Below are 55,535 nucleotides of genomic sequence, written 5' to 3' on the forward strand. Positions count from 1 at the left end.
GGTCCAGGCAGCCGCGTTCGGCTCGGTCGGTAGATCTTGTGCGGTCGCTCCCGCGGTGTGACCTCGTTCCGGCAGTCGAGGTATGAGGTTTTCTGTTCGGGCCCTGTTCGGGCCGCTATTCCGTAGTGCCGCGGCAGAGGCCCTCGACGCGGAACCACAGGCCCGGGGCGTAGACCGCATGGATGACGGCTTCCTCTCCTCTCGTGACCCGGAGGACTCTCAGGGCCCCGGCGGGAAGTAGGTCGTATTGGTACGTGATCTCGGAATTCCCTTCGACGGTGTCGTCGTAGGAGATATCCGCCCTGCGCTCGTTCGCGTATTCCTTTGGCGGCCGGTTCTCCACCAGCTTGATGAAGACGCTCATGGGGCCAACGGTACGGTCGTTTCGCGGGCTTCGCCCTCCGGGGGCGAGGGGAGGCCGCGGCGTCCGCCGGCCGGGGCCCTGCTCCTGTTCACGGCGGCCTGGCAGAGGGCGGAGCGGAGCCTCCTTCACGCGGGGTGAAGCCGGGCAAGTCGAGGTGGCGATTGACCGATGCCTCTCGGCCCGCCGACCCGGGGGCTCGTGCAGGGCATGCACGGCATGGGCTGTTCAGGCGTCGCCGTGCTGTGGGCGGTCGGCAGCCGAAGCCCGGCTGGTCGCCAGCCAGGATCGCGCGGGTTCGGCGGGATGCGTGGTGTCCACGGTGAGGTGGAGCCGGGTACCGCCTTCGCGGCCGGCCGGGTAGCTGCGTTGTTCGGTGGAATCGAAGCAGTTCCGGAGGACTTCCGCGACGCGGCGGGCGGTCTCGGGGGACGCGGCGACGATGCGAATGTCGGCGTACCCCGTCGGGGGCACCGGATCCGCTGGTACAGGGGTGGGCGTGGTGTGTGCGGAGGTCATGTTCGACGCCTCCGTCCGGAGGAGATCCGGCGGTGTTCACGGTCCCCGCGTGGTTGTGCGCGGCGGTTACGGGCGAGGAGGGGGCCGGCGGGGTCGATGGTCGACCGGGGGCGCTTCCGGCTTCTGCTGTCGCGCCACGGCAGGACGCCGCTGTGGCGGAAGCCTGCGATCCTTTCGTCGTGCCGGGAGCCCCGCCGGCGGGTCGGCGGGGCTCCCACAGCGATCAGGCCCGGGATCACGGCCAGGGTGACGGCGATCTCCACTGCCCTCACATCCCTCGGGCGGAGCGCGGAGGTCCGGTCGGGTTCCCGGCCGGTGGTGGCGCGGTCCCGCCCTCGGTCTCCCATTCCTCTTCGCGGTCCCGTGACTCCGTCGCGTCGTCGGCCGCCCGCTCGTCCTCCATCAGCCTGCTCGCGGTGAGGAGGCTTCCGGGGGTAGTCGCGGCGGACATCAGCCGGGCGGCCGCGGCCGGGGCGGTCTCCGGCGGGATGATCAGCAGGTCCAGGCGGTCCGCGGTGCAGGAGAACACGAGGAGCTTGTGCGGGTCCTGCTCATTGGTGAACCACCCCACGTGCACCGTGTGCCCGGTGACGGGAACCTTGCGCGGGATCACGGGCCAGAAGGCCGGATTCACCGTGACGCGGGTGACCCGCCCCCAGGAGTGGGCCAGCCTTTCCGCCAGTGCGGGGAGCTCGCGGGAGAGGTCACGCGAGCGGGGCCACCAGGCACCGTCCAGAAGCCCCCGCATCGTCCCTGGCGTCAGGGAAAGGCGAGCCGGCGGCGAAGGAGCGTGCTCGTCGGTGATCGTACGGTCGATGGCGGCAGCCATGATACGAACCCTGCCCCGGGCGCGCCGTCGGCGGCCCGGCATGGTGACTCGCCGGGAACGACACCCGCATGGAGGCCGGTGTACGAAGTATTCCCGGTCTCCCCACCCTATCTCCGGGAGGCGGTCCGCAGGCCTCGCTCGACCAGGCAACCTTGCGGGAACGCGGCCGTGCGACGGCCCTGTGGGGCGACCCTGCTGCCGGCCTGCGGAGTACGGTGGGGTTTCCAGGAACGCTTCGCCCGGTGCTGCCGGCACATCGCCGGACGACGGGCGAATGCGCGGAATTCTCGGAGACAGGCGAGCACACCATGGCCGATTCCGACACCCCACGCCTTCCCGGGCTTCTGCCGGACGCGATTCACCATGCCGTGAGACCGGGGACGGCGCTCCTGCGGCTGGAGACGACGCACGAGCGCGGGGGAGTCCTGGACGGCGCGTGGTGGCCGCGTTCCCGCGACATCCAGGCCGAGCTTCCCGGTCTGATCAGCGCCCTGACCGAGCACCTCGGGCCCATCATGCGCGTGGGCCTGGACGGGAGTGCCTGGGAGGAGCTCCCGACGCGGCTGACCGTCGACGACCGGGTCGTGCACATCGACTCCTTCCCCGTCGGTGACGACACGGTCCTCATCACCCGGGGCGACAACGATCACTTCGCCCTGCTGGTGATCCCGCCCGACGCGGCACCCGACGCGGCACGAGCCGCAATGGCCAAAGCCGTACGGGCCGACAACGTCACCCAGGCCGAACAGATCCTCATCGACACCGGCAGCACCCCGCGGACCTGAACGCCCGGGCAGCAATGGCATCCGGTCGGCCGAGGAAGGACAGCCGGGGCGAAGAACCGCGCCTTCCTCGCCGCCCCCCACAGCCCGCTTCACCACCGTGCACCGGGCGGGGTTCGTCACGACAGCCGGATCGCCCGGCTCACTTGGGCGGGAGTGCGGCAGCGGCTTCCCGGCCCAGGTGCAGCCAGCCGTCCAGGACGTCGTCGTCGAGGACCTCCCCCGCCACCAGCACCCACCCTTTCGAGATCCGGCCGCGGAACTCGTACGGCCGCGCGCCGGGCTGGGCGAGAGCCTGCGGAGTGGCCTCCGGGGCGACGCGCACCAGCAGGTCGTCGCCGACCACACCGACCGCCGTGTTCCCCCGCACCATGAAGACGAGTCCGCCGAACATCTTCTTCGCGACGACCGCGTCGGTCTCCTCCAGCAGCTCTCGCACCCGTTCCGCGAGCACCTCGTCATAGGCCGTGGCCCTCACGTTACCCACGCGTCACGGCACTCGCTCGTGCACTCCCCACCACGAGTCATATAGGACATTCCTCGCCCTGCATGCTCGTTACGGTCGTCTCCGGAAGGCGAAACTCCGCCCAGCCGATCCGCAGCAAGAGGAGAAGACCATGGCCGACACACACGCCGGCAACAGTGCCCTGAGCGGCAAGGTCCTGTCGCACGCGATCTGGGCCGAGGACGGAGGCGAGCTCGCGGAGTTCTATGCCGCCGCCCTCGGTGCGCAGGTCTCCGAGCCGTACCGGGACGAGGACGGCAACCCGGCGGCCTTCCCCGTGTGGGTCGGCGACATGATGTACGTCTTCTGGTCCGCGACGTCGTTCAAGGCCCCCACCTGGCCCCAGGACGAACTTCCCTTCCACATGGACATCAGGTTCGACGACGTCGAGGCGGCGGAGAAGCGGCTCCTGGAACTGGGTGCCACCAAGCTCGCCCACCAGCCGGGCGGGGACCACTGGACCGTTCTGCTCGACCCCTCCGGCCAGCCCTTCTGCATCAGCAGCACCCACTGACGACCCCAGCCGCTCACAGCGGTTGCTCTCACCAGGACGGCTGCCCCCGGAGTGCACCTCCGCCCCCACCGGCGGAGAAAGGAACCGCGAGGTGCCCCTGCTCGCCGGTGAAGGCCGCACCCCCGACCATGGAGGATGCATGCCGTTCGCTCCCTGCCTGAGTGTCAAGGACACCGCGGCCAGCATCGCGTTCTACAAACAGCTCGGTTTCGACGTCGATTCCAGCACCGCTCGCCCCGGCGACGACATCCACATGCTGCTCTACCAGGGCGGATTCTGCGCCATGCTCTACAGCAACGCCGACTTGAAGGACTGGCTGCCCGTCCTGGCCGACACCCCCATCGGCTTCGCCGGCATGTTCTACCTCGGCGTGGACGACTTCGACGGCGCCCACGACCGCATCTCCCGGCACGCCGAGATCGTCAAGGACACCGGCACCGACCACACCGGCCAGCGCATGTTCTACTTCCGCGACCCGGACGGCTACGTCGTCGGCATCAACGACCAGGCCGCCTTCCAGGCCAGCGACCTCGGCAAATACGCCTGACCCGGGGTCCGGACAACCGAGAGACAACAACCATGAACAGCGACATGTTCGTCCGCACGTGGGCGAACGCCTACAACGACCAGGACTTCGACCGGTTCGGCGAGCTGTACACCGACGACACCACCTACGAGTGCGGGCCCTTCGGGCTCGCCTTCACCGGCCGGGACGCCTTCGTGCGCCACCTGCGGGAGTACGCCGGTGCCGTTCCCGACCGGAAGTTCACCATCAAGCGGATCATCGCCGACGGGGATGCCGTCGCCGTCGAGTACGGCTTCGCGGGAACCAGCTCCGGGGCACACCCGGGCCTGCCTCCGGCGGGAGAGGCGGTCACCGCCGGCTTCTGCTCGGTCCTGCGACTGCGCGGGGACCGGATCGCCTCACAGACCGACTACCTCGGCGGACAATGACATCTCCCCTGAGCACAGACGGAGCCTCGGTGCCCGCCGGCCCGCGGCCCGGTCGGTCAGCTACGTGACGTAAGGACGCAGGCCGGGCCCGTTCGGTCACACCGGTGCTCAGAGGACTCGACGGTTACCCGGCCTTTCGGGACCGGGCCGCGGAACTCCGGTGCAGACGGTCGCGCGTGGCGGGGGGCAGTCCGGCCACCACGCCCTCCCAGGCGTGAGCGACCATGTCGGTGAGCTCCTCGGCGGGCACCGTGCCGTCGAGGGGGACGGTGATCCAGTGCCAGCGGCGTCCCTCGTACCAGGAGCGGATCCCCTCGTACTGCTCGCGCAGGTGCAGGGCGAGGCCGGGTTCGCACTTGAGGGTCACCTGCTCGGGGTGTTCCTTGGTCGCCTCCGCGAGCAGGGCGAAGATACTGCCGCCGACTTTGAACACCGGCCGACGAGGGCCGTACGGCTCCTCCTCCACCGTCTCGGGCAACGCGAGCGCGAGCACCGCGACTTCTTCAAGGGGCATGGTTCCGTCCTTCGTGCAGGTGGTGGCCGGGGGGGGCGGCTCACAGCGGGGGTGTGCGCCGCCACGTGGTGGGGCCGGCCCGAGCCGCATCCGGGCGCCGGCTCTCCCCGCCTACGTCACCCCTCCGACCCGCCCGGCCCCCGTCAGGGTGATTTCGCTCGCCTGCTGTGGACGGTCTCCGGCCGGGCTCCGGCCCGGCCTTCGCGCCCGGTTCGCACGGAAAGAAGCGTAAAGCCGTTTTCGGTCCACCACGACCGGGGCGGCGAGGGGCCGCGCGCCAGCAGGATGTCCGAGCCGTCACCGAATGAGGAACAATCCTCAGGAACGTCCGTGCAGCGCCGGGTGGTCGGCGATCACCGTCGCCGAACCCGGCGCGATCTCGGTGAAACCCGCGTCGCGTACCACCGGTAGCCCGCTGCCCGTCAGCTCCGCCCAGCGCGCCGGGTCCGCGGTCCGCACCGACAGGGCGAAGCCGTCCTTCCGCCAGACCTCGCGGGCCGCGTCGTCCAGCGCCCACCACGCCAGCTGCGCACCGTGCCCGGCCTGCGCCATGGCCTTGCCCGCCGACATCTCCAGCGCCGGGTTCAGCCACAGCACCGGCCGCCCGGCGTCCGGCGCGGCCGGCGGCTCCGGGTCGTCCAGATCCGTGCCCGACACCTGCAGCTTGACGAGCTCCTTCGGCCAGCCGTCCAGCGGAACGGGCGGGAAGACCCGCACCTCGGCGGCCGCGCCCGCCACCGTGATCCCCGGCAGCGCGGACGCCTTGCGCCACTCCGCGCCCCGCGCCCGCCGCACCACCTTGCGGATCCGCGCGTCCTGCCAGTCCCGTACGGCCCGCGCCCACTCGCCGTCCTCGGCGGTCGCCCGCTCGTCCGACAGCAGCGTGAGCACCGCCCGCGCCGCCGTCTCCAGGGCGTCGGTACGGGCGGGCGGGGCGGCCTTCTCCACCCGCACGACGAGCGGGAGGACGAACTGCGGCGCGTCGTCGCGAGGGTCCTGGGGAAGCACGGAAGCGGTCTCTGAGCTGGTCACACCCCCACGCTACCGTGGGGCCCATGAGGCTGACGGGGGTCGGGCGCCGCTATGGAATCGGCGGCCCGTGGGTGGTGCGCGATGTCGACATGGAGCTCCCCGAAGGCGCGCTGCTGCGCGTCACGGGCGCCAACGGCAGCGGCAAGTCCACCCTGCTGCGGGTGCTCGCCGGCATCGACGCACCGAACGCGGGCCGCGTCGAGGGCCGGCCGCGCACCGCCTACGTCCCCGAACGCTTCCCCGCCGCCCTGCCCTTCACGGCGGCCGGCTACCTCACCGCGATGGGCCGCGTGCACGGCCTGGGACGGGCCGCCGCCGCCCGGGCCGCCGGGGAGTGGCTGGAGAGGTTCGGCGCCGGCCACCACGCCCGTACCCGCCTGTCCCAACTCTCCAAGGGCACCAGCCAGAAGGTCGCCGTGGCCCAGGGCCTGCTCGCCGCGCCGGGCCTGCTCGTACTGGACGAGGCATGGACGGGCCTGGACCCGGCCTCCCGGACCATCCTGGACCGGGCGGTCACCGACCGCGTCGCCGCCGGGGGCACCGTCGTCTTCGTCGACCACGACCCCGGGCGCCTGGCCGACGCGGCGCACACCGTCTTCCGCGTCGAGGACGGGCGGCTGCGACGCGACGGGCACCCTGCCCCCGTCGCGGAGGACCGCGTGCGGATAGAGGCGGAGGGCCCGCCCGGCGCCGCCCTCCCGCCGGCCCTGCCCGGCGACCCCGCGTGCGAACCCGCCCCCGGCGGGCGGCCCGGCGCCCTGCGGCTGACGGTCGCCGGCGCGCACTCCGACGAGCTCCTGCGCGCGCTCCTCGCGGCCCGGCCGCCCTGGCACATCCACGCGGTGACCCCACGGGAGACGAACCGATGACCGCCCTGCTGCGCTACCAGACCGCGTTGCTGATCCGCTCGCACCGGTGGCTCGCGCCGCTCCTGCTCCACGCCGCCTTCCTGGCCGTCGGGGTGCGCGTGGGGGAGCCGGTGCTGGGCGCCCTCGGCATCGCCGCCGCCGCGCTCGTGCCCACGGCCGCCTGGCTGACGCGGGTGTGCGTCACCAACGAGCCGCCCGCCGCCCGCGACTGCTCCGCCGCCGCGGCCGGACCGGGCCGCACCCACCTCGCCGCGGTCCTCACGGCGCTGCTCGCCTCGGCCGCCCTCGGCACGGTCTGCGCCGCCCTCGTCGCCGCCGTCAGCGCCCCGAGCAGCGCCGACCGCGCGGTGGCCGTCCCCTTCTGGCCCGCGCTCCGGGCGGGACTGGCGGCGGCCCTGGCCTGCGCGCTGCTGGGCGTGGCGGTGGGGGCGCTGTGCAACCGGCCGCTGCTGCGCAGCACGGCACAGGCCGTTCCGGCCACCGTGCTCGCCGTGTTCCTGGTGCTCTTCGCCGGGGTCTCGCCGGCCATGGCCGCCGTGGAGGGTCTCGTCACCGGCTCCCGCGACGGCTCCGTCCACCTGCCCCTGCTGCCCCTCACCGCCGCGGCCGTCCTGGCGGCGGGCGCCACGGCGGTGGCCTGCGCGGCGAGCGGCCGGCGCGGCTGAGGCCTCGCCCGAGGGGCCCGGGCCCCGTGTCGCGGGCGGCCGCCGGACGGCACCATGGACACCACGTTCTCCGGGACTTCGTCGAGAGGAGCCGCCCGTGCTGTTCGAGGTGTGGGCGCCGCAGGCCGCCCGGGTCGCCCTGTGGACGGACGGCCGCACGGACCCGATGGAGCGTCACCCCTCCCGCGACGGCTGGTGGCGCCGCGAGGCGCCCGCCGCCGACGGCACCCGCTACGGCTTCGCCCTCGACGGGGGCCCGGTCCTGCCCGACCCCCGCGCGCGACGGCTGCCGGACGGCCCCGAAGGGCCGGGCGCGGTCGTCGACTTCACCCGCTTCGCCTGGCGTCACCCCTGGCCCGGCCGCCCGCTGCCGGGAGCGGTGCTCTACGAGCTCCACACCGGCACCTTCACCCCCGAGGGCACCTTCGACGCGGCCGCCGCCCGGCTGCCCCACCTCGCCGGCCTGGGCGTCACCCACGTCGAACTGATGCCCGTCTGCCCCTTCCCCGGCACACACGGCTGGGGCTACGACGGCGTGGCCCCCTGGGCCGTGCACGAGCCCTACGGCGGCCCCGAGGGCCTGCACCGGTTCGTGGACGCCGCGCACGGGCTGGGCCTGGGCGTCGTCCTCGACGTGGTGCACAACCACCTGGGCCCCTCCGGCAACCACCTGCCCGCGTTCGGGCCCTACTTCACCGACACCCACCACACGCCCTGGGGCGCCGCCGTGAACCTCGACGCGCCCGGCTCGGCGGAGGTACGGGCGTACCTGACCGGCAGCGCGCTGGCCTGGCTGCGCGACTACCGCCTCGACGGGCTGCGGCTGGACGCGGTGCACGCGCTGGCCGACACCGGGCCGAAGCACTTCCTGGCGGAGCTGTCGGCGGCGGTCGACGCCCTGGCCGCCCGGCTGGAGCGGCCGCTGTTCCTCATCGCCGAGTCCGACCTCAACGACCCGGCCACCACCACCCCGCGCGAGGCCGGCGGCCTGGGCCTGCACGCCCAGTGGAACGACGACTTCCACCACGCCCTGCACACCGCCCTGACCGGCGAGTCCCAGGCCTACTACGCCGACTTCGCCGCCGACCCCGCGCACGCCCTGGCCAAGACGCTGCGCGGCGGCTTCTTCCACGACGGCACCCGCTCCGCCTTCCGCGGCCGCCGCCACGGCCGGCCGCTCGACCCGGCCACCACCCCCGCCCACCGGCTCCTGGGCTACTCCCAGACCCACGACCAGATCGGCAACCGCGCCCTGGGCGACCGGCTGTCCGCGCACCTGACCCCGGGCCGGCTGGCGTGCGCGGCGGCCCTCGTGCTGTGCGCGCCCTTCACCCCGATGCTGTTCATGGGCGAGGAATGGGGCGCCCGCACGCCCTGGCAGTACTTCACCGACCACACCGACCCCGCCCTCGCCGAGGCCGTACGCACCGGCCGCCGCCGCGAGTTCGCCGCCCACGGCTGGCCCGCCGCCGAGATCCCCGACCCCCAGGACCCGGCCACCCGCGACCGCTCCTGCCTGGACTGGACCGAACCCGGCCGCGCCCCGCACGATCGGCTGCTCGCCTGGTACCGCCGCCTGATCGCCCTGCGGCACGCCGAGGCCGCCCTGACGGACCCCACGTGGCACTACGACGCCCTGTCAGTCGGCCCCGGCGGCACGGTGACCTTCCGCCGCGGCCCGCTCGTCGTCGCCGTCAACCCCACGGACCGGCCCGTGCGCGTGCCGCTGGGACCGGGCGGCGCCCGCGCGGAGGTCCTGGCCGCCTGGCGGCCGCAGGCCCCGCCGGACGAGGACGGCGGCCTGACCCTGCCGACGGAGTCCGCCGCGATCCTGCGGTGCTAGGGCGGACACGCCCTAGGGGCGGTTGCGGCCCCCCGGGGCCGGAGAGACGCTGGGAGGGGCGTGACCGTTCCTTCGCGAGCGCGGGTCCACGGCGCCGGGCACGGCGCGCCGCACCGAAGGAGTGAGGGGCGATGCGCACACTGCTCAGGGCCCGTATGGACACCCGCGCGGGGAACGAAGCACTCCGCAACGGCACCCTGTCGAAGGTCGTCGAGGAGATGATCGAGCGTCTCCACCCGGAGGCCGCCTACTTCACCGCGCTGGACGGGGGCCGCACCTGCCTCCTGGTCTTCGACATGGAGGACTCCTCGCAGATGCCCGCCGTCTGCGAGAAGCTCTTCACGGAGATGGAGGCCGAGGTCGAACTGCACCCGGTGATGAACGCGGACGACCTGAAGAAGGGCCTCGCCGCGCTGCGCTGACCGGCCTCGGCCTCCTGAGCCTCCCGGCCGGCCTCAGCCTCCTGCCGGCGGGCCTCAGCCCGCCTCCGGCTCCAGCCGCAGCGAGATGGAGTTGATGCAGTACCGCTGGTCCGTGGGGGTGGGGTAGCCCTCACCCTCGAAGACGTGGCCCAGGTGGGAGCCGCAGCGGGCGCAGCGCACCTCGGTGCGGACCATGCCGTGCGTGCGGTCCTCGAGGAGCTCGACGGCGGAGGAGTCCTTGGGGTCGAAGAAGCTCGGCCAGCCGCAGTGGCTCTCGAACTTCTCCGTCGAGCGGAACAACTCGGCGCCGCACGCCCGGCAGCCGTACACGCCCGCCGTCTTGGTGTCGGTGTACTCGCCGCGGAAGGCGGGCTCGGTGCCGGCCCGGCGGAGCACCTCGTACTCCGCCGGACTCAGCTCGGCGCGCCACTGCTCGTCCGTCTTCTCGACCTCGTACGCCATGTCACGCCTTTCGGAACGCGGCTGCTCGCCGCCGGTGTCAGTTCTCCAGTCGGGCCAGGATCTTCGGACCGAGGTCCGTGACGTCTCCCGCGCCCATGGTCAGAACGAGATCACCGGGCCGGGCCATTCCCGCGACGACGTCCGCGACGGCCGCCATGTCGTGCTCGGCGCGCACGTCGGCGCCGGCGTCCTTCGCCGCGTCGATGATCAGGGCGCTGGTGATGCCGGGGATCGGGTCCTCGCGGGCCGGGTAGATGTCCAGGACCACGGAGGCGTCGGCCAGCGCCAGGGACTGGCCCATCTCGGTGCCGAGCTCCTGGGTGCGGCTGAAGAGGTGCGGCTGGAAGACGACGAGGACCCGGGAGCCGGCGGCGGCGCCGCGGATGGCCTCGAGGTCGGCGGTCATCTCGGTGGGGTGGTGCGCGTAGGAGTCGATGACCTGGACGCCGGCCGCCTCGCCCTTGAGCTGCAGGCGGCGCTTGACGCCGGTGTACTTGCCGAGCGCGGAGGCCAGGTTGTGCGCCGGGATGCCGAGGGCGACGCCCGCGGCGAGGGCGGCGACGGCGTTGTGCGCGTAGTGGCTGCCGGGGACGGAGACGGCGAAGGTGAGCATCCGGCCGTTGAGCATCACCGTGACCTCGCTGGCCAGGCCGCGCGGGGTGACCTTCAGGACGCGGACGTCGGCGTCCTCGGCCGCGCCGTAGGTGACGACCTCGATGTCGTGCCGCCCCGAGATGCGCTCGGTGAGCTCGCGGGCGCCGGCCTGGTCGGCGGAGACGACGAGCGTGCCGCCCGGGCGGATCCGGCCGACGAAGGTCTCGAAGGAGTCGTAGATCTCCTCCATCGAGGCGTAGTTCGCGTGGTGGTCCAGCTCCACGTTGAGGATGATCGCGACCTCGGGCGCGTACTTGTGGAAGCTGCGGTCGCTCTCGTCCGCCTCGGCGACGAAGATGTCGCCGCCGCCGTGGCGGGCGTTGGAGCCGGGGCCGTCGAGGTCGCCGCCGATGGCGTACGACGGGTCCAGGCCCAGCGCGTCGAGGGAGACGGCGAGCATCGACGTGGTGGTCGTCTTGCCGTGGGTGCCGGCCACCGCGATCGGGCGCAGGCCGTCCATCAGGCGGGCCAGGGCGTCCGAGCGGTGGACGACCGGGATGCCGCGCTCGGCGGCGGCGGCCAGCTCCGGGTTGTCGGCGCGGATGGCGCTGGAGACGACGACGCAGCTGGCGTCCTCGGCGAGGTGGCCGGCCGCGTGCCCGATGTGGACCGTCGCCCCGAGCTCGCGCAGCGCGCCGGCGGTCGCGGACTCCTTCGCGTCGCTGCCCGCGACGGCCGCGCCGCGCTGGGCCAGGATCTTCGCGATGCCCGACATCCCGGCGCCGCCGATGCCGATGAAGTGCGGTCGGTCCATCGTCGTGGGGACGGCCGGTGCCATATGCGGTGCTCCCTGGGGGGTCGTGGTGCAGCTACAGGCACCGATTGTTGCACCCGCCGCCGACAGCGCGGGCCGCGCCCGTCAGACCGGCCGGATCAGTCCCGCCGCCAGGCCCGCCGCCACGGCCGCCGTGCGGCTGTCCACGCCGAGCTTGCCGTAGACGTGCACGAGGTGGGTCTTGACGGTGGCCTCGCTGATGAAGAGGCGGCGGGAGATCTGCCGGTTGGCCAGGCCCTCGGCCAGCAGGCCGAGGATCTCGGTCTCGCGGGGCGAGAGGGCGGGCCGGCCCCCGGACCGTACGCGGCCCAGGAGGCGGGCGGCGACCGGCGGGGCCAGGACGGTCTCGCCGCGGGCGGCGGCGTGCACGGCGGCGGCCAGCTCTTCGGGCGGGGCGTCCTTGAGGAGGTAGCCGGTGGCCCCGGCCTCCACGGCGGCCAGGATGTCGGCGTCGGTGCTGTAGGTGGTCAGGATGAGCACGGCGGGCGGGCGGGGCAGGGCCGTGATGCGCCGGGTGGCCTCGACGCCGTGCATGCCGTCGCCCATCTGCAGGTCCATGAGGACGACGTCGGGCCGGACGCCGTCCTCGAGCAGGCGCAGCGCCTCGGCGCCGTCGGCGGCCTCCCCGGCCGCCTCCACGTCCGGCAGCTCGTCGACCAGGGCGCGCAGGCCGCGCCGTACGACGGGGTGGTCGTCGACCAGGAGCACCCTGATGAGCCCGCTCACGCCGCCGCCTCCAGGGCGCCGGGGCCCGTCGGCAGGGTCGCGGCGATGGCCGTGCCCTCGCCGGGCGCGGACTCCACGACGAGGGTGCCGCCGAGCTCGGCGATGCGCTCGCGCATGCCGTGCAGGCCGAAGGTGCGGCGGCCGTCCGCCGGGCCGTGGCCGGGGGCGAAGCCGACGCCGTCGTCGTAGACGTCGAGGGTGACCTGGCCGTCGAGGTAGGCCAGGGTCACGGCGGCGTGGTCGGCCCGCGCGTGCCGGGCGACGTTGGCGAGCGCCTCCTGCGTCAGGCGCAGCAGGGCGACCTCGGTCTCCACCGGCAGCGGGCAGGGCTCGCCGTCGAGCCGGAAGGCGGCCGTGGGCAGCGTGCGGGCGGTGACCCGGCGCAGCGCCTCGGGCAGCGGGGCGTCCTCGAGGGCGGGCGGGGTGAGCTCCTGGACGAAGCGGCGGGCCTCGGCGAGGTTGTCGGAGGCGGTACGCCCGATCTCGCGGACACGCGCGCGTGCCGCGTCGGTGCCGGCCGTCTCGGCCGCCCGGGCGAGCAGGACGATGCTCGACAGGCCCTGGGCGAGGGTGTCGTGGATCTCGCGGGCGAGCCGCTGCCGCTCGGCGAGCCGGCCGGCCTCCCGCTGCGCCGCGGCGAGCTCGTCCCGGGTCCGCACGAGGTCGTCGATCAGCAGCTGGCGCTTGCGGCTCTCGCGGTAGAGCGCCGCGTAGCCGTAGGCGGTCAGGATCGCGACGCACGCTCCCGCGACCGGGCCGATCACCCTGGCGACGGTCAGGCCGCCCGGCGCGCCGCCCTGGGCGGCCACGACCGCGGCGGTGGCGGCGGCGACGGCCGGGTGCGCCCAGCGCACCGGCAGGGCGTGCAGGAAGAGGAAGAACAGCGGGAAGGCGACGTAGGAGAAGCCCCGGTCCATGGCCAGCAGGACGAGCCACAGCCCCGTGACGGCGGCGAGCCAGGCCCCCGGACGCCCGGCGCGCCGGACGATCCCGGCCCCGTACGCGGCGGCGAGCACCGCGCCCACCGGCAGCACGGCCGCAGGCGCCCGCCCGAGGAGGGCCGGGGCGAGGGCCACGCCGAGCAGGGCGTAGAACGCCGCGTGCAGCGCGAGGCGCACCAGCCGCAGCGAGGGCACGTCGCCGTCGCCGCCGGCCGCGAGCGCCCCGGATGGCGGGCGCGGCGCCACGCGCGCGTGGCCGGTGGCCGTGGCGGGGGCGGAGGGGCTGGTCGGTGTCATCCCGTCGAGCGTACGGGCCCGTGCGAGGGCCTCCGGCCGCCCGGGCGTCAACCGTTCGATTGATTTTCGGGTGCACCGGACGGACGAGGCCGCAACCGCTCCTTGCCCCGATGCCGACGGGCGCCCGGCCCGGAAGGCTTGGGACGTCCCGCACCAGGCCCCGGGAGGCCCTCCTTGTTCGTCGCGCTCCGTGACATCCGCTTCGCCCGAGGACGGTTCGCCCTGATGGGCACCGTCGTCGCGCTGATCACCACACTGGTGGTCTTCCTCTACGGCCTGACCGACGGTCTCGCCCGCGAGGCGACGTCGGCCGTGGCCTCCCTGCCGGCGGACAGGATCGTCTTCGGCGCCCCGGCCGGCGCCGAGCCCGAGGTGTCGTTCTCCAACAGCACCCTGGACGAGCGGCAGCTGGCCGCCTGGCGATCGGCGCCGGGCGTGCGGTCCGCCGAACCGCTGGGCGTGGCGATGACGCGGCTGACGGCGAACGGCTCGGCGTCCTCGGTGAGCGTCTTCGGCACGTTCGGGCGGCTGCGCCCGGAGCCGCTGCGCGGCACGGCACCGGGGGAGGGCCAGGCGGCCGTGAGCGAGCGCGTGGCGCGCGAGCGCGGGCTGCGCCCGGGGGACCGGATCACGCTCGGCACCCGGGAGCTGACCGTCTCGGGCGTCACCCCCGACCGGAGCCACGGCCACGCGCCGGCCGTCTGGACCACGCTCGCCGACTGGCGGGAGATCGGCCACCAGGCCGCGCCGACCGCGCTGGCGGTGACCGGCGGCGGCACCCCCTCGGGGGAGGCGGCGCGCACCACCGTGGCCGTCGGGCTCGACGACGCGCTCGAGGGCATCGACGGCTACGCGGCCGAGCACGGCACCCTCCGGCTCGTCCAGGGCTTCCTGTTCGTGGTGAGCGCGCTGGTGGTGGGCGCCTTCTTCGCGGTGTGGACGGTGCAGCGGCGCCCGGACGTCGCGGTGCTCAAGGCGCTCGGCGCGAGCGGCGGCCACCTGCTGCGGGACGCCCTGGGCCAGGCCGCCGCGGTCCTCCTAGCCGGAGCCGCCCTCGGTGCGGCAGCCGGGGCCGTGGGCGGCGCCCTGGCCTCGGCCGCGGTGCCCTTCGAGCTGGGCGCGGCCACCGTGGCCGTCCCGGTGGCGGCGATGGTGCTGCTGGGACTGGCCGGGGCCGCGCTCGCCGTGCGCCGCATCACCTCCGTCGACCCGCTGACCGCCCTGGGAGCCCACCGATGACCACTGTGCCGACCCCCGCCACCGCCCCTGTCGAGGCCGAGTCCGAGGCCGCCCTGTCGCTGGAGTCGGTCGACCTCACCTACCCCGACGGCGACCGCCGGCTCACCGCCCTGGACCGGGTGTCCCTGGCCGTCGCTCCGGGCGAGCTCGTGGCCGTCGCCGGACCGTCCGGCTCCGGGAAGTCGAGCCTGCTGGCGGTGGCGGCGACGCTGCTGCGCCCCGACGCGGGACGCGTGGTCGTCGCGGGGCGGGACACCACCGGGATGAGCGCCGCGGAGCGCACCAGGCTGCGGCGCGGGCGGATCGGCATCGTCTTCCAGCAGCCGAACCTGCTGCCGTCCCTCACGGCCGAGGAGCAGCTGCTGGCCGTGGCGCACCTGCGGGGCGAGAAGGTACGGGCGTCCCGGGCCCGGGCTGCGGAGCTGCTGGAGTCGGTGGGGCTGGACGGCGCGAAGCGGCGCCGCCGCCCGCACCGGCTGTCCGGCGGCGAGCGGCAGCGCGTGAACATCGCCCGCGCGCTGTGGGGCGAGCCGTCGGTACTGCTGGTGGACGAGCCGACGTCCGCGCTCGACCACGAGCGCGGGGAGCGCGTCATGGCGCTGCTGGCCGACGTCACCCGGCGGCACCGCACCGCGACGGTGCTGGTCACGCACGACCGGGCGCTGCTCGGCCGGGCGGACCGGGTGCTGACGCTGCGCGACGGCCGGCTCGACGGCGGCCCGGCTCACTCGTCGGGGCCGGTCACCACTTCTTCCTCGTCCTCGTCGTTGTGCGCGTAGAGCTTGAGGACCGGCACGCCGACCTTGTGCCGGGCGCGGGAGGCCCAGTCGCGGTGGAAGAACTCCTCGACCAGGTGCGGGGCGGTCAGCACGATCACCTCGTCGGCGTGGGTCTGCTCGACGACGGACCGCAGCAGGTCCAGCGGGTGGTTGTCGATGATCTGGCCGACGGCCTCGCAGCCCGCGGCCCGGAGTCTCTGCAGGGAGTGCTCCAGGGCCAGGGCGGCGGGCCGCAGGGCCTCGTCGCCCTCGGGTTCGTCCGCCTCGTGGACGGCCTGTTCCAGCTCGCCGAGGGCCACGTCGTCGATGGCCCGCAGCAGCCGGTCCTCGTTGCCTCTTGGCCGCATGAGGACGACGAAGGACATGGCGTCGTCGTGCAGGGTCGTCACGAAGTCGACATCCGCGGTGGACAGCGGTTGTTCGATCATCAATACGCTCGTGAACACGGTGGGCGCGCCCTTCTTCTCCTTGGGCCACCGGGCCCAACAGAAACCATCCTGCGCGTGCTCCCGTGAGCCCGCCTGTTGTGGTCCACTGCCCTCGGGAAAGCGTCTGACTCAATTCTGCCCACGGGAACAGAAGCGGAACAGAAAATTCCGTTGATTGCCGGATCGATTGTCAGATCCTCCGGTAGCTGGTGAAGAGAAACCCGCCCTCCTCCAGCACCGACCCCAGCGCGAACCGCTCGGGCACCGCCAGCGGCGGCCCCGCCATGATCCTCGGTGCCGTGCCCGTGGCGACCACGGGAGCCAGCGACAGACACATCTCGTCCAGCACCCGGGCCGCGGCGAACTGCCCCAGGAGCCGGGGACCACCCTCCGTGAGCAGCCGCGTCAGCCCGCGCTCGGCCAGCAGGACGGGGACGCGCGCGGGGTCCACCCCGCGCCCCTCGCCCGCCACGATCACCTCGGCGCCCGCCGCGCGCGCCGCCTCCACCCGCTCCCGCGGGGCGGCCGCGCCCGTCAGCACCACGGTCGGCAGGAGCGGCGAGGTGAACAGAGGGAGCGAGAAGTCCAGGTCGAGCCCGGCGCTCACCACGGCTATCACGGGCGCGGGCCCCTGGCCGAGCGCCGCCCGCCGCGCCGCGAACGCCTCGCGGGCCCGCGCGGGCCGGTAGCCCTCCTGCCGTACGGTCTCGGCCCCGACCACCACCGCGTCGGCCAGCCCCCGCAGCGTGCCGAAGATCCGCATGTCGGCGGCCGAGGACAGCGGCTGGGAGCGGCCCTCGTGGTGGGCCGCGCCGTCCAGGGAGGAGACCATGTTGGCCCGCAGCCACGCGCTCCCGGCGGGGAGGTCGTCCGGGTAGGCGTAGAGCCCGGCCAGCTCGTCCAGCCCCCATTCACGGTCCTCGAGGTCGGCGGGGCTGAGCGGGGAGGGGAACAGTCGTCGCATAGGCGGCAGTGTGACATGGCTCGCCCCGCGCGCGACGGTCCCCGCCCGCTTCCGCGGCTACGCTGGATGGCTGTGTCATCCTCCACCGCAGCCCCTCCAGCGCCACAGGCCCCGCCACCCCGGCCCCATAGCCGGGCGGACCGCCGGCGGGCCCGTCGCGCTCACCTCGCGCGCCCCGCACGTCCCCGCCGACCGCCTGGTCGCCGAGATGGTGCCCCCGCCGCGCTTCGGCTCGGTACGGTTCGACAACTACATCCCCGACCCGAACCAGCCCAGCCAGGCCCAGGCCGTCACCACCCTCGGCACCTTCGCCGCCGGGCTCGGCGGCCCGGCCGCGGGCGGTACGGGCCGCAAGCGCTGGTTCCGGCGCGAGGCCAAGGCCGCCGCCCCCGCCGGCCCGCGCGGCGTCTACCTCGACGGCGGCTACGGCGTCGGCAAGACCCACCTGCTGGCCTCCCTCTGGCACGCCACCGCGGCCGCCCGCGAGCAGAAGGCGTTCGGCACGTTCGTGGAGCTGACCAACCTGGTCGGCGCCCTGGGCTTCCAGCAGACCGTGCAGACCCTCAGCGGCCACAAGCTCCTGTGCATCGACGAGTTCGAGCTCGACGACCCCGGCGACACCGTCCTGGTCTCCACCCTGCTCGGCAAGCTCGTCGACGCCGGCGTGACGGTCGCCGCCACCTCCAACACCCTGCCCGGAAAGCTCGGCGAGGGCCGGTTCGCCGCTGCCGACTTCCTGCGCGAGATCCAGGGCCTCTCCGCGCACTTCCACCCGCTGCGCATCGACGGCGAGGACTACCGCCACCGGGGCCTGCCGCAGGCCCCCTCCCCGTACGACGACGACACCGTCAAGCGGGTGGCGCACGCCACCGACGGCGCCTCCTACGACGCCTTCCCCGACCTCCTCGACCACCTCTCCAAGGTCCACCCGAGCCGCTACGGCGCCATGTGCGACGGCATCAGCGCGGTGTGCCTGACCGGCGTCGCACCGGTGCCGGACCAGTCGACGGCCCTGCGCCTGGTGGTCCTCGCCGACCGGCTCTACGACCGCGAGGTGCCGGTCCTGGCGTCCGGGCGGCCCTTCGACGAGCTGTTCAGCGAGGAGATGCTGAACGGCGGCTACCGCAAGAAGTACTTCCGGGCCATCTCCCGGCTGACCGCGCTCGCGCGCGACGCCAAGGGCCTCGTCGAGGGGTGACGGGGCCGGGCGTCCGGGGCGGTACGGTTCCCCGGTGCTCCCCGAGATCCACTTCCCGCGCGCCGGCGCGGCCCTCGTCGCGCTGCTGTGCTGCGCGCTGACCGCCTGCGGCGGCAGCGGCGGCGCGGGCGCGGACGGGCCCGGCACCCCGGGCGGCCGGAAGGCCGCCCGCCCAGCACCCCGCCACGCCCGGCCCGTCGCCGTCGCCGTCCGCGCGGGCCTCCGCCGCGCCCACCCTGCCCCCGGGCCCCGACGGCGCCGTTCCCGTCTTCTCGCACGGCCGGCGCGACGGCGGCAAGCGCGTCGCCCTGACCTTCGACGCCGACATGACGTCCGACCAGGGCCCGCGCGCGGCACGCGGCGAACACTTCGACAACCCCGCGCTCATCGAGACGCTGCGCCGCCTGAAGGTGCCCGCCACGGTCTTCATGACCGGCAGGTGGGCGGAGCAGTACCCCGGCCAGGCGAAGTCCATCGGCGGCGACCCCCTCTTCGAGGTCGCCAGCCACTCCTACAGCCACCACGCCTTCACCACGCCCTGCTACGGCCTGCCGACCGTGCCGCGCGCCGAGGCCCGCGCCGACGTGGAGCGCGCCTTCACCGCCTTCCGGCGGGCGGGGGTGGAGCACATCGTGCCGTACTTCCGCTTCCCCGGCGGCTGCCACGACGACGGGGTGCTCAAGGAGCTCGGGCCGGCGAAGGTGACGGCGGTGCAGTGGGACGTGGTCAGCGGCGACGCCTTCGCCAAGGACGCCGGGCCGGTGGCCTCGCAGGTGATCTCGCAGGTCCGGCCCGGCTCGGTCGTGGTGATGCACTGCACGCGCAGCGCCGCCCCGACGACCGAGGAGGCGGTGCGGCGCATCGTGCCGGAGCTGCGGGCGAAGGGGTACGAGTTCGTCCGGGTCTCGGACCTCGTCGCCGGGCACTGACCGGCGCGACCGCGGCCCCGGCGCACGGCCCGCCCCTCACCCCGCTCAGGTCCCGTCCGCCTCCCGCACCAGCAGGGCCACGGGCATCGCCTCGAGCAGCTCGGCCATCTCCACGCGCCCCTGCCATACCCCGCCCGTCAGCGACTCCCGCCACGCCCCGCCGTCCGGCAGCTCCAGCACCGTCCCCGCCACCCCCGGCCGCCGCCAGCCGCCGGGGCAGCCGCGTCGCCACGGCGACCACCTGCCCCGAGCGCCCGAAGGCCACGCAGTGCTCCGCCGCCGGCCCGGCCGCGCCGAGCGGCTCGTAGGTGGCGCGTGCCCCGAACCACTCGGGGTGCTCGCGCCGCAGCCGCAGCGCCGTACGCGTCAGGCGACGCTTCTCCCCGCCGAGCCCGTCCGCCGGGCCCGGGGGGAAGCGCGGCACCCGCCGGTTGTCCGGGTCGACCAGCGCCCGGTACACCCCTTCCGTCCCCATGTAGACATCGGGCACCCCCGGCATCGTCAGGTGCAGCAGCGCCGCCCCCAGGGTGTTGGCCCGCACGGTCGGCGCGGTCTCCCGCTCGAGCGGGGCCAGGGCGGCCGCGGCCCCGGGCCCGCCGGGGCCCGCCGCGACGAAGGCCGCGACCGCCGCCTCGTACGCGGCGTCCGGCTCGGTCCACGTGGTCAGCAGCGCCGCCTCCCGCACGCTCTTGAGCACCGCCGGCACCAGCCGGCCGGCGTCGGCGTCCCCGAGCCCGAAGGCGTTCTGCCACGCCACCCACGCCACGTGCGGGTCGGGGGCCGCGCCGCGGGCCCGCAGCAGGTCCATCAGGGCGGCCCAGCGGCCGGGGTACTCGCTCAGCGCGGCGATCCGCGCCCGCGCGTCCGCGCTGCGCTTGGTGTCGTGGGTGGAAAGCACGGTGCCGGTCGTGGGCCAGTCGCGCTGGAGGCGGGCGCAGTGGGCGTGGAACTCCTCCGGCGTGACGGCCGGGCGGTCCGGCGCGCCGCCGACCTCCGTGGCGGACAGCAGGGGCGCGTAGCGGTAGAAGGCGGTGTCCTCGACCGACTTGGCGCGCAGGGCGGAGGCGGTCTGGGCGAACCGGGCGCAGAAGTCCCGCCGGTCCGGGTCCTCGCCGAGCCGCCCCAGGGCCGCGTCCCGGACGACCTCCACGGCCCGCGCCTCCTCCGGCACCGCGAACGCCGTACGGGCCCCCTGGGCGGCCTCGTCGAGCAGCGCCGCGTCCACCGGTGCGACGGGCAGGCCGGGCACGGCGTACGGGCGGTAGACGGGCAGCCGGACGAGCGTCTCGCACAGGGCGGTGCGCAGGGCCCAGGGGGCGTGGTCGCGCAGCCGGTGCGAGGACGCGCACAGCCGCCCGGCGGTGCGGACCAGGCGGTCGACCTCGGCGGCGAGCTCGTGTCCGATCACCCGGTAGGCGGCGCGGCGTACGGTCGCCTGCCAGTCGCCGCCCCGGTCGGGGGGCGGGCCGGCGAAGGCGCGGTAGGCGGCGGCCAGTTCCCCCGCCCCGTCGGGGTCGGTGAACAGGCCGTCGAGGTGGCGCAGGGAGTCGTAGCCGGTGGTGCCGGCGACGGGCCAGTCGGCGGGCAGCCGTTCGTCGCCGCTGAGGATCTTCTCCACCACCGTCCACCGGCCGCCCGTGGCGGCGGCGAGCCGGCGCAGGTAGCCGGCCGGGTCGGCGAGGCCGTCGGGGTGGTCCACGCGCAGCCCGTCGACGACGCCCTCGTCCAGCAGGGCGAGGACCGTGGCGTGGGTGGCGGCGAAGACCTCCGGGTCCTCCACCCGCACCGCGATCAGGTCGGAGATGGTGAAGAAGCGGCGGTAGTTCACCTCGGTGCGGGCCAGCCGCCACCAGGCGGGGCGGTACCACTGGGCGTCCAGCAGCTCGGGCAGCGGCAGCCGCTCGGTGCCGGGCCGCAGCGGGAACGCGTGGTCGTGGTAGCGCAGGACGTCGCCGTCCACCGCGAAGCGCTCCAGCTCGTCGCCGAGCGGCCCGCCGAGCACCGGCAGCAGCAGCCGCCCGCCGTGCTCGGCCCAGTCGACGTCGAACCAGCGGGCGTAGGGGGAGGCGGGGCCGTCGCGCAGGACGTGCCACAGGGGGCCGTTGAGGCCCTCGGGCGCGGGCAGGGCCATGTGGTTCGGCACGATGTCGAGGATCAGCCCCAGTCCGTGCGCGTGGGCGGTGCGGGCGAGCGCCCGCAGCCCCTCCTCGCCGCCCAGCTCGGCCCGTACCGCGTCGTGGCCGACGACGTCGTAGCCGTGGGTGGAGCCCGGGACGGCCTCCAGGACGGGGGAGAGGTGCAGGTGCGACACGCCGAGGTCGGCGAGGTGGGGCACGGCCCGCTCGGCCTCCCGGAAGGGGAGGCCGGGCTGCAGCTGGAGCCGGTAGGTGGCGGTCGGCGGTGCGGAAGTGTCGCGCTTCACGGGAACATACGTACCCGCCTCGGAGCGTCATGCCGCATCCCGACGTCAGGCGGGCCGCTGGAGCACCGCCATGCTGCGGTCGGCGAGCGTCAGCCGCTCCCCGGCCTTGACCTTCGGACCGCCGGGCGCGGCGCCGTCGGGGCGGGCGGTGTCGACCACGACCTGCCACTGCCGGCCGTGGTCGACGGGGACGACGAACTCCAGCGGCCGGTCGTGCGCGTTGAACATCAGCAGGAAGGAGTCGTCGACGATCGGCTCGCCGCGCGGGCCCGGTTCGGTGATGGCGCTGCCGTTGAGGAAGACGGTCAGCGACCTGGCGTGAGCGGCCTGCCAGTCCCCGTCCCGCATTCCCTCCCCTTCCGGGGTGAACCACGCGATGTCGGACAGATCGTCCTGGGTGCCCTGCATGGGCCGGCCGTGGAAGAAGCGGCGGCGCCGGAAGACCTGGTGGTCGCGGCGGAGCCAGACCAGCGAGCGGGTGAAGCGCAGCATCCGGCGGGCCCGCGCGGCGGCCTCGTCGCCGTCCTCCGGCTGCGGCCAGCGCACCCAGGAGATCTCGCTGTCCTGGCAGTAGGCGTTGTTGTTGCCCCACTGGGTGCGGGCGAACTCGTCGCCGTGGCTGAGCATCGGCACGCCCTGGGAGAGCATCAGCGTGGCGATGAAGTTGCGCATCTGCCGCTCGCGCAGGGCGAGCACCGCCGGGTCGTCGCTCTCGCCCTCGGCGCCGCAGTTCCACGAGCGGTTGTGGCCCTCGCCGTCCTGGTTGTTCTCGCCGTTGGCCTCGTTGTGCTTGTCGTTGTACGACACGAGGTCGTGCAGGGTGAAGCCGTCGTGGCAGGTGACGAAGTTGATCGAGGCCAGCGGTCGCCGGCCGTCGCCCTGGTAGAGGTCGGAGGAGCCGGTCAGGCGGGAGGCGAACTCCGCCAGGGTGGCCGGCTCGCCGCGCCACAGGTCCCGGCAGGTGTCGCGGAATTTACCGTTCCACTCCGTCCACAGGGGCGGGAAGTTGCCGACCTGGTAGCCGCCCTCCCCGACGTCCCACGGCTCGGCGATCAGCTTCACCTGGCTGACCACCGGGTCCTGCTGCACCAGGTCGAAGAAGGACGACAGCCGGTCCACCTCGTGGAACTGCCGCGCCAGCGTCGCCGCCAGATCGAAGCGGAAGCCGTCCACCCGCATCTCGGTCACCCAGTAGCGCAGCGAGTCCATGATGAGCTGCAGGACGTGCGGCGAGCGCATCAGCAGGGAGTTCCCGGTGCCGGTGGTGTCCATGTAGTACTGCGGATCGTCCGTCAGCCGGTAGTACGAGCAGTTGTCCAGGCCCCGGAAGGACAGGGTCGGGCCCAGGTGGTTGCCCTCGGCCGTGTGGTTGTAGACCACATCGAGAATCACCTCGATGCCCGCCGCGTGCAGCGCCCGCACCGCCGACTTGAACTCCAGCACCTGCTGACCCCTGTCGCCCCACGACGCATAGGCGTTGTGCGGGGCGAAGAAGCCGATGGTGTTGTAGCCCCAGTAGTTGGCCAGGCCCGCGTCCACCAGCCGGTGGTCGTTGACGAACTGATGGACCGGCATCAGCTCGATGGCGGTCACCCCCAGCTCCGTCAGATGCTCGATCACCGCCGGATGCGCGAGCGCCGCGTACGTCCCGCGCACCTCCTCCGGCAGCGCCGGATGCAGCATCGTCAGGCCCTTCACATGGGCCTCATAGATGACCGTACGGTGATAGTCCGTCCGCGGCGGCCGGTCGTCGCCCCAGTCGAAGTACGGATTGACCACCACCGAAGTCATCATGTGCGGCGCGGAGTCCATGTCATTGCGCTTCTCCGGCCGGCCGAAGTGATAGCCGTAGACCGCCTCCCCCCAGTCGACCGCCCCGCTGACCGCCTTCGCGTACGGGTCGAGCAGCAGCTTGGCGGAGTTGCAGCGCTGCCCCCGCTCCGGGTCGTACGGGCCGTGCGCCCGGAAGCCGTAACGCTGACCGGGCATCACCCCCGGCAGATACGCGTGCCGCACGAAGGCGTCGCTCTCCCGCAGCTCCACCGCCGTCTCCGAGCCGTCCTCGTGCAGGAGGCACAACTCGATCCGCTCGGCGGCCTCGGAGAAGACCGCGAAGTTGGTCCCGGCGCCGTCGTACGTGGCGCCGAGTGGGTACGCCTGTCCCGGCCAGACCTGCATGAGCGAAAGTGTTCCACTCCGAGCGGCCCTTTCCGCAGATCTTCCCCAAAACCCCGGAAGGAAGCCGCCGCCGGCCGCCACGGCTCGGCCGACCGGGTGAGGTCAGCGCCCCGTCCACCCTTCTGGCTATGAATCAGATCACGTCCGGCGCCCCGCCGTCGGACAACCCCCACGTCCGGCGGCCGAGTTGTTCCGGGGCCCCGGCGGGCGCGGGTGCACCGGCTCCCGCCCGCACAGTAATCTGCCTTGATCGTTGGACGGGGGCGGAAGGCGGTGCACTGGTGAGCTCGGGCGGGCTGGAGCTGCCCCCTGGAGACGGAAGTCCCGAGGGAGACGGCTCGACCGACACGCCACCGGGCGTGATGTCCCTGACCCGTCCGCGGGAGATCGGGGCGGAACTGGACTGGGGCGCAGAGGCCTGGGACGAGGTGCGCACCCGCGCCCGCCGGGCCGGGCGCGCCTACATCTGGCTCAACCTGGTCGAACAGCGGCTGCGGGCGGTCGTCGCCGCCGTGCTGCGCCCGGTCTACGAGCCGGTGCACGGCGACGAGGAATGGGTCGTCGCCGCCGCCGGGCCGGCCGGCCAGGAGTGGGTCCAGCGGGCCGTGGCCGTGCGGGAGGTGAGCCGCCGCAAGGGCTACCTGCTCGACCCGGCGGACGACAACGTCCTCAGCTTCCTCACCCTGCCCCAGCTGCGCGAGCTCCTCGTCCAGCACTGGCCGTGCTTCGAGCCCTACCTGGACGACCGGCGCGAACTGGAGCTGGCCCTGGACGAGCTGGAGGTGACCCGCAACGTCGTCTCCCGCAACCGCGCGCTCTCCGAGAACGTCCTCGCCCAGGCCGAACGCGCATCGGCCCGGCTGCTGGACATCCTCGGCGGCGGCGCCGGCACCCACGCCCGCTCCGCCGACCGGCTGCCCGTGGACGCCGTCGAGGACCTCGTGGGCGACCGCTTCGCCGACGTCGTGGGCGTCCACCCGGACCGGGTGCGGCTGCAGCGCCAGCTCCCCGTGGAGGACCTCTTCGGCAGCGCCCGCCGCCTCGACGCGGTCGGCATAGGCCTGAACCTGCTCGTCCAGAACTACTCCGGGCGACGCCTGGTGCGCCTGGCCGAGTCCGGCTGCCGGGCCCGGCTGCTCTTTCTCAACCCCGCCAGCAGCGCCGTGCGCCGCCGCGAGCGGGAACTGGGGATAAAGAAGGGCGAGATGAGCCGGTCCGTGGAGATGAACATCATGCACATGCGGCGGGTGCGGGACCGGCTGCGCGACACCGCCGCCTTCGAGATCCGGGTCTTCGACGAGACCCCGCGCTTCACCGCCTACCTCGTCAACGGCGACGGCGCGGACGGCCTGGCCGTGGTGCAGTCCTACCTGCGCAAGGCCCGCGGCATGGAGTCCCCCGTGCTGGTGCTGCGCGGCGGCGGCCGCGACGTGCTGCGCCAGGGCCGGGGCGCCGACGAGGACGGCGGGCTGTTCGAGACGTACCGCGAGGAGTTCGAGGGGGTCTGGGCGGACTCCCGGTCGGTCTCCTGAGCCGGTCTCTTGAAGGGGTGGTGCTCGCCCCCGGTGGGTTGTCAGTGGGCTGTGCGACGCTGTGACACCAGACGGGGGAAGCACCACCGAAGGGGGAAACCGCCATGGCCTGGCACGAGGAGCCGCTGATCGGCTTCGACCTGGAGACGACGGGCACGGACCCGGCGCGGGCACGGATCGTCACCGCGGCGGTCGTCGAGACCAAGGGCGGGGACGTGGCCGCGAGCCGGCTGTGGCTGGCCGACCCGGGCGTGCCGATCCCGGCCGAGGCGGCCGCCATCCACGGCATCACCAGCGAGCGGGCCGCCGCCGAGGGGCGGCCCGCGGCCGAGGTTGTGGAGGAGATAGCCGCCGTCCTCGCCGGGCACTGGTCGCTGGGCGTGCCCGTCGTCGCCTACAACGCCTCCTTCGACCTCAGCCTGCTGGAGGCGGAGCTCCGGCGGCACGGCCTGCGCTCGCTCGGCGAGCGGCTGGACGGGGCCGGCATCGGCCCCGTCGTCGATCCGTACACCATCGACCGGCACGTCGACCGCTACCGCAAGGGCCGGCGGACGCTGGAGGCGGTGTGCCGGGAGTACGGCGTGGTGCTGGACGGCGCCCACGAGGCGGAGGCGGACGCCCTGGCGGCGGTCCGCGTCGCCCGGGCGACCGCCCTGCGGTATCCCGGCATAGCCGGCGCCGGGCTGTGGGAGCTGCACCGCGACCAGGTCCGGTGGTACGGCGAGTGGGCGGCCGGATATCAGGCGTGGCTGCGACGGGAGGGGGACCCGGAGGCCGTGGTCGACGCGTCCTGGCCGCTGCGGGGGTAGCGGGGCTGGGTGGACGGGAGTAGAGGGGCCGGCGCGCGGGGGTGGGTGGATGCGGAGGGCGCCTTCGCACTTGTTCCGGAATCTGTGATGTCCCTGGATGTCAGGGCTGTCCGGGTCTACGGTGTTCCGTACCGGGCCCGCGCTACCCCCCATCTCCGCCGCGTCACGCGGCGATCCGAGGAGGCGCACCGTGCCCGAGCACCAGGAGTCCCCGGCCCGGCCGCCGGAGGGGCTGCTCTGCGGGACCATGGAGGTCCACCGCAGGCTGCTCACCGAGAACGCCGCCTACGCCACCGCCCGGACGGCCATCGAGAACCACGCGTTCGCCTACGAGCGAGGCGACGCGCGCACGGCCCGTACGGGCGTGACGTGCGTCCCGGTCGTCGTCCACGTCGTCCACGCCACCGACGAGGAGAACGTCGACGACGCCCAGGTCCTCAGCCAGCTCGACGTCCTGAACCAGGACTTCCGCAAGCTCAATCCGGACGTCGCCGGGGTGCCGGAGGTCTGGCGGGAGCTCGCCGCCGACAGCCGGGTCGGCTTCCGCCTCGCCTCCGTGGACCCGGACGGCCACCCCACCACGGGCATCACCCGCACCCGCACGCAGGTCGCCGGCTTCGGCACGGACGACGCGGTGAAGTTCACCGCCCAGGGCGGCCGGGACGCCTGGCCCGCCGACCGCTACCTGAACGTATGGGTCTGCCTGCTCGAGGGCGGCCTGCTGGGGTACGCCCAGTTCCCCGGCGGCCCGGCGGCCACCGACGGAGTGGTCATCCGGCACTCCGCTTTCGGCACCAACGGCACCGCCACCGCGCCCTTCGCCCTCGGGCGCACTGCCACCCACGAGGTGGGCCACTGGCTGAACCTCCACCACATCTGGGGCGACGACGGCACCGGCTGCAGCGGCAGCGACTTCGTCGCCGACACCCCCAACCAGGGCGGCCCCAACTTCGGCAGCCCGGTCTTCCCGCACGTCTCCTGCCACAACGGCCCCCACGGCGACATGTTCATGAACTACATGGACTACGTCGACGACGCGGCCATGTTCATGTTCACGGCCGGCCAGGCCGTCCGCGTGAACGCCACCCTCGACGGCCCCCGCTCCACCTTCCCCACCGGCCCTTGCTAGGCGGGGACGCCGGTGGGGAGGGATGCCGGGGAGAGGCGCCTCAGAAGGGGTACCAGCGCACCGCCGGGTCGCCGTCCCGCAGGGAGGCGACCCGGCGCCCGAACTCCGCCAGCGCCGCCGGGTTGCCCGGCGCGTGCTGCGCCACCCACGCGCAGCTCGCCGTCTCCCGGGCGCCGCGCAGCACGGCGCAGCCGTCCCACTCGCGCACGTCCCAGCCGTAGGCGTGCACGAAGGAGTGGTAGGCGTCGGGGTCCATCCCGTACCGGTCGCGACTGAGGGCCATCACCACCAGGTCGTGCTCCCGCAGGTCCAGGGCGAAGGTCTCCAGGTCCACCAGCACCGGGCCGTCGGGCCCGATGTGCACGTTGCGGGGGAGGGCGTCGCCGTGGATGGGGCCCGGCGTCAGGCGGGGCGTCAGCGCGGCGGCCGCGGCGGCGAAGCCGTCCCGGCGCTCGCGCAGGTAGTCGGCGTCGGCCGGGTCGATCGCGTCCCCGGCCAGCCGCAGCCAGCGCTCGACGCCGCCGAGCAGGTCACGGTGCGGCAGGGCGAAGTCCGGTGCGGGCAGCATATGGATCGCCCGCAGCAGCTCCGCGAGGTCGGCGGGGGTCGCGGGGCGAGTGGCGCCGGGGAGTCGGTGCCAGAGGGTGACCGGGTGGCCGTCGGCCGCCAGCGGCTCGGGGGCGGCGGCGCGCACGGCGGGCACCTCGGCCTCGGCGAGCCAGGCGGCGACCCGCAGCTCCCGGTGGGCCCGGTCGAGGAGGGAGGCGTCGCGGCCGACCTTGGCGACGAGGTCGCCGGCCGCGAAGACGGCGTTCTCGCCGAGCGAGATCAGGGTCGCGTCGGCCGCCGGCAGGGGGGTGCCGGCCGCCGCGAGGAGCTCGCGCGCCCGGTGTTCCGTAAATGCAGTGTCCACCGCGCAAGTGTCTCCCGGGGCGGGGGCGGTCGGCGCACGGGATGGACGGCGCACGGGATTGGCGCGAAACATCATTTAGCGAGACGTATCGTCTTGCGTAGTGTCGCGACATGACGATATCCACCGGTCAACGCCCCGCCCACATCGCGATGTTCAGCATCGCGGCCTCCGGACACATCCATCCGAGCCTGGACGTCATCCGGGAGCTCGTGGACCGCGGCCACCGCGTCACCTACGCCATCCCCGAGTCCTTCGCCGAGCTCGTCGCCTCCACCGGCGCCGAGCCGAGGATCTACGACTCGAGCCTGCCGACGGACGCGGACCCCGACAACTGGGGAGCGGAACCGATCGACCATATGGAGCTGTTCCTCGGCAACGCCGTCCACTCGCTGCCCTCGATCGCCGCCCAGTACGAGGACGACGTGCCGGACCTGGTCCTCTTCGACAGCCTCACCTACGCCGGCCGCGTGCTGGGCCACCGCTTGAACGTACCCACCGTGCAGATGTGCCCGCACATGGTTCCCTGGGAGGGCTACGAGGAGGAGATGCTGGCCCCGGTCATGGGCCCGCTGATGGAGTCCCCGCGAGGCCGCGCCTACGCCGAGCGCTTCACGGGCTGGCTGCGGGAGAACGGCATGCCCGAATCTCCCGTCCGCTTTATCACCCACCCCGGCCGCCGTATCGCCCTCATCCCCCGGGCCATGCAGCCGAACGCCGACCGGGTCGACACGACGCTCAACACCTTCACCGGCTCCTGCCAAGGGGATCGCGCCGACCAGGGGGACTGGGAGCGCCCCAAGGACGCGGAGAAGGTCCTGCTGGTCTCCCTCGGCTCCGTCTTCACCAAGCGCCCTGACTTCTACCGCGCGTGCCTCGCCGCCTTCGGCGACCTGCCGGGCTGGCACGTCGTCCTGCAGATCGGCAAGCACGTCGACGTCGCCGAGCTGGGACCGATTCCCGCCAACGTCGAGGTGAGCTCCTGGGTGCCGCAGGTGGCCATCCTCCGCCAGGCCGACGCCTTCGTCACCCACGCCGGAATGGGCGGCTCCAAGGAAGGGCTCGCCGCCGGGGTGCCGATGGTCGCCGTGCCCCAGGCCGCCGACCAGTTCGTCAACGCCGACGTCCTCCAGGGCCTGGGCGTGGCCCGCCACCTGCCGGCCGAGGAGGCCACCGCCGAGGCCCTGCGCGAAGCCGTCCTCTCCCTCGTCGCCGACCCCGGCGTGGCCGCACGCTCGGCGGCCCTGAAAGCCGAGCTCGCCGCGGAGGGCGGCACTCCGTACGCGGCCGACCTGATCGAGGCGGAACTTAGGTCCACCCGGTAACCCCTGGTACGGTCCCGTCCCATCGGCTGTCGCGCCCAACCCCCACGGGGCGCGACAGCCATTCGCGGTTGGGCGCCGGGCGGGTCAGGTACGGGGCTCGGGGACGACGGTGACCGTGCCGGGCGGGAAGAGATCCAGGCCGAGAACCTTTTCGGCCTCGAAGACCCCGACCTTGTGGAGCCCGAGGTCGGCGAGCGGGGTGAGGTCGACGGCGGCGGGCGAGGCCGCATCGGGGCGGATCGCCATGGACCGCAGATTCGGAAACACCTCGCCCACGGGGGTCAGGTCGACCGGCTGCGAAGGGCGAGTGAGCGAGAGGGTTCTCACCTGCGGGAGCCGTGGGTTCCCCAAGAGCCGGCACATGTCCTGCTCGACGAGCTGCAGCCGTGACAGCCTGGGCAGGTTCACGAGGTCCTCGCGCTCTTCCTCAGGGAAGGCAGGTGCGTGGAGGGAGAGGAATTCCAGTCTGCCGAAGGCGTCCAGCCCTGTCAGCGACCGTGACGCGTTCCGTTGCCATACGTACAGCTCACGCAGACCGGGCATGGTGGGCAGCGACGACGTATGCGACCGGTGCACGGGAAGGTCGAGGTCCAGTACCTCGAGCTGGGGGAGTGCGGAGATACGGCGCAGGTCGTGAGGCCGGGTGTCCCATACCCTCAGTTCGCCGAGGGGCAGCCCGTCGAGCGGCGACAAGTCGCTGATCTCGGAGCACGTGAACAGCCGGAGCCTGCGCAGCTTCGGCAGCTGCCGGAGAAAGCCCACGTCGGTGATCCGGTGGTTGCTGGACAGTTCGATACGGGTCAACCGACCAGGGTCGACCGCCGACATGATGTCGGCCGGGGAGAAGTCTCCGACGAAGGTGATGTCCGACTTCTGCGGCAGGCTCGGCAGGATCTCCAGGTCGGCGCGGCTCCGGACATGGACGCCGCAGTCGGCGGGCAGGCGGCGAAGGACCTCTTCCGCGAACTCCTCCGTGTCGAACGAGCCCCAGCTCCGGGCCAGCGCCCGGCGGACGCGCCGGCTGGAGCTCGCACAGTACCGTTTGAGCAGGGCCAGCGCCGCGTCCCCGCCCACGGACGTCGCGGTCGTGACGACAGCCACCGCTTCGTGTTCCGGCAGACCTTCCGGGCCCGGCAGCAGGTCGAGGATCACCGGTCCCACCTTGGCAAGCTCCCATGCCTCCGCGTTGGTGCGTGGCGGCAGCAGCGCCGCCCCCCGCTTCTCCACGGCCGCACGGACCTCCGGGTCCAGCTCGGTGGCCTGCTCCAGGCAGGCCACGGCGAGCAGGTGCAGCAACATCTTGGCGTGGCCGCCCGCGCGGTCACCCCGCGCCACGAGCTGGCCCAGCAGGCCCACCCGCTCGTCGGGCCGGGCATGGGCCACGGCCATCCGTACGACGTCCTCCCACTGGTCGTCGTGCGCGTTCTTCACCAGCAGGCCGAGGTCGTGCCCCTCCACGGCCGCCTTCGCGCCCAGGAAGTCCTGGAAGGTGCGGTGGACGAAGTCGACGGTGTCCGCCGTCGGTCGGCGCAGCAGCCCGCTGCGGGAGACCAGGTGGGCGAGGACGCGTGTCGCGTCGCCCTGCTCGGCTACGGTCGGCATGGCCGGGAGGGCTTCCTCGACGACGGCCAGGGCGGTCTTCTCGGCCATCTCCGCCTGGCCGTTGCGGATGAGCCAGTAGGCCAGCCGCTGCAGTAGCTGTACCGCCTCGTGCTGCGTGAGCCTGACGCCTTCCGGTGCCTCGATGCCCCGCTCGTCGTCCCTGCGGAACAGCAGCATGGAGAGCGCCGCCTCGTACAACTCCATCCTGCTGCGCGGGAGGTGTCCCCGGCGATCGCGGTGCAGCGCACACATCAGCGCGCACATGAGGGGGCTGGTGGCCAGTTGGCCCAGCGGCCGCTGGGCCCGTACCGCGTCCTTGAAGCGCCCTTCCAGTTCGGGGCCGGCGCCCGCCGCCCTGTGCCAGCGCTTGGCGAAGACGTGGACGTCCTTGCGGTTCATGGGCCGTACGGTCAGCTCCGCGAAGCCCGCGCCCCGGAGCCACCCCTCGGGCACGGCCGTGGGCCGCGTGGTGACGAAGAAACTCGCGTGGGGGTAGGCCGCGATCAGGTCGCGGAGCCACTCCTCGGTCTGCTCGCGCCGCCGGGCGGGCACCTCGTCGATGCCGTCGATGAGCAGGAGCCCCCGTCCGTTGTGGAGCACGCGGTCCGCCCAGCCCGGGGGCTGCTGCGGGGCGAGCGGGCACCCGGCGCCCTCCAGGAAGCGGGCCGGGTCGGGCAGGGAGCCACCGCGGTCGAGCCTGCGCAGGGGGAGGAGGAAGGGGACGGTCCCGCGCAGGTGGGGGAGGGCATCGGACGGGACCTGCCGGGCGGAGGTGACGGCGAGCCACTGCAGCAGCGTGGTCTTGCCGCTGCCCGCGAGCCCGCGGATCAGGGCCCGTCGCCTCTCCTCGAGGGCCTTCTCGGCCCGCTCCACGACGGCGGAGGCGTCATGCCCCCTGAAGGAGTCGTAGCGATCGCTCGCCAGCTCCAGGCTGAGGTAGGCCGTGTCCAGGGGCCAGCACGCGGCCCCCGCGCCCCGCAGGTCCAGGCCGACGACGGTGAGCCGGCCGTGCCGCTCGACCACGTACGCGCGATAGCGCTCCTCGAACGCCGCGTCCCGTGAGGCGGCCGGTGCCGTCTCCGCTGCCGCTTCGGCGCGCAGCGCCAGCAGCCGGGCCGGGTCGGCGCTCAGGGCCTTGGCGAGGGCCACCACCGTGGCCTGCGTCGGCACCTTCCGTCCGTTGAGGGTCTGGCTCACCGTCGTGTGCCCCAGCCCCGCCCGCCGCTCCAGCGCCGTGTGCGTCAGCCTTCGCTCCGACCGTAACAGGCGGAGGGACGCCGCCAGTTCGGTCAGCGCGTCGGAAGGAGTCCGTGGTGCATCACCCATCCGTTCATCTTCGTGCGCGTGAACGTCGGCGAACGCGGAATCGGGGAAGTTCGGCGCATGAACCCCGACTTGATCGTTCTCGTGCTGCTGTTCGCCGGTGTCCATGAGGCCCTGTCCCGCCGGGACGGGACCGCCGCCGACCGAGCGGCTGTTCTGATCGCGCTCACAAACGTTCTTACGCTCGCCCACATGCTGCTCACCCGATGAGAGCGGCCTCCACCGGCGTCACGGACACGCCCCCGCGCACCGGCAGCCCCCGCCGCGCCTCGTCGTACCGCCGCAGCAGCAGCGAGACCACCTCCGGTGCCGGGCCCAGGACGTCCGCGAGGACGTCGGCCCCCGCCGCGTGGGCGCCGGCGGCGATGCGGTCGGGGAGGCGGCCGGGGGCGAGGACGTACGGTGCGACGGCCACGCGGCGTACGCCCTCGGCGCGCAGGGCGCGTACGGCGTCCTCCGTGCGGGGGGAGGAGGCGGAGGCGAACGCGGGCCGCACGGCGCACCAGCCGGTGTGCCGCCACTCCCGCGCGATTTCTGCGATCACCGCGATCGCCTCCGGGTCGGAAGAGCCCGCCGAGGCCAGGACGACCCCGGTCGAGCCACGGTCGCCGGGGCGCACCCCGGCCTGGCGCAGCCGCCGTTCCAGCGCGGCCGTCAGCAGGGAGGAGGGGCCGAGGACGTCCGCGCGGCGCACGGTCAGCTCGGGCAGTGTGGCCGTGGCCCGGGCGAGGGCGGCGGGGAGGTCGGCCTTGGCGTGGAAGGCGCGTGTCAGCAGCAGGGGGAGCGCGACCACGTCCCGCGCGCCCTGCGCCGCCAGCCGCTCCAGCACCCGGGGCACGCTCGGCGCGCAGAAGTCCAGGAAGCCGGTCTCCACGCGCAGGCCCGGCCGGCGGGCCGCGACCCGCTCGCGCAGCGCGGCGACCGTCGCCGCGTGCCGCGGGTCGCGGCTGCCGTGGGCCACGAGGAGCAGAACCGTCACGACGCGCCCCGGCTCAACGCACCGCCAGCCCGCGCGTGCGCAGCACCCGGCGCTCGAGCGGGCTGAAGACGATCAGGTCGATGGCGATGCCCACGAACAGGATGAGGAGGATGCCGAGCAGCACCCCCGGCATGTCCGAGTCGGTACGGGCGTTCTCCAGGTACTGGCCCAGGCCCAGGCCCAGGTCGGGCGAGGAGGCGATGAGCTCCGCAGCCATCAGCGATCGCCAGGAGAACGCCCAGCCCTGCTTCAGGCCGGCGATGTAGCCCGGCAGCGCGGCCGGCAGCAGCACGTGCCGGGCGCCGCGCGCCCCGGTCGCGCCCATCGTGCGCCCGGCCCGCAGGTACAGCGGCGGCACCTGGTCGATGCCCGACACCAGGCCGTTGGCGATGGACGGCACCGCGCCCAGCAGGATCACGGCGTACATGGCGGCGTCCGTGATGCCCAGCCAGATCACGGCGGCCGGCACCCAGGCCACCGACGGCAGCGACTGCAGCCCCGACAGGATCGGCCCCAGCGCCGCCCGGACCAGGGGCACCCGCGCCACGAGCAGTCCCAGCGGCGTGCCGATGGCCAGCGCGGCCAGGAAGCCCAGCAGGCCGCGCGAGACGCTGGTCCAGACGATGTCGAGCAGCGTGCCGTTCAGCCACAGTTCGCGCAGGCCGCCCCAGACCGCCGACGGATCCGGCAGCTTGTAGTCGTCGGTGACATGGGCCAGCACCAGGATCTTCCAGACGACCAGAACGAGCAGGGCCGCCGTGACGGGCGGCAGCACCTTGTGCAGCAGCACCTGCCGCAGGGGCGTGCGCTTGACCTGGACGGAGTCCAGGGCGTCGAGGCCGGCCTCCAGTCCCGCGAGGTCGCCCTCGGTGCGCCGGCCCCCGGCCGGGGCGGTCTCAGTTCCGGCCATGTCGGCGGATCTCCCCCCGCAGTTCCTCGGTGATCTCCACCGAGAGGTCGGCCACGGCCGCGTCCTCGATGCGGCGCGGCTGCGGAATGTCGACCTCCCACTCGCGTACGACCCGGCCCGGCCGGGACGACAGCAGCACCACGCGCTCGCCGAGCCGCACCGCCTCGCGGACGTTGTGCGTGACGAAGACGACGGACAGCCGCGTCCGCTCCCAGATGCGGGTCAGTTCGTGGTGCAGCACGTCGCGGGTGATGGCGTCGAGCGCCGCGAACGGCTCGTCCATCAGCAGCACCCGGCTGTCCTGGGCCAGTGCCCGGGCCAGCGCGACCCGCTGCCGCATGCCGCCGGACAGCTCGTGCACCCGCTTGCCGTACGAGCCGCCCAGCCGCACCAGCTCCAGCAGCCGCTCGGCCTCCTCCCGCCGGGCGGCCCGTGGTACGCCGCGCAGCCGCAGCGCCAGCTCGATGTTGCGGCCCGCGGTCAGCCACGGGAACAGCGCGTGCTCCTGGAACATCAGCGCCGGGCGCCCGCCGGGCACCTCGATCGTGCCGGCGGACGGCCGGTCCAGGCCGGCCACCAGGTTCAGCAGCGTGGACTTCCCGCAGCCCGAGGCGCCCAGCAGGCACACGAACTCGCCGGGGCGCACGTCGAGCGTGATGTCGTCGAGCACGGGCCGTTCGGCGCCGGGACGGCCGTAGCTCTTGTGGACGTGGTCGATGCGGACCGCGGCCGGTATCCCCTCGTCGAGGACGGCCGTGGCGGACGTGCCGTCGGCCGGGTGGAAGGGTTGGGGGGTGTCAGTGCTCAGTGCCGGTGCCATCCGGCCACCTCCTGTTCGGGGAGCGGGCCTACGGGCCCCGACTGCCGCGTACATCACTGCCTGCCGAGCTTCGCCGCGCCGACCGAGGGCCTGCCCTCGGCCGTGAGCACCTTGTTGAGCGGGCGCAGGTCGTAGATGCCGGACAGGTCCGGCTCCTCCAGCAGCCCCGCCTTGACGGCGTGGTCCGCCTGCGCCTGCAGCGTCGAGGCCAGCGGGTCGTCCGTCGTGGTGAGGGACTGCCACGCCGGGTCGATCACCTCGGCCGGCAGCTCCTTGCCGCCCAGCCGCTTGAGCGCCGCGTTCACCGAGGCCTTGGCGCGGTCCGGGTTCGCCGCGATCCAGGCGTTGGTGCGCACCGATCCGCGCAGCACGGCCTCGACCACGTCGGGGTGCTCCTCGAGGAACTTCTGCGACACGATCACATTGGTGATCACGAACTTCTTGTCCTGCCACAGCGTGCTCTCGTCCAGCAGCACCTTCCCGCCCTCCGAGACCAGCTTGGAGGCCGTCGGCTCGGGCACCCAGGCGCCGTCCACCGAACCGGACTTGAAGGCGTCGGGCGTCACCTTGTTGTCCGTGCGGACGACGGACACGTCGCCCTTGCCGCTCTGCGGATCGACCTTCCAGCCCTGCCCGGCGATCCAGTTCAGGAACGCCACGTCCTGCGTGTTGCCCTTCTGCGGGGTGGCGATCCGCTTGCCCTTGACGTCCTCCAGCGAGCCGATCTTCTTCGGGTCGACGACGAGCTTCACCCCGCCGGACGCCGAGCCCGAGATGATCCTGAGGCTCTTGCCCTTGGACTTCACATAGCCGTTGACGGCCGGCGACGGGCCGATCCAGCCGATGTCGATGGAGCCGGCGTTGAGCGCCTCGATCTCCGACGGTCCCGCGTTGAAGGTGGTCGAGCGGAGCTTGGTGCCGCCCAGCGCCTTCTGCAGGATCCCCTCCTGCTCGCCGACCAGCGGCGTGGCGTGGGTGAGGTTGGGGAAGTAGCCGATGCGTACGGTGTCGGCCGACAGCTTGCGGCCCTGGACGGCGGCGTTCGCGCCGTCGTTCTTCTTCTCCGAGCCGTAGCCGCAGGCGCCCAGGGCGCCGAGCAGCAGGGGGAGGGCGGCGGCGGCCGCGAGGGCGCGGCAGCGGCGTGGCGGGTGAGCGGCGGCAGGCATGAGGGGGGTTCCTCTCCGCGGGCCGGTGCGTACGGCTAGGGCACGCCCGGCGGTTCACTGGGACGTCGGGGACGGGGCAGAGACGGCGATACGGACGTCAGCGCGCACATCGCCCGACGCCTCCCTGGCCGCTGCCGAGGACGCCGCTGCCGACCCGGCCGCCCTCCTTGTCGAAGGTCGCGAAGACGTCCCGCACGATGGTGGCCATGGTCAGAAGTCCCAGCCCTCGTCGTCGGCCGCCGGGCGCACGGCGCCCGCGGCGAAGGCCGTGCCGGCCATTCCCGCCGTCAGCGTCGTCCCGTCGGCCGGGTCGATCAGCAGGAAGGAGCCGGTGCGGCGGGAGTCGGCGTAGGCGTCGAGCGCCAGCGGCTCGGCCGTGCGCAGCACCACCCGCCCGATGTCGTTGGCGGCCAGCTCGCCGGGGAAGGCGTGCTGGGAGAGGTCGTCGAGGGTCAGCCGGGAGGGCAGCTCCTTCACCAGGGCCTTGACGGTGCGGGTGGTGTGCTTGAGCAGGACGCGGTCGCCGACGCGCAGCGGCCGGTCGGCGACGTGGCACACCGTCGCCTCGACGTCCCGGGTGATGGGGGGCGGGCCGGCGGTGGGGGCGATGAGGTCGCCGCGCGAGACGTCCAGGTCGTCGGCCAGCCGCACGGTCACCGACTGGGGCGCCCAGGCGACGTCCACGCTCTCGCCGAGGGCGTCGATGCCGGCGATGGTGCTGGTGCGCCCCGAGGGCAGCACGCTCACCCGGTCGCCGACGCGCAGGACGCCGGAGTCGAGCCGGCCGGCGTAGCCGCGGTAGTCGGGGTGGGCGGCGCTCTGCGGGCGGATGACGTACTGGACCGGGAAGCGGGCGGGCTCGGCGGTCGGGTCGGTGACGACCGGCACGGTCTCGAGGTGCTCGAGGACGGTGAGGCCGCCGTACCAGTCCATGTGCGCGGACGGGGTCACGACGTTGTCGCCGGTGAGCGCGGAGATGGGGATCGCGGTGACCTCGGGGATGCCGAGGGAGGCGGCGTACGCGGCGAACTCCTCGGCGATCGGGGCGAACACGGACTCGGCGTAGCCGGCGAGGTCCATCTTGTTGACGGCCAGGACCACGTGCGGCACGCGCAGCAGGGCGGCGACGGCGGCGTGGCGGCGGGTCTGCTCGACCACGCCGTTGCGGGCGTCGACCAGGACGACGGCGAGTTCGGCGGTGGACGCGCCGGTGACCATGTTGCGCGTGTACTGCACATGGCCGGGGGTGTCGGCCAGGATGAACCGGCGGCGGGGGGTGGCGAAGTAGCGGTAGGCGACGTCGATGGTGATGCCCTGCTCACGCTCCGCCCGCAGCCCGTCGGTGAGCAGCGCCAGGTCCGGGGCGTCGTGGCCGCGGCTGCGCGAGGCGTGCTCGACGGCCTCGAGCTGGTCGGCCAGGACGGCCTTGGAGTCGTGGAGGAGACGGCCGACGAGCGTGGACTTGCCGTCGTCGACGGAGCCGGCGGTCGCGAAGCGCAGCAGCGACGTCGCGCCCTCGGTCAGGGTGCGGTCGGTCATGTCAGAAGTACCCCTCGCGCTTGCGGTCTTCCATCGCGGCCTCGGACAGCCGGTCGTCCGCCCGGCTCGCCCCGCGCTCGGTCAGGCGGGAGGTGGTGATCTCGGTGATGACGTCCTGCGTGGTCAGGGCGGTGGAGTCGACGGCGCCGGTGCAGGACATGTCGCCGACGGTGCGGTAGCGCACCATGCGTGTGGCGACCGGCTCGCCCTCCTTGGGGCCGCCCCAGTCGCCGGGGGTGAGCCACATGCCGTCGCGGGCGAAGACCTCGCGTTCGTGCGCGTAGTAGATCGACGGCAGTTCGATCTTCTCGCGGGCGATGTACTGCCACACGTCGAGCTCGGTCCAGTTCGACAGGGGGAAGACCCGCACATGCTCGCCGGGCGCGTGGCGGCCGTTGTAGAGCTGCCACAGCTCGGGGCGCTGGCGGCGGGGATCCCAGCCGCCGAACTCGTCGCGCAGGGAGAACACCCGCTCCTTGGCCCGCGCCTTCTCCTCGTCGCGGCGCCCGCCGCCGAAGACGGCGTCGAAGCGGTGGCGGGCGATGGCGTCCAGCAGCGGCACGGTCTGCAGCGGGTTGCGGGTGCCGTCGGGGCGCTCCCGCAGCTCGCCGCGGTCGATGAACTCCTGTACGGAGGCCACGTGCAGGCGCAGGCCGTGCGCGGCGACCGTGCGGTCCCGGTAGGCGAGGACCTCGGGGAAGTTGTGCCCGGTGTCCACGTGCAGCAGCGCGAAGGGCACCGGCGCGGGCGCGAAGGCCTTCAGCGCCAGGTGCAGCATGACCACCGAGTCCTTGCCGCCGGAGAACAGGATCACCGGCCGCTCGAACTCGCCCGCCACCTCGCGGATGATGTGCACCGCCTCCGACTCCAGCACGTCCAGGTGCGAGAGGACGTACGGACTGTCCGTCGTCGTCACAGCAACCCCCTCTCGCCCAGCAGCGAGTGGAGCGCGGCCGCCGACTCCTCGACGCCCTGTTCGTGCGCGGCGATCCGCAGGTCCGGGGCGTCCGGCGCCTCGTAGGGGTCGTCGACGCCGGTCAGGCCGGAGATCTCGCCCGCCGCCTGCCGGGCGTACAGGCCCTTCACATCGCGTACGGAGCACACCTCCACCGGCGTCGCCACATGCACCTCCACATAGCCGGTGCCGCGTACCCGGTGGCGCTCGCGCACCGCCTCGCGGGAGTCGGCGTAGGGGGCGATGACCGGTACGAGCACCGTCACGCCGTGCGCGGCCAGCAACTGGGCCACGAATCCGATCCGCTGCACATTGGCGTGCCGGTCCTCGCGCGAGAAGCCCAGCCCCGCCGAGAGGAACTCGCGGATCTCGTCGCCGTCCAGCACCTCCACCCGGCGGCCCTCGCCGCGCAGCCGTTCGGCCAGCGTGCGGGCGATCGTCGTCTTGCCCGCGCTGGGGAGGCCGGTGAGCCACACCGTGGCGCCCACGCTCATGTCGTTCTCCCTGTCATTCGTGCAGCCCGCATTCCGTCTTGCCCCGGCCCGCCCAGCGACCGGCGCGCACATCCTCGCCCTCGCGTACCTTGCGGGTACAGGGAGCACATCCGACGGACGCGTAGCCGTCCATCAGCAGCGGGTTGGTGAGCACGCCGTGCTCGGCGACGTAGGCGTCGACGTCGTCCTGGGTCCAGCGGGCTATCGGCGCGACCTTGACCTTCTCCCTGCGGGCGTCCCAGCCCACCACGGGGGTGCCGGCCCGGGTGGGGGACTCGTCGCGGCGCAGCCCGGTGGCCCACGCGTCGTATCCGGCCAGGCCCCTGGTGAGCGGCTCGACCTTGCGCAGGGCGCAGCACCGGTCCGGGTCGCGGTCGTGCAGCTTCGGCCCGTGCGCGGCGTCCTGCTCGGCGACGCTGTGGCGCGGGGTGATCGTGACGACGCGGACGTCCATCACGGCCTCGACCGCGTCGCGGGTGCCGAGGGTCTCCGGGAAGTGGTAGCCGGTGTCCAGGAAGACCACGTCGACGCCGGGGAAGACGCGTGCGGCGAGGTGCGCGACCACGGCGTCCTCCATGGAGGAGGTCACGCACAAGCGCTCGCCGAAGGTGTCGGCCGCCCAGCGCAGGATCTCGAGCGCGGGGGCGTCCTCCAGCTCGCGGCCCGCCCGCTCGGCGAGCCGCCGGAGCCGGCCGGCCGGCCGGTCCTCGTCATATGCGGTCATGGGGTGTCCCCTCGGCCACGCCCCGGGCGAGGAGCCCGAGGAACGCCAGCCGGAACGCGCGGTTGCACGCGCCGCACTCCCAGGTGCCATGGCCCTGTTCGGAGGGCCGCAGGTCCTCGTCGCCGCAGTAGGGGCAGTAGAAGGGAGCCGCTCGTCCGCTCATGAGAGGTCCTCCTCCGCGGCGCGTCCGACCCAGGCGGCGAACCGTTCGCCGTCCTCGCGCTGTTCGCTGTAACGGGTCAGCACGCGCTCGATGTAGTCGGGCAGCCGGTCCGCGGTGACCTTCAGGCCGCGCACCTTGCGGCCGAACCCCGCCTCGAGGCCGAGCGCGCCGCCCAGGTGGACCTGGAAGCCCTCGACCTGCCGGCCGTCGTCGTCCAGGACCAGCTGGCCCTTGAGACCGATGTCCGCGACCTGGATGCGGGCGCAGGCGTTGGGGCAGCCGTTGACGTTGATGGTGACGGGCTCGTCGAACTCCGGGAGCCTGCGCTCGAGTTCGTCGATGACCCACGAGCCGCGCGCCTTGGTCTCCACGATGGCCAGCTTGCAGAACTCGATGCCCGTGCAGGCCATCGTGCCGCGCCGGAAGGGCGAGGGGGAGACCCGCAGGTCCAGCGCCTCCAGGCCCGCCACCAGGGAGTCGACCCGCTCGCCCGGCACGTCGAGCACGATCATCTTCTGTTCGGCGGTGGTGCGCAGCCGCCCCGAGCCGTGCTCCCCGGCGAGCTCCGCGATCTTCGTCAGGGTGGCGCCGTCGACGCGGCCGACCCGGGGCGCGAAGCCGACGTAGAAGCGGCCGTCCTTCTGCCGGTGGACTCCCACGTGGTCCCGCCACCGCTCCACCGGCTGCTCGGGCGCGGGCCCGTCGAGGAGCGGGCGGCGCAGGTACTCGTCCTCGAGCACCCGCCGGAACCTCTCCGGCCCCCAGTCGGCGACGAGGAACTTCAGCCGGGCGCGGTTGCGCAGCCGGCGGTAGCCGTAGTCGCGGAAGATGCCGATGACTCCACCGTAGACGTCGGCCACGTCCTCCAGCGGCACCCAGGCGCCCAGCCGGACGCCGATTCTGGGGTTGGTGGACAGGCCGCCGCCCACCCACAGGTCGAAGCCCGGCCCGTGCTCGGGGTGGTGGACGCCGACGAACGCGACGTCGTTGATCTCGTGGGCCACGTCCAGCAGCGGCGAGCCGGAGACCGCCGACTTGAACTTGCGGGGGAGGTTGGAGAAGTCCTTGTTGCCGATGAAGCGGCGCTGGATCTCCTCGATGGCGGGCGTTCCGTCGACGATCTCGTCCTCGGCGATGCCGGCGACCGGCGAGCCCAGGATCACGCGAGGGGTGTCGCCGCAGGCCTCGGTGGTCGACAGGCCGACGGCCTCGAGCCGTCGCCAGATCTCCGGGACGTCCTCGATGCGGATCCAGTGGTACTGGATGTTCTGCCGGTCGGTGATGTCGGCGGTGCCGCGGGCGAACTCCTGGGAGACCTCGCCGACGACGCGCAACTGGGCGGTGGTCAGCCGGCCGCCGTCGATGCGCACCCGGAGCATGAAGAACTCGTCGTCCAGCTCCTCCGGTTCGAGCACCGCGGTCTTGCCGCCGTCGATGCCGGGCTTGCGCTGGGTGTAGAGCCCCCACCAGCGCATCCGGCCGCGCAGGTCGCTGGGGTCGATGGAGTGGAAGCCGGCCTTGGAGTAGATCGTCTCAATGCGTGTCCGCACATTGAGACCATCGTCGTCCTTCTTGACCTGTTCGTTGCCGTTCAGCGGCGTGAAATGGCCGACGGCCCACTGGCCCTCGCCGCGGTGACGGCCGGTTTTGCGCCGGGGTGGGGCGGCTGAAGGGGAGTTCGAAGCGATGTCAGCCATGGAGAAATGTCCTTAAGGTCCACATACGTCCGCAATGATGGGCGCAAGGGGAGGAGGAAAGGGCGTCCCGGCCGCGCGACGAAGGGGGCGGCGGGGGAGAGCGGTGGTGCTGTGACTGTCAGCCCGCCGGACAGATGGCGCTGGACATGCGACCGAGGTCGACGTGACGTCGACTCACCAGGGCAACTCCAGCGCGGGACATGACGGAAGCGTGGCACGACGGTCTTCGGCCAGTCCACTGTCGTCCGTATGATGAGAAGAGCCGTCTCGCGATGCGAGACGGCTCTTCGGTGACCTCGGCTGATCCGTGGCTCAGGCGGCCTCGCCGCGCCGCGCGCCGGGCCATGGGCCGGGCGGCGGAGTGTCCGGTTCGTCCTCGGTCTTCGTCTCGAACACCCGGAAGCCGCGCCGCTCGTAGTTGGCGAGCGCGTGCGGACCGTCCTTGCTGCAGGTGTGCAGCCACACCCGCTTCGTCGGCTCCCGCTCCGGCCACCGCTCGGCCAGGTCCCACGCCCGCGCGGTGCCGAACGACAGCAGGTGCCCGCCGATGCGGCGGCCCTGGAAGCGCTCCATCAGCCCGAAGTAGACGATCTCCACCGTCCCCTCCGGCTGCGGGTCCAGCTCGACGTACCCGGCGGGCGTCCCGTGCTCGTACGCCACCCAGGTCTCCACCCCCGGCCGCTCCAGGTGCGCGAGCCACCGCTCGTAGGTCCACGGCAGCCGGTCCGTCCAGGTGTGGTCACCGCCCACGGCCGTGTACAGGAAGCGGCTGAACTCCGGCGAGGGCACCTCCGCCCGCTCGATCCGGACCCCGGACGAGGCGTCCGGAACGGGGACCGGACGCAGGTCGGCCGGCGAGGTCTGTTCCATGGACCAGGTGGTCACGGTCGTCGTCGTGCTCTTGCTCATGCACCGCACCCCATCACACCCCCGTCCTTCCACCCTCCTCCAGGTCCCGCCGCGCGGCCAGCACCGCCGGGGCCGTCGAGGCGGGCAGCAGGTCGGCGGCCCGGTGCGGCGCCAGCAGCCGTACGTCCAGCCCGTCCGCGAAGCGGTACGGGCGGTGGCCGAGCACCCCCGCCAGCGTGCGCCGCATCCGCGACAGCTCCGCCCGGACCGTCACTGTGCGGGTGGCGTCCCCGAAGAGGTCCGAGGCCAGCTCGGCGGCCGTCCGCCCGGCGCGGTGCCGGGCCAGGACGTAGAGCACCTCGGCGTGGCGCGGGCTGAGCTCGTGCGACCACTCGCCCGCGCCCCCGGAGACCGTGACCGTCCAGTCGTGGGGACGGCGCAGGTCCAGCACCAGCCGGCCGGGCGGGGCGTCCTCGCCGTCCCCCTCGTCGACGCGCACCAGCCAGCCGTCCGGCAGCGGTTCTATCGAGCACGGGCCGAGCGACGGCAGCCACACGCGCCCCGGCCGCACCTGCCGGGGCAGGAGTACCCGGCTCACCGGGGCCATCCCCGTCACCGCCGCCGTCCAGCCGTCACGGTCCACCGCCAGCGCCCGGCCGCCGACCCGCGCCAGCATGGGCGCCGCGACCGCGCGCAGCCGGTCGACCGACTCCCAGTGCCGGGCCCGCAGCTCCGCCTCGGACACCTTGGCCACGGCGGTCACCAGGGCGAGCGTGGTGGGGTTGAAGGCGGACGCGGGACCGCTGACGTTCAGCACGCCCAGCAGCCGCCCGTCGCGCGGGTCGTGCAGCGGAGCCGCCGCGCACGTCCACGCGTGGTGGGTGCGGACGAAGTGCTCGGCGGAGTGCACCTGCACCGGGCGGCGCTCCACCAGCGCCAGACCGATCCCGTTCGTCCCCACCACCTCCTCCGTCCAGGAGGCCCCCACCTCGAAACCCAGCCGGTCGGCGCTCCTGCGCACCCCCGGGCTGCCCTCCCGCCACAGCAGCCGGCCCTCGGCGTCGGTGACGACGATCAGGTGGCGCACGGCGTCGGCCGCCTCGAGCAGGCCCTCGCGCAGCTGCGGCAGCAGCACCCCCAGCGGAGAGGTGTGCCGCAGGTGCTCCACCTCGTCCACCGGGATCAGCGGTACGGGCAGGCCCGCGTCCGGGTCCACCCCGTGCCCGCGCGCACGGTGCCACGACTGACCGATCACGGTCCGCGGCCGCGCGGGGGCCCGCGCGCCGGAGAGCGCGGCCTCGCGGACCGCGGGAAGCAGAGCCGTGTCGATTGGTATGCGCTTCACGCTGCAATGGTGCCCAACGAGGGGCCGTACGTGGAGGGTCATCCGCGATATTGCAACGCCATGCAACCGTTGCGAACCACCCCGCCCCGGGCGGAAGGTGACGGTGAGCGGCCGGAGGGTGGTGCCGAGTCGGCGCAGCACCACCCTCCACGGCCCCCGCCGCCCCCCGTCCGCGCCCCCGGCCGCCGGGGGCGAGCGGAACGAGCGACCCGTCCGCGGCGGATACGGTTAGGGCGTGCAGGCAGCAAAAGAACATTCGGGCCGGCAGGTCGGCCGGCTCCATCGGGCAAGGGCCCTGTATCGCAACGTCTCCAAACGCAGGATGGCGTGGCTGCTCCTGAAGGACACGGTCAACTCCTGCATGGAGTACCGCGTCACGGGGCTCGCCGCGGAGGCGGCCTTCTTCACCCTCCTGTCGCTGCCGCCCCTGCTGCTGGGCCTCCTCGGCCTGCTGCGCTACCTGGACGACTGGACGGGCACCGACACCATCGGCGCCATCCAGGAGAACATCCTCGCCGCCTCCTCGACCGTCCTGTCCGACAAGGGCACCAAGGACATCGCCGAGCCGCTGGTCCAGGACGTCATCAAGATCGGGCGTCCCGACGTCATCTCCATCGGCTTCGCCATCGCCCTGTGGTCCGGCTCCCGGGCCGTGAACGTCTTCGTCGACACCATCACGATCATGTACGGGCTCGAGGGCAAGCGCGGCATCGTCCGCACCAGGCTGCTGGCCTTCCTCCTCTACATCGTCGCCCTCGTCGTCGGGGCGGTGGCGCTGCCGCTGATGGTGGCGGGGCCGGAGGCGGTGGTGGACATCGTGCCCTGGAGCGCGGACGCCGTCCGCTTCCTGTACTGGCCCGTCGTCATCGTGCTGTCCATCGCCTTCCTCACCACGCTCTACCACGTGTCCGTCCCGGTCCGCTCGCCGTGGGCGGAGGACATCCCCGGGGCGCTCGTGGCGCTGGCCATGTGGGTGCTCGGCAGCCTGCTGCTGCGCATCTACCTCACGCACACGGTCGAGGGCGTGACGATCTACGGTTCGCTGGCGGCGCCCGTCGCGGTGCTGCTGTGGATCGGCGTCTCCGCCTTCGCGGTGCTCGTCGGCGCCGCGGTCAACGCCGCTCTGGACCGGGTGTGGCCGTCGGTCACCACGGCCGCCGCCCGCGCCGAGGTCGACCGCCTGCGCGAGGCCGCCGCCGCCCGGGCCGCCTACGAACGGGCCGCGATGGCCCTGGTCCACGAGATGGAGGACGACCCCTACGACCCGGAGGACGGCGTGATGGGCCAGGACCGTGAGCCGCCCTCGGAGTTCCCCGAGCGCTGGGCCCAGTTCCTGCCCCCCGAGGATGTGCGCTCCCGGCTGACCAAGCCCGAGCAGCCGCCCCGGCAGGGGCCCCGGCACGCCAAGCACCGGCGCGAATAGCGCCGCGAAAAACCGGTGGTGGCGCCGCGGGGGGAGCGCTTACGATCCCCGGGCAAGAAGGAAGCGCTCCACAGGAGGTGAGTATCGCGATGACTGTCGTTGCGACGGGCCGTGCCCGCACTCGGAAGCAGATTCATCCCACCTCCCTCCTGAAGGACCACCGTCTTGTCCGAGCTCACTTCCGCACGCCCGCTGACCGCCTACGGCTGGGACGCGGGGTTCGCTGACGGCTTCGCCCCGCACGCCGCCCAGGGGTGGGTGCCGGGGCGGATCGTCCGGGTCGACCGCGGCCGCTGCGACGTGGTCGTCGCCGACGGCGACGGCACCCGTCACGTCCTGGCCGACACCGCCTTCGTCACCACCGGCGACCCGCTGGCCATCATGTGCACCGGCGACTGGGCCGCCGTCGACCCGGCCGCCGGGTACGTCCGGGCCCTGCTGCCCCGGCGTACGGCCTTCGTCCGGTCCACCTCCTCCCAGCGGTCCGAGGGTCAGATCCTCGCGGCCAATGTGGACCACGCCGTCATCGCCGTCTCCCTGGCCGTCGAGCTCGACCTCGGCCGGATCGAGCGGTTCCTCACCCTGGCCTGGGAGAGCGGCGCCACCCCGCTCGTCGTGCTCACCAAGGCCGACCTCGTCCCCGACGCCGCCGTGCTCGGCCACCTGCTGGCCGACACCGAGGCGGCGGCGCCCGGGGCCCAGGTGCTGGCCGTCAGCGCGGAGACCGGCGAGGGCGTCGACGTCCTCGCCGCCGTGCTGGCCGGCGGCACGTCGGTGCTCCTCGGCCAGTCCGGGGCCGGCAAGTCCACGCTCGCCAACGCCCTCGTCGGCGAGGAGACGCAGGTCGTGCAGACCACGCGCGACCGGGACGGCAAGGGCCGGCACACCACCACCACGCGCAACATGCTCCCCCTGCCCCACGGGGGCGTGCTGATCGACACCCCGGGGCTGCGCGGGGTGGGCCTGTGGGACGCCGAGGCCGGCGTCGCCCGGACGTTCGCCGAGATCGAGGCCCTCGCGGCGGACTGCCGTTTCCATGACTGCGCGCACGAGAACGAACCGGGCTGCGCGGTGCTGGCCGCGGTCGACGGCGGCGAGCTGCCGCGGCGCCGGCTCGACAGCTACCGCAAGCTGATCCGTGAGAACGAGTGGATCGCCTCGCGCACGGACGCCCGCCTGCGCGCGGAGAAGGTCCGCGTCTGGAAGCAGATGCGGATGGACCTGCGGCGCACGGGCGGGCAGAAGCGGGGCGGCTCCCGCTAGCGTCCGCGGCCTCCGCGGCAGCACCGAGCATGGCCCTCGCCCCCGGGCGAGGGCCATGTCCGATTCCCGCCAGTGACGCCCCTCGCGGTGGCGCAGACTGGAACGCATGACGGACACCGCAAGCCGACTCGACGACTCCCGCTACCAGGCGGTGAGCAGCAGGGACGCCCGCTTCGACGGCGAATTCTTCACCGCCGTGAAGACCACCGGCATCTACTGCCGGCCCAGCTGTCCGGCGGTGACCCCCAAGCGCCGGAACGTGCACTTCTACCCCTCGGCCGCCGCCGCCCAGCGGGCCGGGTTCCGGGCCTGCCGGCGCTGCCGTCCCGACACGGCCCCCGGCTCCGCCGAGTGGAACGTCCGCGCCGACCTGGTCGGCCGCGCGGTGCGGCTGATCGGCGACGGCGTCGTCGACCGCGAGGGCGTCGCCGGCCTCGCCGCCCGGCTCGGCTACAGCTCCCGCCAGGTCAACCGCCAGCTCACCGAGGAGCTGGGCGCCGGACCCGTGGCCCTGGCCCGGGCCCAGCGCGCCCACACCGCACGGGTCCTGCTGCAGACCACCGTGATGCCGGTCACGGAGATCGCCTTCGCGGCGGGATTCGCGAGCGTGCGGCAGTTCAACGACACGATCCGGGCCGTCTACGCCCGTACCCCCAGCGAACTGCGCGGCCGCTCCGGCGCCCCCGCCGGCCACGCGAGGGCAGGCGTTCCGCTGCGGCTGGCCCACCGGGGCCCGTACGCCGCCCGCCAGGTCTTCGACTTCCTGGAGCGGCGGGCCATCGCCGGCATCGAGGAGACGACCGGCACCCCGGGCGCCCGCCTCTACCGCCGCACCCTGCGGCTGCCCTACGGCACGGGCGTGGCCGAGGTCCGGGAGCCCGCCGCGGCGGGCCACGGCGACTGGCTCGACTGCCGGCTGCACCTGACCGACCCCCGCGACCTGTCGACCGCCGTCCAGCGCGTCCGTCGGCTCTTCGACCTGGACGCCGACCCCTACGCCGTCGCCGAGCGGCTGGGCGCCGACCCCCACCTGCGGGCGCCGGTGGCCGCCCGGCCCGGGCTACGCTCGCCGGGCGCGGCCGACGCGGAGGAGCAGGCGGTGCGGGCCGTGCTGGGCCAGCAGGTCTCCCTGTCGGCGGCGGCGAAGCTCGGCGCCACGCTCGTGGCCGCGTACGGCAAGCCGCTGGCCGCCCCCGACGGCACGCTCACCCATGTCTTCCCCGAACCCGCGACGCTGGCCGACGCCGCCCTGGACGAGCTGGGCATGCCCGACGCCCGCAGGCGCACCTTGCGTACCCTCGGCAGGGCCCTGGCGGACGGCACGGTCCGCCTCGACGCGGGCGCCGACCGGGAGGCCGCCGAGCGGGCCCTGCTGGGCCTCCCCGGCATCGGGCCGTGGACGGCCGGCTACATCCGGATGCGGGCGCTGGGCGACCCGGACGTGTTCCTGCAGGGCGACGCGGGCGTGCGCCACGGGCTCGCCGCGCTGGGCGCAGGCCCCGCCGACGCCGAGGCCTGGCGGCCCTGGCGCTCCTACGCCGTGCACCACCTGTGGACCGCCGCCACCGACCGAACCGCAGCGAAGGACGACTGACCATGCTGTACACCGAGATCGACAGCCCGCTGGGCCCGCTGCTGCTCACCGGCCGGCCCTCCGCCACCGCCCCGGGCGGCACGGCGATCGCGTCCCTGTCCGTGGCGGGACAGAAGAACGCCCCGGCCCTCGGGCCCGCCTGGCACCGCGAGCCCGCCGCCTTCGCCGAGGCCGCGCGGCAGCTGGAGGCCTACTTCGCCGGGCGGCGCAAGGACTTCGCCCTCGAATTCGACGTCCAGGGCACCGCGTTCCGCCGCACGGTGTGGGACGCGCTCGACTCCGTGCCGTACGGCGCCACCACGAGCTACGGGCAGCTGGCCGCCCGCATCGGCGCCTCGCGCGTCGCCGTCCGCGCGGTGGGCGGGGCGATCGGCGCCAACCCGCTGCTGGTGCTGCGGCCCTGCCACCGGGTGATCGGCGCGGACGGCTCGCTCACCGGCTACGCGGGCGGCCTGGAGCGCAAGCGGCTGCTGCTGGACCTCGAGGGGGCGGCCGTCTGAGCCGCGGCGCGGTGCGGGACGCCGGGCGCCCCGCACCGTCCGCCCTCAGCGCCGCTCGGTCCAGCCGTGCTCGGCCGCGTGCCGGCCCAGCTGCAGCCGGGTGGTCACCCCGGCCAGCTCCATCAGCCCCTTGACCCTGCGCTGCACGGTCCGCAGGCCCAGCCCCAGCTGCTTGGCCACGCTGGCGTCCGTCAGGCCCTCCAGCAGCAGCCACAGGATCCGCAGGTCGGCGGCGTCGGGGCCGGCCGGGGCACGGGTCGTGCCGGGGGCGGCGGGCAGCGGCGGCCGGCCCTCGTGCCAGACGTCCTCGAACAGGTCGACCAGCGCGTCCAGCAGCGGGCCGGAGCGGACGAGGAGCGCGGCGGATTCGGCGGTGCCGGAGGCCAGCGGCAGCAGAGCCGTGCCCCGGTCGGCGATGACCAGCTCGGCCGGTATCCGGTCGACCACCCGCAACCCGCCCGAGTGCGCGCCGAGCTCCGCCGTGGCGTGTTCGACGACCGTGCGATGCGGGACCGCGCCCGCGTCGTCCGGGACGCCGGTCCATGGTCTCTCCGTCAACCCCCATGGCCTGCCCGTCAACATGGCGCACACTTCTTCCGCCGCGCCGCGCCGCAGCCGCGCCAGCCGGCGGGCCACCGCCTCGCCTCCCGTCACCACCTCCACCGCACCCCGCTCCGACGGCCATTCCCCCTGCGCCGTCTGCCGGATGGCGTTCAGACCCATGGCACCGAGCACGCCTCATCCCTCCCCATTCCCTCAGCCGTGTTCGCGGCTTCGGACATCATCCCTGGGGTGGTGTTCGCCGTGCACTCTTCCCGTATGCCCCGCAGTGTGGACAATAAGGGCATGAGTCAGCAGGGGGACCATTACGCCGAACAAGAGGACGCCTGGTGGCGCGAGTTGTACGGCAGGAGTGAGCCCGACACGGCAGGCGCCGCGGCCACGGGCGACAGCCTCGACGAGAGATTCTCCTCCGCCTCGGCGGTGGTGGGGCCGGAAGCGTCCCGTCCGAGGGCCGAACCGAGGCGGCCGAGGATGACCGAGCCACCCGGCGGGCCCGTTCTGGGGCCGTCCGTGTCCCCGGCAGGGCTCTCGCCCGCCCTCTCGCGCGGCGTGCCCCGGCAGGCGAAGCGCTGGCCGGCCACCCCCAACGGCACCCTGCCCGTCCCGGCCCACCAGCCGCCCGGCTTCGACGGCCCGCCCGAACTCCGCCCGCCCGCGGGCCCCGTGCCCCCGCCCGAGGGGCCGCCGCCCCCGATCCCCGGACCCGGGTCTCGCCGCCGCCCGTGCCGCCCCTGCCCGTGCCCCGCGACGCGCGCGAGCCCGCCGACGCGCCCGGGCCGGCCCCGGCGGCGGGCGGCGACGGCGGCCCGGACGACGCGGGGATCATGGACATCGCCGAGGTCACGGGCGTCGCCGAGACCACGGGCGGCTCCGGGGTGACGACCGCCGAGGCGACGGCCGCCAAGGTGACGGACCGCGCCGGAACGCCGGGCGTCCCCGACGTCACGAGCCCCCGGTCCGTCGTCGGCACGGCCGGCACGGCCGGCATGGCCGACATGGCCCTCGGCTCCGGGCTTCCCGGGCTCGCCGACCCCTCGGAGGCCGCCCGCGCATCCGGCACCGCCGAGGTCTCCGAGCCGCCGCCCCGGCCGACCGCCGGCCCGCGCGCCGCGAGGGGCGCGCGGCTGGGCCGCCGACTTCGTGGGCCGCCGCCCGCCCACCTACGAGCCCGAGCCCACCGCCTGGCCCCGGCCGACCCCGGCGGGCTGGAGGACCTCGTGCCCGACACCGTGCTGGACGGCGCCCGTTACGGCGCGATGACCCTCCGGGCCACCTCGCTGCGCGGCGACTCGGCGCGCTTCCGCGGCGAGCCCCGCCGGGACGCCCTGCTCACCGCGCGGTTCGGGACCGGCGAGGACGCCCTGCTGCTCGTCGCCATGGCCAGCGGCGCCCGCGCCGCCGAGGGCGCCCACCGCGCGGCACGCGAGATCTGCGAGTGGATCGGCGGCGCCGTGGGCCGCAGCCACGCCCGGCTCGCCGAGGACATCCACGCCGGCCGCCGGGACGAGCTGAAGTCGGGACTGCACCGGCTCACCGACCGCACCTACGGCCGCCTGCGCGTCCGCGCGACCGCACTGGGCCTGAGCCCCTCGGAGTACACCGCGGGGCTGCGCTGCCTGCTGCTGCCCGCCGACGTCCGCTGCCGCACGCGCGTCTTCTTCGGCGTCGGCGGGGGCGGGCTCTTCCGGCTGCGCGACGGGGCCTGGCAGGACCTGGACCCCGAGCCGCGCGCGCCGGAGGCCGCCGGCGAGCTCGCACCGGGCCGCGCGGACGCCGTGGGCGGGTACGACCCCACCGACCGGATCACCGTGGACCTCGGCATCCCCACGCCCGGGACCACGCCGGTCATCGACCCCGACGAGGTGCCGAGCGAGCCCTTCCGCTTCCGTGCCTCGATCGCCCGCCCCGGCGACGCCCTGCTGCTGTGCACGGCGGGCCTGGCCGACCCCCTGCGGGGCGAGCCGGAACTGAGCGTACGGCTGGCCGAGCGATGGGCCCGGGAGGAGCCGCCGGGGCTGGCGGAGTTCCTCGCGGACGCCCAACTGCGCGTCAAGGGATACGCCGACGACCGTTCCGCGTGCGCGGTCTGGGAGGTTTAGCGCGCCCACGCCCCGGCGATATCGCCGATCCCCGGCGCCGCGCCCCCTGGCAGTTTTCCGCGCGGCGCACAAGAAGTGCCCGCATCTCGCTCGTATCACCATGTTGATGCGTCAACAGGCGTCGTTCCGCCAGGCGTGGGGCATGCATTTGCCGTGAGCGTGTTCGATGCCGGGGCGCCGGGGAGGGGTCGGGGCGGCGAGGGATGAAGCGGCGGACTGCACACTGGGCGGGCGGAGCGGCGTGAGGACGGGACGGGTCGGCCGACGGCACGGTCCGGGAGGAGGCGGGGAGAGCGATCCCCGGCGGCGGGGCCGCTCTGGGAAAGACGGCTCCGGCGCAAGGACGTGAGGGCCGTGGCGGAGGTGCGGGCGGAGCTGCGCGCGCTGCTGGCCGATTGGGGCGGGCCCGGGCGGGCGGAGACCGCGGAGTTGCTGACGAGCGAGCTGGTCACCAACGCGCTGGTGCACACCGACGGCGGTGCCGTGGTCTCGGCCCGGTTCGACGGCGGTCCGGCGGCCCTGGCCACGGGGCGGCTGAGGGTGGAGGTGCGGGACTTCCTCGCCCGGCACCCGCGTGCGCCCACGCCGGGGGCCCGGGCCGACAACGGCACCGGGCCCTCGGCCTGCCAGGAGGCCGCCACCTCCGGACGCGGCCTGTCACTCGTCCACGCCCTCGCCGACGGGTGGGGCGTCCGGGCCCACGGCGTGGGCAAGGCCGTCTGGTTCGAGCTGGACGCCCAGGAGCCCTGAGCCGGCGTCGCGCGACGGCTCAGGGCGGGCGAGCGTCAGCCGAACTGGCGCTCGATCTGGGCGAGTTTGGCCTCCAGCGAGTCGAGCCGCGGAATGGCCTGGGTGTCGTCCTCGGCGGTGAGGTCGATGGGGTCGGACCTGCCCACCGCCTGGAGCTGCCGGGAACGTACCGGAAGCTGCCCCTCGACTATGGAAGGCTCCGGCCCGGCCTGTGACCCGATCTGGGCGGCCGCGGGCACCGCGGGGCCGGTCACCTCGACCTGCCGGCCCCCGCGAGGGCGCCCCCACACGCGGTGCTGACGGTTGTACGCCTTGATGCGGGCCCGCTCGAGCTTGCCCGCCTCCCGGCGGCGCTCCCGGTGCTGGGCGCGCTGGCGCTTGTCCTCGCGGACCTCCTCGACGGCCTCGTCCAGCGACCGTACGCCCTCCAGGAGCATCAGCGACCAGGCGCCGAAGGTCTCGCGCGGCGCCCGCAGCCATCGCACTATCCGGATCTGCGGCAGCGGGCGGGGCACCAGGCCCTGCTCGCGCAGCGCCGCCCGGCGGGTCTGCTTCAGCGCCCGGTCGAAGAGCACGGCCGCCGACAGCGACATGCCGGCGAAGAACTGCGGAGCCCCCGCGTGGTCCAGACCCCGGGGCGCGTGCACCCAGTTGAACCAGGCCGCGGCGCCCGCGAACGTCCACACCAGCATGCGGGAGCCGAGCGCCGCGTCACCGTGGCTCGCCTCGCGCACGGCCAGGACCGAGCAGAACATCGCGGCCCCGTCGAGGCCGAACGGCACGAGGTACTCCCAGCCGTCGGTCAGCCCCAGGTTCTGCTGACCGAAGCCGACCAGCCCATGGAAGGAGAGGGCCGCGGCGACGGCGGCGCAGCAGAAGAGAAGTACGTACGAGGCGCTGCCGTAGATGGCTTCCTTGCGGCGTCTGCGCTCCTCATTGCGCTCCCAGGAGTCCGCGCCGGCCGCCGTGTCCTCGGGGCCGGTCCGCCGGCCGCGCGCGTGCACCGTCACCGCCACCACTGCCCCGATGAGCGCCACGGCACTGGGGAGCACCCAATTCAGCGGTATGTCGGTCACTCTCATCTTGCGTCCCTTGCATGCAGTACGGGGTTTCGCGCGCCATCCTGACGGAACCCGTCCGCATGCCAAGGGGTTTCACGGCAACTCGCCGCGAATGGACGGCAAGGATATACGGAGAGCTACGAATAAATTCGAACGCCCTTCAAAGGGAAGGGAATTGAGTTCTATTCAATCCACTGGATGGAGTGGCGTGAACGCTTCAGCAGGCTGACAGCCGCGCGACGCGGTCGGCATCGGCGGTGCGCGGGCAGGTGATGCAGGCGTCCTCGGGCCGCAGTGTGTAGAAGAAGCAGCAGCTGGCGCGGTCGCGGGTGGGGAACGTCCGCCCGCCGGGCCCGGTCAGCTCGCGGAAGGCCGCGCCCCCGACGTACGGGGCCGTGGCCCCCGGCAGCAGCAGCTCCAGCTCCCGCCGGGCCCGCTCCTCCTCGCCGAGCAGCCGCCCCAGGTGCCACAGCCCCTCGGCGGTCTCGTCGGTCGCCATGCCCCACAGCGCCCGGGGGCCGCGCCGCATGCGCGGCCCGAAGGCCTCCAGCACCGGGGAGAGGTGTGCGGCCACCGCCGTCCGCAGCTCCCGGCGCAGCGCCTCCTCGTCCGGCACGGTCGTGGCCCGGGGGTGCGCGGCGGCCGGGTCGCCGGGCAGGCAGCTGAACTCCCCGGCGTCCGCCGTGATCCGGCCGTCGGCCCGGTGCAGGGAGACGGCCCGTCCCGGCAGCCGGGGCACTCGGCGGTCGAGGAACCAGGGGAGGGTGAACAGGAGACAGACGTGCCAGGCGTAGCGGTGCAGCCCGAAGCTCGCCACCACGTCCGGGCGGGCCCGCAGGCCGTAGTCGCGCAGCACCTGCGCCTCGTCCCAGGCGAGGTAGGCGTCCAGCTCGCCGCCGCCCGCCGCGAGGCCCGTCGCCGTGACCCAGCCGTCGCCGTGGCCCGGGGGGCCGGTCACGACGGTCACCGCCGGGAGGAGCTCCGTCATCCGGGCGTAGGCGCCCGCGATGGGAGAGATGGGAGAGCCGGGAGGGACGGGAGAGGCAGCAGGCATGGAAGGGACCACCGAATCCCGATCGTTGGCAGGTAAGCCTAACCTTACCCGGGCGGACCGGGGTTTGAACTGCCGCACAAGCCGCCTATCGTTCCCCCAGAGACCAGGAGGAACCCCAATGGAGCAGGGCAGACCCCACACCGCGGTGCCGCGGCCCGCCGCCGGTGTGCCGCGGCAGGCCACGCCGGGCGCGCGGGGGGAGCACACGCACGACGAGAGCCAGTTCATCCGCCGGGCGCCGCAGCGGTACTCCGTGCGCGGCCAGGTGCTCGACGCCCTCCGCAAGGCCCTCGTCAGCGGCGAGCTCGTGCCGGGCGAGGTCTACTCCGGCCCCGTGCTGGGGGAGCGCTTCGGGGTGTCCGCGACGCCCGTGCGCGAGGCCATGCAGCAGCTGGCGCTCGAGGGCGCCGTCGAGGTCGTCCCCAACCGCGGCTTCCGCGTCGCCAGCCGCACCCCGCGCGACCTCGCCGAGCTGGCCGAGGTCCGGGCCCTGCTCGAGGTGCCCGCCCTGCTGCGGCTGGCCCGCACGGTGCCCGCCCGGCGGTGGCAGGAGCTGCGGCCGCTCGCCGTGACGACGGCGGCCGTCGCCGCCGCCGGCGACCGGGCGGCGTACGCGGAGGCGGACCGGGCCTTCCACGGGGCGCTGCTGGAGCTGTCGGGAAACCGCCAGCTCGCGATCGTCGCCGGCGAGCTGCACCGCCGGGCGCAGTGGTCGGGCGCGGCCGACCCGGTGACCGACGCCGCCGAGCACCTCACCCTGCTGGACGCCCTCGCGGCGGGCGACCTCGCGGCCGTCGAGGCGGTGGCCACGCGCCACTGCGGCCCGGCCCCGGGCGCGTAGGGCCTGTCCGGCGGATCTTCGCGGGCTCCCGACGCCTGGCACGCGCGCTCGCCGCGTTGTCGGGATCGCCCGAGTACGCCCAGTACGAGGACGACCCTCCGCCTTGCGATCGCACGCGCCAGACGCCGCTCGCCGATCCACGAAGATCCACCGGACAGGCCCTGGCCTCCCGTCCCGTCCTACGAGGCCGGCGCCGGCCGGCCCAGCCGGTCCGCCAGCCAGGCCGGGACGCCGCCGAGCAGCCGGACCAGCCGGCCGGCCTCCGCGCGCAGCCGTGCCGCCTCCGCCTGGTCCGGCAGCACCGCGGCCAGGGA

General features: G+C 74.0%; 56 protein-coding genes and 2 pseudogenes (2 of these 58 only partly in view). 25 read left to right on the forward strand and 33 right to left on the reverse strand.

The genetic code is table 11. The annotated features are described in order from the left end of the window. On the forward strand, positions 1–61 hold the end of the coding sequence (locus J1792_RS23325) for a hypothetical protein (RefSeq protein WP_207248100.1). 182 nt of this gene lie to the left of the window's left edge; the window shows 61 of its 243 coding nt (coding positions 183–243); the start codon falls outside the window, past its left edge; the stop codon is at positions 59–61. Positions 62–115: 54 nt separating this feature from the next. On the opposite strand, the gene J1792_RS23330 is transcribed toward J1792_RS23325, so the two are convergent. The 3 genes from J1792_RS23330 to J1792_RS23340 all read right to left on the reverse strand — a co-directional run bounded on the left by J1792_RS23330 (position 116) and on the right by J1792_RS23340 (position 1,709). Beyond that, positions 116–364, reverse strand: coding sequence for a hypothetical protein (locus J1792_RS23330; protein ID WP_086574586.1), 249 nt, complete (start codon positions 362–364; stop codon positions 116–118). A 225-nt stretch (positions 365–589) separates the two neighbouring features. Beyond that, complete coding sequence (locus tag J1792_RS23335) at positions 590–880, reverse strand: hypothetical protein (protein WP_086574584.1); 291 nt, start codon at positions 878–880, stop codon at positions 590–592. Positions 881–1,148: 268 nt separating this feature from the next. Continuing rightward, positions 1,149–1,709 (reverse strand): DUF5994 family protein, encoded by a 561-nt coding sequence (locus tag J1792_RS23340; RefSeq protein ID WP_086574582.1) that lies wholly within the window; start codon positions 1,707–1,709, stop codon positions 1,149–1,151. Between the two features lie 308 nt (positions 1,710–2,017). Between J1792_RS23340 and J1792_RS23345 the strand changes: the two genes are divergently transcribed. Continuing rightward, entirely contained in the window at positions 2,018–2,494 is a 477-nt protein-coding gene (locus tag J1792_RS23345; RefSeq protein WP_086574596.1) for a DUF5994 family protein, read from the forward strand. A gap of 139 nt (positions 2,495–2,633) precedes the next feature. Here the strand turns inward: J1792_RS23345 and J1792_RS23350 are convergent, their stop codons facing one another. After that, the gene (locus tag J1792_RS23350) at positions 2,634–2,978 is read right to left on the reverse strand and encodes a TfoX/Sxy family protein (protein WP_242705328.1); all 345 of its coding nucleotides are present in this window, start codon (positions 2,976–2,978) and stop codon (positions 2,634–2,636) included. Between the two features lie 130 nt (positions 2,979–3,108). On the opposite strand from J1792_RS23350, the gene J1792_RS23355 reads away from it, so the two are divergent. The 3 genes from J1792_RS23355 (at position 3,109) to J1792_RS23365 (ending at position 4,464) form a co-directional block, all read left to right on the forward strand. Further along, the gene (locus J1792_RS23355; RefSeq protein WP_086574580.1) at positions 3,109–3,510 is read left to right on the forward strand and encodes a VOC family protein; all 402 of its coding nucleotides are present in this window, start codon (positions 3,109–3,111) and stop codon (positions 3,508–3,510) included. A gap of 139 nt (positions 3,511–3,649) precedes the next feature. After that, positions 3,650–4,057 (forward strand): VOC family protein, encoded by a 408-nt coding sequence (locus tag J1792_RS23360; RefSeq protein WP_086574577.1) that lies wholly within the window; start codon positions 3,650–3,652, stop codon positions 4,055–4,057. Positions 4,058–4,089: 32 nt separating this feature from the next. Further along, positions 4,090–4,464 (forward strand): ester cyclase, encoded by a 375-nt coding sequence (locus tag J1792_RS23365; protein WP_086574575.1) that lies wholly within the window; start codon positions 4,090–4,092, stop codon positions 4,462–4,464. Between the two features lie 124 nt (positions 4,465–4,588). Here the strand turns inward: J1792_RS23365 and J1792_RS23370 are convergent, their stop codons facing one another. Next, positions 4,589–4,978, reverse strand: coding sequence for an MmcQ/YjbR family DNA-binding protein (locus J1792_RS23370; protein WP_086574574.1), 390 nt, complete (start codon positions 4,976–4,978; stop codon positions 4,589–4,591). Between the two features lie 318 nt (positions 4,979–5,296). After that, positions 5,297–6,010 (reverse strand): aminoacyl-tRNA hydrolase, encoded by a 714-nt coding sequence (locus J1792_RS23375; RefSeq protein ID WP_086574572.1) that lies wholly within the window; start codon positions 6,008–6,010, stop codon positions 5,297–5,299. A 23-nt stretch (positions 6,011–6,033) separates the two neighbouring features. Here J1792_RS23375 and J1792_RS23380 point away from each other — a divergent pair, with 23 nt between their 5' ends. The 4 genes from J1792_RS23380 to J1792_RS23395 all read left to right on the forward strand — a co-directional run bounded on the left by J1792_RS23380 (position 6,034) and on the right by J1792_RS23395 (position 9,809). Further along, positions 6,034–6,879, forward strand: a complete 846-nt coding sequence (locus J1792_RS23380) for an ATP-binding cassette domain-containing protein (RefSeq protein WP_207248101.1) — start codon at positions 6,034–6,036, stop codon at positions 6,877–6,879. Further along, on the forward strand, positions 6,876–7,544 hold the full coding sequence (locus tag J1792_RS23385; protein WP_207248102.1) for an ABC transporter: 669 nt from the start codon (positions 6,876–6,878) through the stop codon (positions 7,542–7,544). The genes J1792_RS23380 and J1792_RS23385 overlap by 4 nt, the downstream gene beginning before the upstream one ends. 97 nt (positions 7,545–7,641) lie before the next feature. Continuing rightward, on the forward strand, positions 7,642–9,387 hold the full coding sequence (gene treZ / locus J1792_RS23390; RefSeq protein ID WP_086575137.1) for a malto-oligosyltrehalose trehalohydrolase: 1,746 nt from the start codon (positions 7,642–7,644) through the stop codon (positions 9,385–9,387). Between the two features lie 131 nt (positions 9,388–9,518). Then, entirely contained in the window at positions 9,519–9,809 is a 291-nt protein-coding gene (locus J1792_RS23395; RefSeq protein WP_086575139.1) for a hypothetical protein, read from the forward strand. Between the two features lie 54 nt (positions 9,810–9,863). Here the strand turns inward: J1792_RS23395 and msrB are convergent, their stop codons facing one another. The 4 genes from msrB to J1792_RS23415 all read right to left on the reverse strand — a co-directional run bounded on the left by msrB (position 9,864) and on the right by J1792_RS23415 (position 13,664). After that, positions 9,864–10,271 carry a peptide-methionine (R)-S-oxide reductase MsrB gene (gene msrB / locus J1792_RS23400; protein ID WP_086575141.1) on the reverse strand — a complete coding sequence of 136 codons (408 nt, stop codon included), beginning with the start codon at positions 10,269–10,271 and terminating at the stop codon, positions 9,864–9,866. Positions 10,272–10,308: 37 nt separating this feature from the next. Further along, positions 10,309–11,703, reverse strand: coding sequence for a UDP-N-acetylmuramate--L-alanine ligase (gene murC, locus J1792_RS23405; protein WP_086575143.1), 1,395 nt, complete (start codon positions 11,701–11,703; stop codon positions 10,309–10,311). Between the two features lie 81 nt (positions 11,704–11,784). Further along, positions 11,785–12,426: a response regulator gene (locus J1792_RS23410; protein ID WP_207248103.1), complete on the reverse strand. Its 642-nt coding sequence runs from the start codon at positions 12,424–12,426 to the stop codon at positions 11,785–11,787. Further along, positions 12,423–13,664 carry a sensor histidine kinase gene (locus J1792_RS23415; protein ID WP_207248104.1) on the reverse strand — a complete coding sequence of 414 codons (1,242 nt, stop codon included), beginning with the start codon at positions 13,662–13,664 and terminating at the stop codon, positions 12,423–12,425. The genes J1792_RS23410 and J1792_RS23415 overlap by 4 nt, the downstream gene beginning before the upstream one ends. Positions 13,665–13,838: 174 nt before the next feature. On the opposite strand from J1792_RS23415, the gene J1792_RS23420 reads away from it, so the two are divergent. Both J1792_RS23420 and J1792_RS23425 read left to right on the forward strand, forming a co-directional pair. Then, entirely contained in the window at positions 13,839–14,903 is a 1,065-nt protein-coding gene (locus J1792_RS23420; RefSeq protein WP_207248105.1) for an ABC transporter permease, read from the forward strand. Further along, on the forward strand, positions 14,900–15,682 hold the full coding sequence (locus tag J1792_RS23425) for an ABC transporter ATP-binding protein (RefSeq protein WP_086566134.1): 783 nt from the start codon (positions 14,900–14,902) through the stop codon (positions 15,680–15,682). The genes J1792_RS23420 and J1792_RS23425 overlap by 4 nt, the downstream gene beginning before the upstream one ends. Here the strand turns inward: J1792_RS23425 and J1792_RS23430 are convergent. Then, on the reverse strand, positions 15,628–16,128 hold the full coding sequence (locus tag J1792_RS23430) for an indole-3-glycerol phosphate synthase (protein ID WP_086566135.1): 501 nt from the start codon (positions 16,126–16,128) through the stop codon (positions 15,628–15,630). The genes J1792_RS23425 and J1792_RS23430 overlap by 55 nt on opposite strands. Positions 16,129–16,300: 172 nt before the next feature. Beyond that, positions 16,301–17,074 (reverse strand): pyrimidine reductase family protein, encoded by a 774-nt coding sequence (locus tag J1792_RS23435; RefSeq protein ID WP_086566136.1) that lies wholly within the window; start codon positions 17,072–17,074, stop codon positions 16,301–16,303. A 127-nt stretch (positions 17,075–17,201) separates the two neighbouring features. Between J1792_RS23435 and zapE the strand changes: the two genes are divergently transcribed. Continuing rightward, positions 17,202–18,272, forward strand: a complete 1,071-nt coding sequence (gene zapE / locus J1792_RS23440) for a cell division protein ZapE (protein ID WP_307843076.1) — start codon at positions 17,202–17,204, stop codon at positions 18,270–18,272. Positions 18,273–18,454: 182 nt separating this feature from the next. After that, a pseudogene (locus J1792_RS23445) lies at positions 18,455–19,201 on the forward strand (polysaccharide deacetylase family protein); the annotation flags it as partial. Positions 19,202–19,246: 45 nt separating this feature from the next. Here the strand turns inward: J1792_RS23445 and treY are convergent. Together treY and glgX are read right to left on the reverse strand one after the other, a co-directional pair. Then, a pseudogene (gene treY / locus J1792_RS23450) lies at positions 19,247–21,623 on the reverse strand (malto-oligosyltrehalose synthase). Positions 21,624–21,668: 45 nt separating this feature from the next. Then, positions 21,669–23,801 (reverse strand): glycogen debranching protein GlgX, encoded by a 2,133-nt coding sequence (gene glgX / locus J1792_RS23455; RefSeq protein ID WP_086573636.1) that lies wholly within the window; start codon positions 23,799–23,801, stop codon positions 21,669–21,671. 281 nt (positions 23,802–24,082) lie between these two features. Here glgX and J1792_RS23460 point away from each other — a divergent pair, with 281 nt between their 5' ends. The 3 genes from J1792_RS23460 to J1792_RS23470 all read left to right on the forward strand — a co-directional run bounded on the left by J1792_RS23460 (position 24,083) and on the right by J1792_RS23470 (position 27,271). Further along, positions 24,083–25,333 carry a DUF5919 domain-containing protein gene (locus J1792_RS23460; protein WP_086573637.1) on the forward strand — a complete coding sequence of 417 codons (1,251 nt, stop codon included), beginning with the start codon at positions 24,083–24,085 and terminating at the stop codon, positions 25,331–25,333. Between the two features lie 104 nt (positions 25,334–25,437). Next, a complete protein-coding gene (locus J1792_RS23465; RefSeq protein WP_086573639.1) occupies positions 25,438–26,142 on the forward strand; it encodes a 3'-5' exonuclease in 705 nt (234 codons plus the stop codon). A 190-nt stretch (positions 26,143–26,332) separates the two neighbouring features. Beyond that, positions 26,333–27,271, forward strand: a complete 939-nt coding sequence (locus tag J1792_RS23470; RefSeq protein WP_242705327.1) for a zinc metalloprotease — start codon at positions 26,333–26,335, stop codon at positions 27,269–27,271. Between the two features lie 40 nt (positions 27,272–27,311). On the opposite strand, the gene J1792_RS23475 is transcribed toward J1792_RS23470, so the two are convergent. Next, positions 27,312–28,184, reverse strand: coding sequence for a phosphotransferase enzyme family protein (locus J1792_RS23475; RefSeq protein ID WP_242705326.1), 873 nt, complete (start codon positions 28,182–28,184; stop codon positions 27,312–27,314). A 110-nt stretch (positions 28,185–28,294) separates the two neighbouring features. Here J1792_RS23475 and J1792_RS23480 point away from each other — a divergent pair, with 110 nt between their 5' ends. Continuing rightward, positions 28,295–29,506: a macrolide family glycosyltransferase gene (locus tag J1792_RS23480; RefSeq protein ID WP_242646355.1), complete on the forward strand. Its 1,212-nt coding sequence runs from the start codon at positions 28,295–28,297 to the stop codon at positions 29,504–29,506. Positions 29,507–29,590: 84 nt separating this feature from the next. On the opposite strand, the gene J1792_RS23485 is transcribed toward J1792_RS23480, so the two are convergent. Continuing rightward, complete coding sequence (locus J1792_RS23485) at positions 29,591–32,434, reverse strand: NACHT domain-containing protein (protein ID WP_207248107.1); 2,844 nt, start codon at positions 32,432–32,434, stop codon at positions 29,591–29,593. Positions 32,435–32,452: 18 nt separating this feature from the next. Between J1792_RS23485 and J1792_RS23490 the strand changes: the two genes are divergently transcribed. Continuing rightward, positions 32,453–32,641, forward strand: coding sequence for a hypothetical protein (locus J1792_RS23490; RefSeq protein WP_207248108.1), 189 nt, complete (start codon positions 32,453–32,455; stop codon positions 32,639–32,641). On the opposite strand, the gene J1792_RS23495 is transcribed toward J1792_RS23490, so the two are convergent. From J1792_RS23495 to J1792_RS23550, 13 genes are all read right to left on the reverse strand, one after another. Further along, the gene (locus tag J1792_RS23495) at positions 32,631–33,410 is read right to left on the reverse strand and encodes a sirohydrochlorin chelatase (protein ID WP_207248109.1); all 780 of its coding nucleotides are present in this window, start codon (positions 33,408–33,410) and stop codon (positions 32,631–32,633) included. The genes J1792_RS23490 and J1792_RS23495 overlap by 11 nt on opposite strands. A 13-nt stretch (positions 33,411–33,423) precedes the next feature. After that, positions 33,424–34,320 carry an ABC transporter permease gene (locus J1792_RS23500; protein WP_086570189.1) on the reverse strand — a complete coding sequence of 299 codons (897 nt, stop codon included), beginning with the start codon at positions 34,318–34,320 and terminating at the stop codon, positions 33,424–33,426. After that, positions 34,307–35,140 (reverse strand): ABC transporter ATP-binding protein, encoded by an 834-nt coding sequence (locus tag J1792_RS23505; RefSeq protein WP_086570188.1) that lies wholly within the window; start codon positions 35,138–35,140, stop codon positions 34,307–34,309. The genes J1792_RS23500 and J1792_RS23505 overlap by 14 nt, the downstream gene beginning before the upstream one ends. 53 nt (positions 35,141–35,193) lie before the next feature. Then, entirely contained in the window at positions 35,194–36,306 is a 1,113-nt protein-coding gene (locus J1792_RS23510) for an aliphatic sulfonate ABC transporter substrate-binding protein (protein WP_207248110.1), read from the reverse strand. A 210-nt stretch (positions 36,307–36,516) separates the two neighbouring features. Beyond that, positions 36,517–37,845, reverse strand: a complete 1,329-nt coding sequence (locus J1792_RS23515) for a sulfate adenylyltransferase subunit 1 (RefSeq protein WP_207248111.1) — start codon at positions 37,843–37,845, stop codon at positions 36,517–36,519. A 1-nt stretch (position 37,846) separates the two neighbouring features. After that, positions 37,847–38,761: a sulfate adenylyltransferase subunit CysD gene (cysD, locus tag J1792_RS23520; RefSeq protein ID WP_086570182.1), complete on the reverse strand. Its 915-nt coding sequence runs from the start codon at positions 38,759–38,761 to the stop codon at positions 37,847–37,849. Next, entirely contained in the window at positions 38,758–39,294 is a 537-nt protein-coding gene (gene cysC / locus J1792_RS23525) for an adenylyl-sulfate kinase (protein ID WP_242646356.1), read from the reverse strand. The genes cysD and cysC overlap by 4 nt, the downstream gene beginning before the upstream one ends. A gap of 13 nt (positions 39,295–39,307) precedes the next feature. After that, entirely contained in the window at positions 39,308–40,018 is a 711-nt protein-coding gene (locus J1792_RS23530) for a phosphoadenylyl-sulfate reductase (protein ID WP_086570178.1), read from the reverse strand. Continuing rightward, positions 40,005–40,181, reverse strand: coding sequence for a hypothetical protein (locus tag J1792_RS23535; RefSeq protein ID WP_086570176.1), 177 nt, complete (start codon positions 40,179–40,181; stop codon positions 40,005–40,007). Before J1792_RS23535 ends, J1792_RS23530 begins: the two co-directional genes overlap by 14 nt. Then, the gene (locus tag J1792_RS23540) at positions 40,178–41,878 is read right to left on the reverse strand and encodes a nitrite/sulfite reductase (RefSeq protein ID WP_207248112.1); all 1,701 of its coding nucleotides are present in this window, start codon (positions 41,876–41,878) and stop codon (positions 40,178–40,180) included. Before J1792_RS23540 ends, J1792_RS23535 begins: the two co-directional genes overlap by 4 nt. A 118-nt stretch (positions 41,879–41,996) precedes the next feature. Next, positions 41,997–42,224: a putative leader peptide gene (locus tag J1792_RS35890; RefSeq protein WP_372446158.1), complete on the reverse strand. Its 228-nt coding sequence runs from the start codon at positions 42,222–42,224 to the stop codon at positions 41,997–41,999. Next, positions 42,191–42,787: a GNAT family N-acetyltransferase gene (locus J1792_RS23545; protein WP_086570172.1), complete on the reverse strand. Its 597-nt coding sequence runs from the start codon at positions 42,785–42,787 to the stop codon at positions 42,191–42,193. Before J1792_RS23545 ends, J1792_RS35890 begins: the two co-directional genes overlap by 34 nt. 13 nt (positions 42,788–42,800) lie before the next feature. After that, the gene (locus tag J1792_RS23550) at positions 42,801–44,114 is read right to left on the reverse strand and encodes a GAF domain-containing protein (RefSeq protein ID WP_086570170.1); all 1,314 of its coding nucleotides are present in this window, start codon (positions 44,112–44,114) and stop codon (positions 42,801–42,803) included. A gap of 193 nt (positions 44,115–44,307) precedes the next feature. Between J1792_RS23550 and J1792_RS23555 the strand changes: the two genes are divergently transcribed. The 4 genes from J1792_RS23555 to J1792_RS23570 all read left to right on the forward strand — a co-directional run bounded on the left by J1792_RS23555 (position 44,308) and on the right by J1792_RS23570 (position 48,852). After that, positions 44,308–45,495 (forward strand): YihY/virulence factor BrkB family protein, encoded by a 1,188-nt coding sequence (locus J1792_RS23555; protein ID WP_086574281.1) that lies wholly within the window; start codon positions 44,308–44,310, stop codon positions 45,493–45,495. A gap of 165 nt (positions 45,496–45,660) precedes the next feature. Next, positions 45,661–46,758 (forward strand): ribosome small subunit-dependent GTPase A, encoded by a 1,098-nt coding sequence (rsgA, locus tag J1792_RS23560; protein WP_086574279.1) that lies wholly within the window; start codon positions 45,661–45,663, stop codon positions 46,756–46,758. A gap of 106 nt (positions 46,759–46,864) precedes the next feature. After that, positions 46,865–48,352 carry a DNA-3-methyladenine glycosylase 2 family protein gene (locus tag J1792_RS23565; RefSeq protein WP_086574278.1) on the forward strand — a complete coding sequence of 496 codons (1,488 nt, stop codon included), beginning with the start codon at positions 46,865–46,867 and terminating at the stop codon, positions 48,350–48,352. A gap of 2 nt (positions 48,353–48,354) precedes the next feature. Beyond that, on the forward strand, positions 48,355–48,852 hold the full coding sequence (locus J1792_RS23570; protein ID WP_086574276.1) for a methylated-DNA--[protein]-cysteine S-methyltransferase: 498 nt from the start codon (positions 48,355–48,357) through the stop codon (positions 48,850–48,852). Between the two features lie 45 nt (positions 48,853–48,897). Here the strand turns inward: J1792_RS23570 and J1792_RS23575 are convergent, their stop codons facing one another. Then, positions 48,898–49,587: a helix-turn-helix transcriptional regulator gene (locus J1792_RS23575; protein WP_207248113.1), complete on the reverse strand. Its 690-nt coding sequence runs from the start codon at positions 49,585–49,587 to the stop codon at positions 48,898–48,900. A gap of 551 nt (positions 49,588–50,138) precedes the next feature. Here J1792_RS23575 and J1792_RS35445 point away from each other — a divergent pair. Both J1792_RS35445 and J1792_RS23585 read left to right on the forward strand, forming a co-directional pair. Beyond that, positions 50,139–51,515 (forward strand): protein phosphatase 2C domain-containing protein, encoded by a 1,377-nt coding sequence (locus tag J1792_RS35445; protein WP_372446159.1) that lies wholly within the window; start codon positions 50,139–50,141, stop codon positions 51,513–51,515. A gap of 345 nt (positions 51,516–51,860) precedes the next feature. Continuing rightward, entirely contained in the window at positions 51,861–52,265 is a 405-nt protein-coding gene (locus J1792_RS23585) for an ATP-binding protein (protein ID WP_307843068.1), read from the forward strand. Between the two features lie 35 nt (positions 52,266–52,300). On the opposite strand, the gene J1792_RS23590 is transcribed toward J1792_RS23585, so the two are convergent. Both J1792_RS23590 and J1792_RS23595 read right to left on the reverse strand, forming a co-directional pair. Then, on the reverse strand, positions 52,301–53,347 hold the full coding sequence (locus J1792_RS23590; RefSeq protein WP_086568078.1) for a DUF2637 domain-containing protein: 1,047 nt from the start codon (positions 53,345–53,347) through the stop codon (positions 52,301–52,303). A gap of 196 nt (positions 53,348–53,543) precedes the next feature. After that, positions 53,544–54,380 (reverse strand): (2Fe-2S)-binding protein, encoded by an 837-nt coding sequence (locus J1792_RS23595; RefSeq protein WP_086568079.1) that lies wholly within the window; start codon positions 54,378–54,380, stop codon positions 53,544–53,546. A 118-nt stretch (positions 54,381–54,498) separates the two neighbouring features. Here J1792_RS23595 and J1792_RS23600 point away from each other — a divergent pair, with 118 nt between their 5' ends. Continuing rightward, complete coding sequence (locus tag J1792_RS23600) at positions 54,499–55,221, forward strand: GntR family transcriptional regulator (RefSeq protein ID WP_207248114.1); 723 nt, start codon at positions 54,499–54,501, stop codon at positions 55,219–55,221. Positions 55,222–55,400: 179 nt separating this feature from the next. Here the strand turns inward: J1792_RS23600 and J1792_RS23605 are convergent, their stop codons facing one another. Beyond that, positions 55,401–55,535, reverse strand: partial view of a hypothetical protein gene (locus J1792_RS23605; protein ID WP_086568094.1) — the 3' portion only. The gene runs 648 nt beyond the window's last position; the window shows 135 of its 783 coding nt (coding positions 649–783); its start codon lies beyond the right edge, outside the window — the gene reads right to left on this strand; the stop codon is at positions 55,401–55,403.

The sequence above is a fragment of the Streptomyces triculaminicus genome (assembly GCF_017349075.1).
GTDB classification, from domain to species: Bacteria; Actinomycetota; Actinomycetes; order Streptomycetales; family Streptomycetaceae; genus Streptomyces; species Streptomyces triculaminicus.

Coding starts and splice junctions, on each gene's coding strand:
- J1792_RS23505 (WP_086570188.1), bottom strand. CDS start 35,140: ATGGCACCGGCACTGAGCACTGACACCCCCCAACCCTTCCACCCGGCC.
- J1792_RS23515 (WP_207248111.1), bottom strand. CDS start 37,845: ATGACCGACCGCACCCTGACCGAGGGCGCGACGTCGCTGCTGCGCTTC.
- J1792_RS23535 (WP_086570176.1), bottom strand. CDS start 40,181: ATGAGCGGACGAGCGGCTCCCTTCTACTGCCCCTACTGCGGCGACGAG.
- J1792_RS23540 (WP_207248112.1), bottom strand. CDS start 41,878: ATGGCTGACATCGCTTCGAACTCCCCTTCAGCCGCCCCACCCCGGCGC.
- J1792_RS23570 (WP_086574276.1), top strand. CDS start 48,355: ATGCTGTACACCGAGATCGACAGCCCGCTGGGCCCGCTGCTGCTCACC.
- J1792_RS23595 (WP_086568079.1), bottom strand. CDS start 54,380: ATGCCTGCTGCCTCTCCCGTCCCTCCCGGCTCTCCCATCTCTCCCATC.
- msrB (WP_086575141.1), bottom strand. CDS start 10,271: ATGGCGTACGAGGTCGAGAAGACGGACGAGCAGTGGCGCGCCGAGCTG.
- J1792_RS23345 (WP_086574596.1), top strand. CDS start 2,018: ATGGCCGATTCCGACACCCCACGCCTTCCCGGGCTTCTGCCGGACGCG.
- J1792_RS35890 (WP_372446158.1), bottom strand. CDS start 42,224: ATGGCCCGGCGCGCGGCGCGGCGAGGCCGCCTGAGCCACGGATCAGCC.
- J1792_RS23415 (WP_207248104.1), bottom strand. CDS start 13,664: ATGACACCGACCAGCCCCTCCGCCCCCGCCACGGCCACCGGCCACGCG.
- J1792_RS23600 (WP_207248114.1), top strand. CDS start 54,499: ATGGAGCAGGGCAGACCCCACACCGCGGTGCCGCGGCCCGCCGCCGGT.
- J1792_RS23355 (WP_086574580.1), top strand. CDS start 3,109: ATGGCCGACACACACGCCGGCAACAGTGCCCTGAGCGGCAAGGTCCTG.
- J1792_RS23510 (WP_207248110.1), bottom strand. CDS start 36,306: ATGCCTGCCGCCGCTCACCCGCCACGCCGCTGCCGCGCCCTCGCGGCC.
- J1792_RS23590 (WP_086568078.1), bottom strand. CDS start 53,347: ATGAGAGTGACCGACATACCGCTGAATTGGGTGCTCCCCAGTGCCGTG.
- J1792_RS23530 (WP_086570178.1), bottom strand. CDS start 40,018: ATGACCGCATATGACGAGGACCGGCCGGCCGGCCGGCTCCGGCGGCTC.
- murC (WP_086575143.1), bottom strand. CDS start 11,703: ATGGCACCGGCCGTCCCCACGACGATGGACCGACCGCACTTCATCGGC.
- J1792_RS23365 (WP_086574575.1), top strand. CDS start 4,090: ATGAACAGCGACATGTTCGTCCGCACGTGGGCGAACGCCTACAACGAC.
- J1792_RS23485 (WP_207248107.1), bottom strand. CDS start 32,434: ATGGGTGATGCACCACGGACTCCTTCCGACGCGCTGACCGAACTGGCG.
- glgX (WP_086573636.1), bottom strand. CDS start 23,801: ATGCAGGTCTGGCCGGGACAGGCGTACCCACTCGGCGCCACGTACGAC.
- J1792_RS23360 (WP_086574577.1), top strand. CDS start 3,650: ATGCCGTTCGCTCCCTGCCTGAGTGTCAAGGACACCGCGGCCAGCATC.
- cysC (WP_242646356.1), bottom strand. CDS start 39,294: ATGAGCGTGGGCGCCACGGTGTGGCTCACCGGCCTCCCCAGCGCGGGC.
- J1792_RS23545 (WP_086570172.1), bottom strand. CDS start 42,787: ATGAGCAAGAGCACGACGACGACCGTGACCACCTGGTCCATGGAACAG.
- J1792_RS23425 (WP_086566134.1), top strand. CDS start 14,900: ATGACCACTGTGCCGACCCCCGCCACCGCCCCTGTCGAGGCCGAGTCC.
- J1792_RS23565 (WP_086574278.1), top strand. CDS start 46,865: ATGACGGACACCGCAAGCCGACTCGACGACTCCCGCTACCAGGCGGTG.
- J1792_RS23380 (WP_207248101.1), top strand. CDS start 6,034: ATGAGGCTGACGGGGGTCGGGCGCCGCTATGGAATCGGCGGCCCGTGG.
- J1792_RS23385 (WP_207248102.1), top strand. CDS start 6,876: ATGACCGCCCTGCTGCGCTACCAGACCGCGTTGCTGATCCGCTCGCAC.
- J1792_RS23335 (WP_086574584.1), bottom strand. CDS start 880: ATGACCTCCGCACACACCACGCCCACCCCTGTACCAGCGGATCCGGTG.
- J1792_RS23435 (WP_086566136.1), bottom strand. CDS start 17,074: ATGCGACGACTGTTCCCCTCCCCGCTCAGCCCCGCCGACCTCGAGGAC.
- J1792_RS23500 (WP_086570189.1), bottom strand. CDS start 34,320: ATGGCCGGAACTGAGACCGCCCCGGCCGGGGGCCGGCGCACCGAGGGC.
- J1792_RS23550 (WP_086570170.1), bottom strand. CDS start 44,114: ATGACCCTCCACGTACGGCCCCTCGTTGGGCACCATTGCAGCGTGAAG.
- J1792_RS23370 (WP_086574574.1), bottom strand. CDS start 4,978: ATGCCCCTTGAAGAAGTCGCGGTGCTCGCGCTCGCGTTGCCCGAGACG.
- J1792_RS23330 (WP_086574586.1), bottom strand. CDS start 364: ATGAGCGTCTTCATCAAGCTGGTGGAGAACCGGCCGCCAAAGGAATAC.
- J1792_RS23395 (WP_086575139.1), top strand. CDS start 9,519: ATGCGCACACTGCTCAGGGCCCGTATGGACACCCGCGCGGGGAACGAA.
- J1792_RS23465 (WP_086573639.1), top strand. CDS start 25,438: ATGGCCTGGCACGAGGAGCCGCTGATCGGCTTCGACCTGGAGACGACG.
- J1792_RS23340 (WP_086574582.1), bottom strand. CDS start 1,709: ATGGCTGCCGCCATCGACCGTACGATCACCGACGAGCACGCTCCTTCG.
- J1792_RS23480 (WP_242646355.1), top strand. CDS start 28,295: ATGACGATATCCACCGGTCAACGCCCCGCCCACATCGCGATGTTCAGC.